The organism is Moorena sp. SIO3I6, from assembly GCF_010672095.1.
Map to the genome: position 1 here is coordinate 1 of NZ_JAAHHU010000054.1, position 41,283 is coordinate 41,283.

The 41,283-nt window shown below is 43.5% G+C and carries 43 protein-coding genes and 2 pseudogenes; 24 read left to right on the forward strand and 21 right to left on the reverse strand.

The window, feature by feature from the left end; translation table 11 throughout:
• Positions 1-314: 314 nt before the first annotated feature.
• Positions 315-485 (forward strand): hypothetical protein, encoded by a 171-nt coding sequence (locus F6K49_RS17105; protein ID WP_293017603.1) that lies wholly within the window; start codon positions 315-317, stop codon positions 483-485.
• 35 nt (positions 486-520) lie between these two features.
• Here the strand turns inward: F6K49_RS17105 and F6K49_RS17110 are convergent, their stop codons facing one another.
• Positions 521-865 carry an ATP-binding protein gene (locus F6K49_RS17110; protein WP_293017601.1) on the reverse strand — a complete coding sequence of 115 codons (345 nt, stop codon included), beginning with the start codon at positions 863-865 and terminating at the stop codon, positions 521-523.
• A 104-nt stretch (positions 866-969) separates the two neighbouring features.
• Positions 970-1,200: a cytochrome-c peroxidase gene (locus F6K49_RS53415; protein ID WP_366514197.1), complete on the reverse strand. Its 231-nt coding sequence runs from the start codon at positions 1,198-1,200 to the stop codon at positions 970-972.
• Positions 1,201-1,941: 741 nt separating this feature from the next.
• Here F6K49_RS53415 and F6K49_RS17115 point away from each other — a divergent pair.
• The 6 genes from F6K49_RS17115 (at position 1,942) to F6K49_RS17140 (ending at position 11,381) form a co-directional block, all read left to right on the forward strand.
• Positions 1,942-6,015 (forward strand): ATP-binding protein, encoded by a 4,074-nt coding sequence (locus F6K49_RS17115; RefSeq protein WP_293098525.1) that lies wholly within the window; start codon positions 1,942-1,944, stop codon positions 6,013-6,015.
• An 18-nt stretch (positions 6,016-6,033) separates the two neighbouring features.
• Positions 6,034-6,846, forward strand: coding sequence for a GAF domain-containing protein (locus tag F6K49_RS17120; protein ID WP_293098528.1), 813 nt, complete (start codon positions 6,034-6,036; stop codon positions 6,844-6,846).
• A gap of 26 nt (positions 6,847-6,872) precedes the next feature.
• Complete coding sequence (locus F6K49_RS17125; protein ID WP_293080448.1) at positions 6,873-8,306, forward strand: adenylate/guanylate cyclase domain-containing protein; 1,434 nt, start codon at positions 6,873-6,875, stop codon at positions 8,304-8,306.
• A 551-nt stretch (positions 8,307-8,857) separates the two neighbouring features.
• Positions 8,858-9,508 carry a Crp/Fnr family transcriptional regulator gene (locus F6K49_RS17130; RefSeq protein ID WP_293080451.1) on the forward strand — a complete coding sequence of 217 codons (651 nt, stop codon included), beginning with the start codon at positions 8,858-8,860 and terminating at the stop codon, positions 9,506-9,508.
• A gap of 564 nt (positions 9,509-10,072) precedes the next feature.
• Positions 10,073-10,636, forward strand: a complete 564-nt coding sequence (locus F6K49_RS17135; protein ID WP_293017592.1) for a calcium-binding protein — start codon at positions 10,073-10,075, stop codon at positions 10,634-10,636.
• Positions 10,637-10,970: 334 nt separating this feature from the next.
• On the forward strand, positions 10,971-11,381 hold the full coding sequence (locus F6K49_RS17140; RefSeq protein ID WP_293041633.1) for a response regulator: 411 nt from the start codon (positions 10,971-10,973) through the stop codon (positions 11,379-11,381).
• Between the two features lie 75 nt (positions 11,382-11,456).
• Here the strand turns inward: F6K49_RS17140 and F6K49_RS17145 are convergent, their stop codons facing one another.
• The 10 genes and pseudogenes from F6K49_RS17145 to F6K49_RS17195 form a co-directional block, all read right to left on the reverse strand.
• Positions 11,457-12,362 (reverse strand): NAD(P)-dependent oxidoreductase, encoded by a 906-nt coding sequence (locus tag F6K49_RS17145; RefSeq protein ID WP_293064202.1) that lies wholly within the window; start codon positions 12,360-12,362, stop codon positions 11,457-11,459.
• Positions 12,363-12,519: 157 nt separating this feature from the next.
• Positions 12,520-12,972, reverse strand: a complete 453-nt coding sequence (locus F6K49_RS17150; protein WP_293064205.1) for a hypothetical protein — start codon at positions 12,970-12,972, stop codon at positions 12,520-12,522.
• Positions 12,973-13,023: 51 nt separating this feature from the next.
• Entirely contained in the window at positions 13,024-13,335 is a 312-nt protein-coding gene (locus tag F6K49_RS17155; protein WP_293098535.1) for a hypothetical protein, read from the reverse strand.
• 81 nt (positions 13,336-13,416) lie between these two features.
• Positions 13,417-14,151, reverse strand: a complete 735-nt coding sequence (locus F6K49_RS17160) for an SDR family oxidoreductase (protein WP_198954210.1) — start codon at positions 14,149-14,151, stop codon at positions 13,417-13,419.
• Between the two features lie 11 nt (positions 14,152-14,162).
• Positions 14,163-15,095 (reverse strand): phosphoglycerate dehydrogenase, encoded by a 933-nt coding sequence (locus F6K49_RS17165; protein WP_293064210.1) that lies wholly within the window; start codon positions 15,093-15,095, stop codon positions 14,163-14,165.
• A 189-nt stretch (positions 15,096-15,284) separates the two neighbouring features.
• A complete protein-coding gene (locus tag F6K49_RS17170) occupies positions 15,285-15,698 on the reverse strand; it encodes a hypothetical protein (protein WP_364300882.1) in 414 nt (137 codons plus the stop codon).
• A 203-nt stretch (positions 15,699-15,901) separates the two neighbouring features.
• Positions 15,902-16,542, reverse strand: a pseudogene (locus F6K49_RS53420) (cyclase family protein).
• Complete coding sequence (locus F6K49_RS17185) at positions 16,481-17,455, reverse strand: glycosyltransferase family A protein (RefSeq protein WP_293098540.1); 975 nt, start codon at positions 17,453-17,455, stop codon at positions 16,481-16,483. Before F6K49_RS17185 ends, F6K49_RS53420 begins: the two are co-directional and overlap by 62 nt.
• Positions 17,456-17,460: 5 nt before the next feature.
• Complete coding sequence (locus F6K49_RS17190) at positions 17,461-17,688, reverse strand: hypothetical protein (RefSeq protein WP_293098543.1); 228 nt, start codon at positions 17,686-17,688, stop codon at positions 17,461-17,463.
• An 85-nt stretch (positions 17,689-17,773) separates the two neighbouring features.
• A pseudogene (locus tag F6K49_RS17195) lies at positions 17,774-18,232 on the reverse strand (carbamoyltransferase C-terminal domain-containing protein); the annotation flags it as partial.
• A gap of 83 nt (positions 18,233-18,315) precedes the next feature.
• Here F6K49_RS17195 and F6K49_RS17200 point away from each other — a divergent pair.
• From F6K49_RS17200 to F6K49_RS17230, 7 genes are all read left to right on the forward strand, one after another.
• Positions 18,316-18,654, forward strand: a complete 339-nt coding sequence (locus F6K49_RS17200; protein ID WP_075903757.1) for a hypothetical protein — start codon at positions 18,316-18,318, stop codon at positions 18,652-18,654.
• Positions 18,655-18,855: 201 nt separating this feature from the next.
• Positions 18,856-19,125 carry a hypothetical protein gene (locus F6K49_RS17205; RefSeq protein ID WP_293024556.1) on the forward strand — a complete coding sequence of 90 codons (270 nt, stop codon included), beginning with the start codon at positions 18,856-18,858 and terminating at the stop codon, positions 19,123-19,125.
• Positions 19,126-19,147: 22 nt separating this feature from the next.
• Positions 19,148-19,513, forward strand: coding sequence for a hypothetical protein (locus F6K49_RS17210; protein WP_143727835.1), 366 nt, complete (start codon positions 19,148-19,150; stop codon positions 19,511-19,513).
• Positions 19,514-19,818: 305 nt separating this feature from the next.
• Positions 19,819-20,139, forward strand: a complete 321-nt coding sequence (locus F6K49_RS17215; protein ID WP_293064224.1) for a 2Fe-2S iron-sulfur cluster-binding protein — start codon at positions 19,819-19,821, stop codon at positions 20,137-20,139.
• 295 nt (positions 20,140-20,434) lie between these two features.
• The gene (locus F6K49_RS17220; protein WP_075903751.1) at positions 20,435-20,614 is read left to right on the forward strand and encodes a hypothetical protein; all 180 of its coding nucleotides are present in this window, start codon (positions 20,435-20,437) and stop codon (positions 20,612-20,614) included.
• 3 nt (positions 20,615-20,617) lie between these two features.
• On the forward strand, positions 20,618-21,742 hold the full coding sequence (locus tag F6K49_RS17225; RefSeq protein WP_293098546.1) for a DUF3326 domain-containing protein: 1,125 nt from the start codon (positions 20,618-20,620) through the stop codon (positions 21,740-21,742).
• Entirely contained in the window at positions 21,720-22,313 is a 594-nt protein-coding gene (locus tag F6K49_RS17230) for a CPBP family intramembrane glutamic endopeptidase (RefSeq protein WP_070395365.1), read from the forward strand. Before F6K49_RS17225 ends, F6K49_RS17230 begins: the two co-directional genes overlap by 23 nt.
• 205 nt (positions 22,314-22,518) lie before the next feature.
• On the opposite strand, the gene purN is transcribed toward F6K49_RS17230, so the two are convergent.
• Positions 22,519-23,178: a phosphoribosylglycinamide formyltransferase gene (purN, locus tag F6K49_RS17235; RefSeq protein ID WP_293098551.1), complete on the reverse strand. Its 660-nt coding sequence runs from the start codon at positions 23,176-23,178 to the stop codon at positions 22,519-22,521.
• A 357-nt stretch (positions 23,179-23,535) separates the two neighbouring features.
• Here purN and gpmI point away from each other — a divergent pair, with 357 nt between their 5' ends.
• From gpmI to F6K49_RS17265, 6 genes are all read left to right on the forward strand, one after another.
• Positions 23,536-25,134 carry a 2,3-bisphosphoglycerate-independent phosphoglycerate mutase gene (gene gpmI / locus F6K49_RS17240; protein WP_293098564.1) on the forward strand — a complete coding sequence of 533 codons (1,599 nt, stop codon included), beginning with the start codon at positions 23,536-23,538 and terminating at the stop codon, positions 25,132-25,134.
• Positions 25,135-25,211: 77 nt separating this feature from the next.
• Positions 25,212-25,442 (forward strand): preprotein translocase subunit SecG, encoded by a 231-nt coding sequence (secG, locus tag F6K49_RS17245; protein WP_008191847.1) that lies wholly within the window; start codon positions 25,212-25,214, stop codon positions 25,440-25,442.
• 17 nt (positions 25,443-25,459) lie between these two features.
• Positions 25,460-26,329, forward strand: a complete 870-nt coding sequence (locus F6K49_RS17250; RefSeq protein ID WP_293024591.1) for a peptidase — start codon at positions 25,460-25,462, stop codon at positions 26,327-26,329.
• 107 nt (positions 26,330-26,436) lie between these two features.
• A complete protein-coding gene (locus F6K49_RS17255) occupies positions 26,437-26,571 on the forward strand; it encodes a hypothetical protein (RefSeq protein WP_293024593.1) in 135 nt (44 codons plus the stop codon).
• 688 nt (positions 26,572-27,259) lie between these two features.
• A complete protein-coding gene (locus F6K49_RS17260; RefSeq protein ID WP_293024595.1) occupies positions 27,260-28,783 on the forward strand; it encodes a carboxypeptidase M32 in 1,524 nt (507 codons plus the stop codon).
• Positions 28,784-28,944: 161 nt separating this feature from the next.
• The gene (locus F6K49_RS17265; RefSeq protein ID WP_293080456.1) at positions 28,945-29,088 is read left to right on the forward strand and encodes a hypothetical protein; all 144 of its coding nucleotides are present in this window, start codon (positions 28,945-28,947) and stop codon (positions 29,086-29,088) included.
• Here the strand turns inward: F6K49_RS17265 and F6K49_RS17270 are convergent.
• Entirely contained in the window at positions 29,066-29,380 is a 315-nt protein-coding gene (locus F6K49_RS17270) for a hypothetical protein (RefSeq protein WP_293098554.1), read from the reverse strand. The two genes, F6K49_RS17265 and F6K49_RS17270, sit on opposite strands and share 23 nt — an antisense overlap.
• A 72-nt stretch (positions 29,381-29,452) precedes the next feature.
• Here F6K49_RS17270 and F6K49_RS17275 point away from each other — a divergent pair, with 72 nt between their 5' ends.
• The 3 genes from F6K49_RS17275 (at position 29,453) to mnmH (ending at position 32,799) form a co-directional block, all read left to right on the forward strand.
• Positions 29,453-30,799, forward strand: a complete 1,347-nt coding sequence (locus F6K49_RS17275) for a transposase (RefSeq protein WP_293064262.1) — start codon at positions 29,453-29,455, stop codon at positions 30,797-30,799.
• A gap of 35 nt (positions 30,800-30,834) precedes the next feature.
• A complete protein-coding gene (locus F6K49_RS17280; RefSeq protein ID WP_364300886.1) occupies positions 30,835-31,572 on the forward strand; it encodes a hypothetical protein in 738 nt (245 codons plus the stop codon).
• 156 nt (positions 31,573-31,728) lie between these two features.
• On the forward strand, positions 31,729-32,799 hold the full coding sequence (mnmH, locus tag F6K49_RS17285; RefSeq protein ID WP_293024597.1) for a tRNA 2-selenouridine(34) synthase MnmH: 1,071 nt from the start codon (positions 31,729-31,731) through the stop codon (positions 32,797-32,799).
• Positions 32,800-32,960: 161 nt separating this feature from the next.
• Here mnmH and F6K49_RS53425 read toward each other — a convergent pair whose 3' ends face one another.
• The 3 genes from F6K49_RS53425 to F6K49_RS17295 form a co-directional block, all read right to left on the reverse strand.
• Positions 32,961-33,659 (reverse strand): adenylate/guanylate cyclase domain-containing protein, encoded by a 699-nt coding sequence (locus F6K49_RS53425; RefSeq protein ID WP_366514196.1) that lies wholly within the window; start codon positions 33,657-33,659, stop codon positions 32,961-32,963.
• 69 nt (positions 33,660-33,728) lie between these two features.
• Positions 33,729-34,184 carry a response regulator gene (locus F6K49_RS53430; RefSeq protein WP_366514198.1) on the reverse strand — a complete coding sequence of 152 codons (456 nt, stop codon included), beginning with the start codon at positions 34,182-34,184 and terminating at the stop codon, positions 33,729-33,731.
• Between the two features lie 91 nt (positions 34,185-34,275).
• Positions 34,276-34,710 (reverse strand): hypothetical protein, encoded by a 435-nt coding sequence (locus tag F6K49_RS17295; protein ID WP_293024599.1) that lies wholly within the window; start codon positions 34,708-34,710, stop codon positions 34,276-34,278.
• A gap of 266 nt (positions 34,711-34,976) precedes the next feature.
• On the opposite strand from F6K49_RS17295, the gene F6K49_RS17300 reads away from it, so the two are divergent.
• A complete protein-coding gene (locus F6K49_RS17300) occupies positions 34,977-35,636 on the forward strand; it encodes a PEP-CTERM sorting domain-containing protein (RefSeq protein WP_293024601.1) in 660 nt (219 codons plus the stop codon).
• 197 nt (positions 35,637-35,833) lie between these two features.
• Here F6K49_RS17300 and F6K49_RS17305 read toward each other — a convergent pair whose 3' ends face one another.
• The 4 genes from F6K49_RS17305 to iscB all read right to left on the reverse strand — a co-directional run bounded on the left by F6K49_RS17305 (position 35,834) and on the right by iscB (position 41,001).
• The gene (locus F6K49_RS17305; protein ID WP_293024603.1) at positions 35,834-36,643 is read right to left on the reverse strand and encodes a peptidoglycan-binding protein; all 810 of its coding nucleotides are present in this window, start codon (positions 36,641-36,643) and stop codon (positions 35,834-35,836) included.
• A gap of 140 nt (positions 36,644-36,783) precedes the next feature.
• Positions 36,784-38,058 carry a pitrilysin family protein gene (locus F6K49_RS17310; RefSeq protein ID WP_293040457.1) on the reverse strand — a complete coding sequence of 425 codons (1,275 nt, stop codon included), beginning with the start codon at positions 38,056-38,058 and terminating at the stop codon, positions 36,784-36,786.
• A 258-nt stretch (positions 38,059-38,316) separates the two neighbouring features.
• A complete protein-coding gene (locus F6K49_RS17315) occupies positions 38,317-39,603 on the reverse strand; it encodes a pitrilysin family protein (RefSeq protein WP_293064270.1) in 1,287 nt (428 codons plus the stop codon).
• Between the two features lie 114 nt (positions 39,604-39,717).
• A complete protein-coding gene (gene iscB, locus F6K49_RS17320; RefSeq protein WP_293098559.1) occupies positions 39,718-41,001 on the reverse strand; it encodes an RNA-guided endonuclease IscB in 1,284 nt (427 codons plus the stop codon).
• Positions 41,002-41,283 lie beyond the last annotated feature (282 nt).

Sequence of the window (41,283 nt, forward strand, 5' to 3'; positions counted from 1 at the left end):
CCATGTATGAATACTATGGGATAAAACTGAACTCAATTCTCCCGGATGTCTGCCACAAATTTTTATTCGCTTTTGGTAATGGGTAATGGTCGTCCAATTAACGATTAGCCATGACGCGATAATCAGCTCTCTAATATCTTTTATAGAAAGGAGATTAGAGAGCTTTAAAATTTCAAGGCGATACCGTTTCCTACAAGCTATTACACCGATCAGGAAAAAGTTTTTCCTATAGTATCATATTCGATTAAATACCGATAATTTCCGGGGGTTCCTTAATAATGGAATGATTTTAAGAGTGAGGTGGAATAGGCATCTTGGTGGAACTGGCATCTTGCCAGTTTCATGCTTATTTTCGGGCGGGCAGGATGCCCACTCTACTCCTATTCATTCAAAGACTGACGCAACGCCATAATTTCTGGGGGTTGCTTATACCAAGTTGTGTTCTTGCCATGTTAATCCCCTTGTTACTCGCCTTGGAAGAATAAGATGATTGCAAAGCTTAGTGTTCAGTGCTTAGTGTTCAGTGTTGTGCAGGAAGGGTAAAGTAAAACGTACTTCCCACTCCAGGCTCAGACTCTACCCCAATCTGTCCCCCGTGATTTTCCACAATCTTCTTGCAGGTGGCTAGACCAATACCAGTGCCAGGATAGTCTTTATTGCTGTGCAGACGCTGAAATATCTCAAAGATATGCGATCGCTGATCGGGTTCCATGCCAATGCCATTGTCATGCACCCCAAACAGCCAGTAGTTACCACCATGCTCCAAACTATTCCGCCCATTCTCCTGAAACCCAGTTGCATTGATACTAGAAACTCTTCCTACCTCTGGCAATATCCCATGCTCACTGTCCCTGGATTCGAGCATCCCCCTGTCTTCCCCACCACAAACATCACTGTTGTCTACGGGCTTTACTGAAACCTTGACTTGGGGGGATTTCCCTGGTGCTTGAAATTTAATGGCATTGCTGATCAGATTTTGAAGACTGTGGGTGCATTAATCAAGCCAATCCTATTCTTGATCCCAATTGAACGCACTATTTGGTCTGTACCACCGGTATTTAGATTGTGGCAGCTAGCACAGGAGATAGTGTTATCCTGTGACAGTTGGGGGTCATGAAAAAGCGTCTTGCCCAGTTTTACCTTTTCTTTGTTTAGTTCTAATTTGAGTGGTATTGGCTGAATTGGTTTATCAAATAAAATACTATATTAAGAGTATTTGTGCATATATTTTTTCGATTAATGTGGTAGGTTATGATGGTGATTTTTGGAAATTATAACTATTCAAAAAAGCAATAAATTTAAAAAAAAATAACTAGTCAATTAATTTTAAAGTGTTGTTATATTACAGTTTAAAATTGTCCATGGATTACAATCGATTATGCCAATTTAAAAAACTATTGCTACACATTAATTTGCTTGTTCGCCGGATAGGGTCCCTTGTAGGGTAGGTTGTTCGCGTAGCGTGGCCGAAAGGCCAAGGTTCAGAAGATAACCCGAGCACCGGCTAACCGACTAACCGAATAACCTACACCTGTTCAGCATCTGTAGCTCGAATAAATTAAATTGGTATTAGTTAGTATGTATGCCCTATTTTAAGTTCATCAAATAACAGAACCACAACTCAACCGTAAGAACACTTATAATTCGTAAGTTTGAATTCATAATTACGGAAAAATTACCGATTATACCCAATGGGTTTGACTAATTATCATATCTCTTCTCGGGGAATTGGTACTTGGTAATTGGTACTTGGTAGTTTACGATTATCAATTACCGATTGCCCATTTCCAAAACAGGAACTATTTAGTAAGTGATTAACCGGACTTGATCTAACGACTAACCACTAACGACTAACCACTAAAAAAAAAATTACCCGGACTGACTATAATTTTCCTGGTAGAGATTAGGCGAGATCATATCAAAGCTATATCCGATTTTATTATGGAAACATCTGAATACACTCAGCTCAATCCATTTCTCCAGGCTCGTGAGTACTTTGAAGAAATTCTTAATTGGCTCTGTTCTGAGGAAGCGCACCGTCTCACCTATTACCAGATAGAAGAAAACCTCTGGATCAATGGTATGGAACTGTTGCGGCAACTGCTACAAGGTTATCTGGATTGGCGGGGAGACAATCAGCCAGAAGCACTGTACCCAAGAAGGCAGGGTAGGTACTCTACCCAGGTCAATCCCCAGCCTGGAAGTGATTGGGGTATTGTCCACAATAGGGATAATTTGTACTCCGATGCAAGAGGGGGAACAGAGGGCATCAGGGGAGAAAGGGGAGGTAAACAATGGTCATCTTATCCCACCAGTAGGCAACCCAGCCTAAGGACTATCTTCGGAACAGTGAGACTTAATCGTTTTAATGCTAGTTCCCAGAGAAACTCACCTCCGGATAATTCCCCACTCAAGGTTTACCCACACGGGTACTGTCAGGTGAGCGGTATTCCTTTAGCATCAGAGGTGGACACCAGTTGCTCCGACCCCACTATCCTAGCCCAACCCCAGGCCAAAGCTGCTGAAGTTTCTCAGGAACAACAGGAAGGATTTTGCATAAGAGATATGGGAACTTGGTTTAGACGCCAGTGGTGGCTTAAGCACAATAGTTATCAATCCCTATGGCAACCAAGGCGTTCTGTTCCCCGGTTGTTAATTAGTGGCACCATTGCGCTAGTGGGAACAGCAGCTTTCACCAGTTATTGGGTGGTTCGGAGTCTGATTCTTGAGAGTCTGAAGGATAATGCTGAATTGAAGGTCAAGATGGCGGGACATCAAATTGATGAATGGTTGGCGGTTCTGATGGCGAAGGTGGAAACAATTGCGAATACTCCCCAAGTTCGGTCTTTGGACTGGGAGGTTGCCCGACCCTATCTGCAACTCGAGCAAGAACGATTGCCCGATTTTCATATGTTTGTCATGGCTAAGGGAAATGGCTCTTACTACACCACTCGTGCAGGTTTTATTGAGGGGAAGAATCTTAGCGATCGCACTCACTTTCAACGAGCCATGCAAGGAGAAACCTTTGTGGATAATCCGGTAGTCTCTCGTTCTACTGCTATTCGCCAAGTCAATATTGCAGCTCCTATCTGGTCAGTTCCCCCCAAAAATGACACGGAAATTATTCCAGAAAAACTGGCTTTGCCCAACCTAACCAACGAGAATGTGGAACTCGGGGATACTTACCAGCCAAAACCAGGAAAGTTGCCTGGTCTATTGTCTTTCCCCATAGGAGAATTTGCTGGACCGGTTTCCTTAGACCGAGTGTCAGAGGTAATTACCAATACTACTTTGGGAGAAGGGAGTTATGCCTTTGCTTTGGACTCGAAAGGAGTACCCATTGCCCATCAAGATCCAAAGGTAATTCAATTTGGTAGGAGTTTTTTAGACTCCCCTAACCCCAATCTAAAGCAAATTGCTCAAGAGATGATGGAGGCTAGGAAAATAGCCAACCCGCAAGAGTCGGTAAGGCTACTGGAACTGGATGGTCAGTGGGTGTATGTTGCCTATGCTCCTCTGCAAAAGGCTGATTGGTCTGTGGCTTTGGTGATTCCCCGGGCTAATGTGGAGCGACAACTCAATTCTCTCAATCTGTTGGCATCGGTGTTGGGAGTGATGCTGATCATCGCCATGGTTATTGCTTTACTACAGATTCAAACTTTCGAGCAGGCCAACGCTAGAGCTCAGCAGGAGGCGCTGCTGAATCGGCTGACTACTCGTATTCGTGAATCTCTGGATTTGGAAACAACTGTGCAAACTACTGTCAATGAAATTGCTACCCTCTTGCGTCTCGAGCGAGTGACTTTTGGCTGGTATCACCAAGACCAACAATGCTTGGAAATTCTGTGTGAACATCGAAAAGCTGATTTACCGTCCCAAGTGGGATTAATATCTATCGAATCTTGTCATGATTTATGCGATCGCCTAAGCCAAGGACAGATGGTTCACTTCCATGATAGTGGTGATCAACTCATTTACTCCCAGACAGGGAACTATCTGGCGTTACCAGTCATGATTCGGGGGTTGCATCCTCCTGGCTATTTAATTTGTATGCGCCGCAAGCCTTGGAGCTGTAGTGATTTGGAATTGGAGCTACTACAAGCGGTGAGCAATCAGTTAGCGATCGCCATCAACCAGGCAGATTTATACACCACTACTCAAGAACAGTACAGAATTGTCAGTGAACAAGCTCAGTGTCTCAAAACCACCACGACTCAATTACAGCATACTCTGGCTTACGTGGATGCGATGATTAGAAGCTTAGCAGATGGATTACTGGTAACAGATACCAAGGGCAAAATTACTCGCATCAATCCAGCTTTGGTGAGCTTGTTTGATTTGGGGGAAATCGAGTTAATCGGTCAAGGGTGTCAGGGAGTGTTGGGGAATGCGATCGCAAACCTAGTCACTCTTACCAAGACTAACCCTCAACAAGTCTTTACCGCTGAAGTAGAACTGACCAATCAACGGATTGGCAAAGCCGTAGCCACTGCTATTCTAAAAGATACTAAGGCGACAGATAACCCTGATAGTCAGGACGGCTTTATGGGTTCGGTCATTCTGATCCGAGATATTACCTTTGAAAAAGAAGTAGACCGGATGAAAACAGACTTTATTTCCACAGTTTCCCATGAATTGAGGACTCCTCTAACCTCAGTAATGGGTTTTGCCAAACTGATTCAGAAAAAACTGGAAAAAACCCTATTTCCCTTAATTCCTACCAATGACCACAAGATTCAGCGCACCCTGAAGCAAGTGTCAGAAAATGTTAACATCATTATCTCCGAAGGGGAGCGTCTCAAAGCTTTGATCAATGATGTCCTGGATCTGGCTAAGCTAGAAGCTGGTCGAGTAGAGTGGAAAATGCAACCCCTCTCAGTTGTAGATGTCCTAGAACGATCAATCATTGCTACGACTGCTCTGTTTGAACAGAATGATGTGGAATTAATTAAGAGTATAGACGAGGGCTTACCTCAGATAATTGGTGACCGAGACCGACTAATTCAGGTGGTGATTAATCTAATCTCTAATGCAGCTAAGTTTACAGATAAAGGGTTTGTCTACTGTAAAGTAATGCGAACTAGTTCAGAGATTACCGTTAGTATCATTGATAGCGGTATAGGCATTTCTGAAGCGGAGCAGGCCCTGATCTTTGAAAAATTCAAACAGGCGGGTAATACTCTAACTGACAAACCTCAAGGTACCGGGTTAGGACTCCCTATTTGTAAGGAAATTGTGGAACATCATGGAGGACAAATTTGGGTCGAAAGCGAACTGGGCAAAGGGAGTAACTTCTCCTTTAGGTTACCCATCCCGGTTGAGTCTGAACCTGGAGTAAAAACCATAGCTGCTGAAACCCTGCTCACTCAACTAAAGTCATCTATGACCACCTCAACAATTACCATAAATTCCAGGAATAAAACCATTTTGATTGTGGATGATGAAGCTCCGATTCGAGAACTACTCAAGCAGCATCTTAGAGCAGAAGGTTACAGAATTCAGGAAGCAAAAGATGGTTGGGACGCAATTGAACAGATCAAACAAGAACGTCCTGACCTAATTATCTTGGATGTAGTGATGCCCAGAATGAATGGGTTTGAGACAGCAGCGGTGGTTAAAAATGACTTGCACAGTATGGATATTCCGATTATCATTTTGTCCATCACTGAAGAGCAAAATGCTCTAGGAGTTGAGCGATGTTTGAGCAAACCGATTAATCTCGAAGAACTGCTCAAAGAGGTTGTTCGACTGACCTCTCAAGAAAAGCCGACTAAGCAAGTTTTGATAGTGGAGGAAAATCTCCCTCAAGCTGAAATGATTACTCAGGCATTACGGAAAAGAGGAATCGGTATAATTTCTGCCAGCAATGGGCAAGATTGTATTTCTAAGGCAATTTCCTTAAAACCTGACATGATTCTGGTTAACTCAGGGATTGTGAAAGAACAATCGTTGGTTAAAAATGTGCGTTTTGAACATAAATTAGCCACGACATTTTTTATTTTATTAGATTATTAATACTAAACTAATACATGCATGGCCGCTATTAAACTTAAAAAAATAATTGCCAAAAAAGACATCTCGTCACTGCTCAATAACCTGATAACTTCCCTGGGAGGAGATATTAGTATTCAAGACATTGATGAGCAACTGTTATTCGGAGATGAGCCTGATGATTCATCTGGAAAATACAAGATAGACCTGAAAGGAACTACTTTAGGGTGGGTTAGAGGAGGAGAGAATGCTCGTCCTATTGCCGCTCTAATCAATTATTTAGCCAATCAAGAACTAGAACGCCGATCAATTGCTATAGAAACCTTAGATAACTATCGAGAAATAAACTTACTCTACAATCTATCGGGGAAATTAACTGCCAACTTAATGCCTCAAGACGTTGCTCAAATTGTGATTAATCAAACTAGGGAATTAATTCCAGTAAATCGGGGATTTCTCTTTTTGCTAGACCAAGACCAATCCCAACTGGAAGTACTCGCTAGCTTTGAGCCAAAAATGGGGTATAGACCCCAGAAGCAATCGATAGCAGGTATTGTTCGCAGTGTGATTATGACTGGTGTAGGAGAAATCGTTAACGATGTCTCATCGGATCCCAGGTTTGTGCCATCTGATTATCCGATCAGTTCCCTAATGTGTGTCCCACTCAAGACCAAAGATCAGGTAATTGGTGTGATTCAGCTCAGTAGTGAACAACCTGTAGACTATACAGCCAGGGATTTGAAATTGATCAGTGCTTTAGCATCTCAAGCCACATCAGCCATATCTAATGCTATCCTCTATGAAAATATGCTTCGAGAGGAACGGGTGAGGAGTAATTTGAATCGATACTTTTAAGCCAACTTATAATATTACCACAAAGTATGGCATCTGTCAGTCTCAAAAAAATTATTTCTAAGCCAAAAGCGCTAGGGGTCATAAGTCAACTGATTGACGCCATAGACACCGCTGTCCAGATTGAGGATGTCCACGGAAAGTTGCTGTTGGATAATCCTAGGAAAATTCCGGTATTGGGACGTTGTAACTTAGCTAATAAATATCCCGTTGAAGCAAGAGGTCAGGTGATTGGCTGGGTCAAGGGTGATCAGAAAGCGATCGCAATTAAAGAACTCCTGAATTATTTGGCTAATCAAGAATTAGAAAAAAAAGATCTAGGCAGTGCTATCTTAGATCAATACCGAGAAATTAATTTACTCTATAGAGTTTCGGAACGGATTCCATCCTGTTTAGAGCTGTCCGCTATTGCTCAGCTTTTCCTGGATGAAGCGAGAAGACTGATTCCAGGAGATTGTGGTTCAGTCTTGTTAATTAATTACGAAACTGAGCAACTAGATATAATCTCAGCCTTTGGCAAACAGTATAATCCAACAGAATTTTTTCAGCTGAGCAATAGTAAGACCAAGAATGGGTTAGGAATTGGTAAGGCTGAGATTGTAAATCAGGTTCAAGATGATACCAGGTTTATTGCTACTGTGAAGTCCATCAACTCTCTGGTTTGTGCTCCTCTAAAAACCCAAAAGGGTCTGCTGGGGGTGATTAACTTTTGTAGTGAGAAACCGGTTAATTATACAGCTCAAGACTTGAAATTTTTAACGATTCTTGGAGCTCAAGCAGCAGGAGCTATTGAAAATGCCTTGCTCCATAGAAATAAACTACAGGAGGAGCGGATTAAAAGCCGACTGGAACGCTATATTCCTTCCCAACTTGTCCAAGCTATTATTGATGCCAAGGGCAATATCTCCCTGACTCCAGCCAAGAAGCCTATTACTATATTGTTCTCTGATATTCGGAATTTCACAACTCGGTGTGAAGAATTAGAAGCCCATAAAATTGTTGAATACCTGAACGAATATTTTACCTCCATGGTGGATGTCATCTTCAGCCATGAGGGAACAGTCAATAAATTTGTGGGGGATATGATTGTGGCTATGTTTGGTGCGCCCTCTAAGCTAAAGGATAATCAGGGACAAGCGATCGCAGCTGCTATTGCTATGCAACATCAACTTAAGACTATGCCTACCCCCTGGATCCGGGAGAATTTTCTAACCGGTATTGGGATTAGTTCAGGAGAAGTCGTGGTGGGAAACATCGGTTCTCCCCAGCATATGGACTATACAGCCATTGGTGATGAAGTCAATATCGCTGCCAGATTACAAGCTATGGCCAACGGGGGTCAGATCCTCGTCAGTGGTAGTGTCTATGAAGCGACCAAGCACCAGTATACCTATCGGGAATTGGGTCAGGTTTCAATCAAAGGAAAACGGCAAACAGTAGATGTATTTGAGCTGATTAACTGATACGATGTTCAGCATTGAGTTTGGGATATCTAAATTACTCAAAGGGAACAGGAAACAGGGAACAGGGAACAGGGAATGACCAATTTAAAAGCAGATCAGTTTACCTAATATCTCCGATAGTTAATCATTTCGTATTTAGATAAATTGTTACTTGTTACTTGTTATAGCGCTACGCGCAAGTCAGAAGTCAGAAGTCAGAAGTCAGAAGTAAGCTATGACTAAGTTTCGGAGTTTAGGAATGTCCTAATCTTAATGCGTAGTGCTATATCAGTACTTAGGTAGTAAATATACTTCTAGGGGGTGTTATTAAGGGGCTGCATCTCACTGTTGCAATTAGGCAAAAATTATAATAATATTCCCACACTTCCCACACTTCCCACACTTCCCGCGCCCCCGCCCCACACTTCCCACACTTCCCACACTTCCCCTTCTGTTTTACAACTATGAGATGCACCCTCCGATATTCCTGCTCCTAGTTACTGCCTGGGACATTTTCTGTGTTCAAGTTCTGATTTTTTGCGATCTTTTCCAACAGACATCGGCAAAAATGATTGCTTAAACTATTCACATCTCCTGCCGTACTAGAAGCCTTATTGATGAATCTATTGAAACCTGAGAGCCTTCCCCCTGCTCTAAGTCAGGGTGTCATCTTCCAGAATCTGGTTGCTGAACAGAAGCTATTCTACCAGGGAAATTCCGCATCGTCTTTTTTTGTAGTGGAAACAGGGCGATTCAAACTTGTTCACTACACTGAATCAGGGAAAATGGTTACACTTCAGGTGGTTAGAGCCGGTGAAAGCTTAGCTGAAAGTGCTCTTTTCTCAACGGTCTATCCTTACACAGCAATTGCTAAGGTAGCTTCACGAGTAATTGTTTATCCCAAGCAACTTCTTTTGTCAAGCCTTTGCCTTTATCCTGAGTTGGCAGAGAATTTCATGACCATTTTGGTTAGACACATTCACTCCCTCAGAGTCCGTTTAGAGTGGCGAGAAATTCGGACTGCTCACGACCGGGTACTTCAATATCTACACTACTTAGCTCAGTTCCGTAATCAAACGGTTCTCAGCTTAGACCAACCCTTCAAAGAAATTGCTGCTGAGCTAGGTTTGACTCCCGAAACTGTATCACGAGCTTTGATGCAACTGGAGAAAGCAGGAGCAATTACTCGTAAGAGGCGTTTGATTACCTTAATTGAAAATTAAAAATTGAAAATTAAAAATTGAAAATGGTTAATTGTCAAGAGTCAATTAACCATTAAGCATTAACTATTGCCGTGAATATGAAGTGATTCACCGGACAAGCTATGACCTGTGTAAAACTTGATTTGAATCAAGTAAGTCTAATTTGTTTATAATTTTTATCCTTGAATAAGAATTTATAATCGCTCCGTATAACACTTGATTTTAATCAAGCAAGTCTAACTTTTTTATAATTTTTTATAATTTTTATTCAATTATAAAAAATTATAGTTGATATCAATTCCGGTTAAACACTCATCCAATCAGGTAGTATTTGAGACTGTTTACTCATAGTTAATTGTTGATGGTAACTTCCATTAATTCCCATTAATTCCCATGAACTACCATTAACAATTAACGATTTACCTGAATACAACGTGATTAACCGAGATCTTGCACCATTGTCATTAATCGTAGGGTGGGCAGTGCCTACCAACGCGCTTTGCAAGCTTCATTATCTGTCTGGTGCACTGCCCACCCTACATCAACTGTTAGAGAAAATTCAAGCTAAAACAAGGAGAGAATTAAATGGCAGCAACATTAAGTCCAGGTAGCACAGCTCCGCTATTTATAAGCGACTTTGAGGGTGCAATGTTTTTTGATAGCCCTCAAGAAGGTGGAGGTGTATTCGCCGTAGGACAAGAAGATCAAACTAACATTTTTATTTTTGGCGACGGTAATGATGTAGCAGCTGGCGGCGATGAAGTAGATATACTCATGGCTGGAGCAGGAGACGATAACATCATGGGTGCTGGAGGAACTGACTTTGTCTTCGGCGGTCTGGGAGATGATATTGTTCGAGGCGGCTTAGGAGATGATGTTGTTGTTGGCAATGAAGGATCCGATGTTCTGATCAGTGGCGGCGGCAGCGATATCTACGAGTTTTTCGCAGATCAGTTCTTAGAAGGAGACTTGGATATTATCCTCGACTTCGAGGTAGGAAGTGATGCGATCGTAGTTGTAGGCAGCACTGATGTAAGTTACGATGCCTTCACTGGCTTTTTATCGGTTGATGGATCGGAAGTTGCAGTGTTAAATAGGGGGTTAGATATAGACGTCTTTACCAGAACCAATTCCGCTGTAGTCTTCTAAAGTAGTGTTATAAAAAAGTTTTCCTCAGATGCAAGGGTTGTGTTTTAAACACTGAAAAGACTGTTGGCTTGATCAGGTTTTTATACAGGGTATTATTAGCTTCCGGCAACTAGAACAACTCCAGTATGTCCCCATTACCATTTGGTGTGGGGACTTTTTTGTCCTACTTTAGCTACAGCTACTCTCACATCCTGTCCGCTTGAATACTTATTTTTCATTAATTAATAAATGCGTAAATGCTCTAACTTAGCAGCAAAGCATCCGGAATAGCTAACTTGATCAAGTAAATTAATTGGTGTAGAAACAGGTAATGCTTTACCCAGCAGACTGCTCTATGACTAAAAAAATCTTGATCGTTGATGATGAACCTTATATGAGACTACTGATCGAGCAAACCCTGGAAGACCTGGAAGATGAAGGGGTAGAATTACTCACCGCTGAGGATGGTGAAGATGCTCTAGAGCAAGTTAAGTCAGAGCAACCTAATCTGGTATTTCTGGATTTAATGATGCCGAAAATGAGTGGGTTTGATGTCTGTAATCAGATCAAAAATGTTCTGTATATGAACGATGTTTATGTGATCATGCTAACGGCTAAGGGACAAGAGTTTGATAAACAAAAGGGTAAAGAAGTCGGCACAGATATGTACCTCACTAAACCCTTTGACCCTGATCAAGTCTTGGAAAAATCTCAAGAAATACTTGGTATCACCGCTACTAGCTTAAAGCAGGACAGATTTTCCTAGCCATCACCAATTTCCCAATAACTAATCTACTGTCCCGGCTTAAGTGGATAGCAGTATAACTAAATCCATCATCCTTCAGCTTCTGAGTTCACCGTAAGCACGGATCATTGCTTGAGTTCCCTGTTCACCTCCTGTACCAGTGTCAAGTTGTTGAACAACTTTGAAAAGACGGTCAGCTAATTCAACTCCAGCTAAATCCAGACTAGAAGACTGGAGGCTTTCGAGTACAAGCCTGAGGTCTTTGACCATGTGCTTAATCATGAAACCAGGCTCAAAGTCAGACTCAGCGACTTGTTGCCCTAAGTTGGATAACGCCCATGACCCAGCAGCACCTGTGCTACAAACCTCAATAACTAAATTAGGGTCAATTCCTTGATGTTCTGCCAACTTCATTGCCTCGCATAGCGCTACCATATGGACAGAACAAAGCACCTGGTTGCACAGTTTAACTGCTTGACCGCTGCCCACCGGACCACACAGGCGAATGGTTTTGCCAAGAATTTCCAGTAGGGGTTTACACTGCTCGAAGTCCGTCTGCTCACCTCCAAGCATAATTGTTAGGGTACCATTTTTGGCTCCGATATCCCCACCGGAAACTGGTGCATCGAGAAAACGTAGGTTGTGCTTCTTTAGTTCCCCACTGATTTCCTGGGCTGCATTTGGTCCAATGGTGGTGAAATCCACAATTAGGGTACCGGGTTTGGCATACTCAGCCACTCCCTCAGCTCCCAGCATAACCGCTTCCACATCTGGGACATCCCCCAAGCAAGAAAAAATTATGTCAGCTGACTCGACGGCTTCCCGGATCGATGAGACTACCTTGGCTCCAGCATCAGCAGCAATCTTGACTCCTGGACGATCGGGGGTGCGATTCCAAGCCATAGTGGGGTAATTACTGGTGGAGTAATCACTACGGGCAAGATTGGCTGCCATATATCCACCCATAACGCCGAGACCAAGAAAGGTAAGATTGGTGTTCATGCTGATTCCATTAAGTCCGCTTATAATATTCTTACCTGAAAGAAGACGGGAGTTTGAAAGCCCGTGTACTTTAGCGGGGGATGAAAAACGACTCGGCGAAACGGTAGTGGTACACAATTCGTGATTTTAGCTCCCGTTACCTTGACCAGACCAACGCCTACATCACTACATCTTTACCACTACCTTTTTTTTTACACATATCTAAAGCTTGTTCAAAGGTAATTTTTGGAAAAATTTGTAGTTTACCATCAACTGTAGCATCATAAATCTCTCTACCAGATCTATTAAAGTTAAATCGAGCCATATGATAGGCTAATTCAGAGCCTTCTAGGTCTGGCAGATGCCATTCTTTATTCCCAAAATCCCCAGGGGTAAAATGGTTTGGGTCATCTCCTTTTAGGAACTGTTTTTCGTTAGGATTACCTACAGCAGTAAAGTTATGATCGACTCCTATCAAGAAAATTCTCTTAAAGCCCATATAGAATGCTAGCTGCATTGCTACATAAGTTACAGTGTATCCTTCGCAAATTAACTTCGATGCATCTGTCTGAAAAACGAAAGGACTACCTGCTGTAAAAATTTTAGAAATATGATCCCTTTTATCTACCACATTATCAGCGGATATAGCTGATAAAAAAGATGGACAGTTTTACTTTTAAAACTATCTCGCGCTTTGCTCGAAAACCAAATGGTTTACTGCAACATGATAGCTAATATTTAAATTTACTTTATCAAATATTAAGTATATTTTGTTTAAACCAAACGTATAATAATTATTCAGTAATGATAAATCAATTTTATTAAGGTAAGGACCATTGCCAATAATAAAACAGTCCTCTTTTTTATGAAGATTTTTAAATTTTAAAAGGCGCTTATAATCATTAAAAGACCATTGAATGTACACTGGATATGAGTAATTATTAAGATACTCAACAATTGAATCTATTGCTACTCCTAATTGTTTTTGAAGCATAATCAATTCAGCCGTAAAAGGGTTAATTAGCTGGTTAACTAGTTTGGGCTTTAGATATGCGGATAAATCTTTATTGTTAACCTATATAGGATCGTGTAAACGTCCTCCAATGCCACCATCAACGCTTAAAGTTGCACCAGTTATGAAACTTGCTTCAGGCAAAGATAGAAACAATGCCACTTTTGCTACTTCTGCTGGTTCTGCAATCCGCCCTAAAGGATGCATTTGAGACAAGTTCTCAAACTCTTCCTTCTTCCCTTCAAACCCAGCCATTAACATTGGTGTCGCTACTGCTGCTGGACAAATCGCGTTTACCCGGACTCTTTCCCTAAGATCCACTGCCATACTTTTGGTTAAACCCACCAAAGCTGCCTTACTGGTTGCATAACACACAAACCCAGGCTTGGTAAGGCTTGCGTGAATACTGGCAATATTTACTACTGAGCCGACCGCTTGTTCCAACTCTGGCAGCAATGCCTGAGTTAACACAAAAGGAGCTACCAAATTAACATCTAGTGTCTGATGCCAATCTTCTACTGTGAGTTGGTTTGTGGGCTTGAGGATTTGCACTGCTGCATTGTTAATTAAGGTAGTCAAACCTCTGCTTTGCAAGTGCGATCGCACTTGCTCAACAATTTCTGAACAATAAGCTGCATCACTGCACATTTTCTGCAAATTGCCGACAATCATAACATCGCAGGATGCAGCCGCTGAAACTACATCAAGACCAATCACAAAGTGATTAGCTTCTTTAAAAACCTGGCACAAAGCTTGCCCAATGCCACCCGCAGCTCCAGTAATTAAAGCAGTTTTCACGTATTCAATTCCTAAGCACATCCAAGAAAATCAAATAGCAAATGCATTGCCTGATAACTAGCACGACGCACAGCATCCACCGTATTAGAAGCATTATGGGAGCCAAAAATACACTGTTCAAAAGGCCGTAGCGCAGAGGCTTCCGGTAATGGTTCCATTTCAAAAACATCTAAGGCTGCCGAATGCACCTGTCCAGAGGACAATGCCTCCACCAATGCTGCTTCATCAATCAATGGACCTCGGGCAACATTGATCACCCGCACCCCTCGCTTTGCGAAAGCAAATGTTTCTGAATTCAGCATATGACGATTTTCACTAGTTAACGCACAGGTCAGCACAATCAAGTCGGCTTCTTCCAAGCGTGCGGGCCAAGTAGCAGGTTGTACTGCTTCTAATCCCTCCACTGCTTGGAAATAAGGATCGTAAGCAATTACCCGCATGTCAGCTGCTAACAGCCGCTTCGCCGTATTGCGCCCAATATCCCCAAACCCAACTAAAGCAACCGTCTTATCCCCTAGAGAAATGCCTGCTGGTTTTAGCCATGTTCCTGCTCTAACGGCTCGGTCAATCATGAAAGTCTGTCGTGCTAGGGCAATTACATAGCCCATGGCAATATCGGCTACTTCCGCACCAAACATACGAGGGGTATTTGCTACTAAGATACCATTATCATTCGCTGCTGTAAAGTCCACATTATCAACCCCAACACCCCACTTGACTGCTGCTTTTAGCTTCCCAGATTTCCCGTTCTCAAACACTTCGCGAGTGGCAGGATCATCGCCAATAATCCAACCGTCATACTGAGGAATGAGGGACTTTAGTTCTTCCACGGATAGGGTTTGCACTACTGGAGGACAATCAACTTCAATGGCTTTTGCTGCAAAAAGTGGTTTGAATTCATCCATCAAACCTAACATGGGTGGACAGGTAATTAATACTTTCATTGCTCATGCCGCTTGTACAACAGAAGAAGGGTAGAGATACTGGGCAACTGCTTCAGCCATTTGCCAGTCCACTTGATCGTCAATATCAATCGACTCTAAGGGAGGAGTTTCAAACATCATAGGTTGCTTGCCAATCCTAGCTTGGGTGGCAGCGAAGCTTAAAGGTGTAAAAATGTAGAGATTAGAATTTTATTCGTACCAGGGTTCCAAGTCCTGAGTTCTAATTAGGTTATTGGGATTGTGGTTAATGGCAGAACCATCTTGACGGTAGAAGCGAGTTTGGAAGCGATTAACTGTAAATAGCGAATCAGCAGTTCCCCTAGCCCTAGCCTCCAGAAACTGCTGAAGTGCCTTGCGAATTGTTGTCCCACTGAGGAGGGGATTTGTAGTGTGGGTCATCAAGTAAATATCGGCAGGTTCATTTGCTATGTCATCTGCCAGAATCCGGTTCATGCTGACGAAATCACCACACAATTCTGGTTTGCGATCGCGAATCTGAACTCGATCTGAATCGACCAATCCGTGTTCTGCCAGAATAGAGCGAGCATCTGTATTTATAATCACTTTTGAGACTTCGTTTAGCTCAATAAGTGCATTTAAAATTCACTTGAATAAAGGGTTACCATTCAATGGCTTAAAATTTTTACCCTTGACTCGCTCGCTGTTAGCTTTCATTGGCAAGAGAGCAATAATTTTAGGTTCAGTATTAAAATAATTCATTAAAAACTAATATCTAAAAATTTTGTAGTAAAATGTAAATACTTAATCAGATAAGTTACGTAAAACTACCCTAGCTGGAGCTCCTTCTACTCCCTTGAGCTTAATTGGAAACATAACAACTCATACTTTCCAGTTGAAATATCCGTTAAATTCAAGCCTTCAATAATAACAACCTCGGATTTTAGCAGAATTTGATGAGTTTCCGGACCATCATCAAAACGTTGGACTGACAAATAATCCACCCCAATTAACCTAATTCCCCGTTCAACTACCCATTCAGCCGCATCTGCTGTGAGCGCCACAAAGTCCGGCTGAAATTCCCGCACTTGCGATCGCCACAGCCGATAGTTTCGCGTGTGCAAAAGCAAACGCTGTATGTTGGCAGGTAGAGTTAACTGCTTTAATACCTCTGCGGTGATTACATCGACATCATCGGGCACAACTACAACGTAAACCTCTCCGATTAGAACATCCAGAGGTAGCTGTTCCACACTTTCCCTGGGATGAAATGCATTGGAGCATCAACGTGAGTCCCCGTATGTACACTAAAATGCAGTGTTGTATCGGTAGCAATATCACCATGTTCTAAATCGAGGTGACGGTGAAATTCAATTGCTGGGCTACCAGGCCAGGTGGGAAGGTATGGGGATACGGGTACTGAAATGTCAATATACTTGCTCGGAGGATTTTGCAGAGGAGCCATAGTCAATGAGTCGTCGATTGTCATAAGAAAAGGTGTTCTGGTAAGGTGATAGGCTGCGTGGATAATAAAAGGTTTGTCGCAGGCGGTTGCTGACTAGTCCCCTTTGGGCAAAGCCTTGGTAGGTACCCCAGAATTGCATTAAGCGGAATATAGGAATTGAAAGCAAATTTGGCTTGAAAACACCGTCATGGAATGCATGATAGTAGTCACTGACAACATTTGTGGTGAACAGGCGCAAAAAATCCCAAAAATGGAAGTGTTCTTGGGGATAAATCTGTTTAAGAGCAATGGCTTCTCGTTGATAGCGGTTGTAAATGCGTTTGGGGGTTTCCTCATGAACATGAATAATTTCAGCTGCGGGAACGTAAGCAATGCGGTAGCCTAAGGGCATAATCCGTTTTGCCCAGTCCAAATCCTCTAAGCCTGTGAGGGTTTCGTCGTAGGGAACGTCTTCCCACAATGATCGCCGGATCGCAGCATTAGCATTGTTACAGAAAGGATAGTCTTGATTCCTGACATGAACCGACTGATCGGGAAACCAAGTAGCAAATATCTGGTGTTCTGAATACTTGCTTGTTTCGTTACCGCGTTGTTTTCCGTAGGTTAAAGCAATCTTAGGATCTTTAAAGGGAGCTAACAGCTTTTCAATCCAATCTTGGTAGATGGGATAAACGTGAGCACTGGCAATAACGATGAATTGCCCGGTGGCAGCCTGACATCCAAGGTTGAGCGCTCGCCCAAAGGAAAACTCCTCCGGTTTGATGGATAAGAGTTTGACTCGATAGCGGGATGCAATGGATGGAGTGGCATCAGTAGAACCTGAGTCAACAACAATGATTTCTACATCTTGGATTGTCTGCTGCATGATGCCACTGAGCAGACGACCGATGTGTTCTTCTTCGTTATAGCAACGAATGATAATGGATGTTTCAGGCAATTTGCTTAACTATAATGGGGTTTATAGTACAGCGTTGAGTATGTAGCAATTCTCAGCGACGTTTGAGGTGCTTTCGTCCTGGGTTTTAGGGAGCAGGGAGCAGGGAGCAGGGAAGAGGTAAGACGGAAGAGGCAAGAGGCAAGAGGCAAGAGGCAAGAGTGAAAAAATGCTGTGTACCTAATAGTTATGAAAAACGCTGTATAGTGTTTTTTAAATCCAACAAACATTAGCATAATGGTTATTTTTGTATTGGCATTTTTAAGATAAACTTACTTTTTGTTTAGGTAAAACCGGTTGAGGTTTATTGGATTTTTAAACTCAAAAATTCCCCATCACCAGTAGAACAATCTCACTGTAAGCAAATGTGCGCAAGGCATCTTCTGGTGTATTCACAATTGGTTCACCCCGTAAATTGTAGGAAGTGTTTAAGAGGACGGTAATTCCAGTTGCCTCACCAAAATTTTCGATTACTTGATAATAGAACGGGTTAGATTCTTGGCGAATAGCTTGTAGGCGACCTGTGCCATTATGACAGACAGCTTGAATTTGCTCTTGCTTATCTTCAAGAATTGGTGCCACCATCTGCATATAGCGAGGCAGATATTGGTTTTGTAAATTAGAACCGGAAAAATACTGATTTACCTGTTCGGCTAAGATAACTGGTGCAAAAGGACGAAATGGTTCTATAAATTTAATTTTGGTATTGACAATTTCCTTCATTTATAGTTGGCGTGGATCGGCTACAATCGAGCGGTTTCCTAATGCTCTTGGACCCCATTCACCACGCCTTTCAGGGGTAGGTTTTTAATAAACTGGAAAAAAACGCGATGCTCTTAAACAGCGGCTAAGGGAACACAGCCATGAAGAAGAATCAAGATTACCAAAAATGGTTGAGGACAGTGACTAAAAAAATGCCCCATCTGAGCAAACCTCAAGCAGAGGTTTTAGGGATGTGGAGTTTTGGCATTGTGATGACCGGCTCTTGTGGACTGACCACAGTGGCAGTTTTTCTAGCGGCCTTGCTCGGCAAAAAAGAAAACACTGTACGTCAACAGTTGCGGGAGTGGTACAGAAATCAGCAAGACAAAAAAGGGGATAAACGAGCTGAACTTGATGTCACCAGCTGTGCAAGCCCCACTCCTGCAATGGGTGTTAAATGGATGGCCTCCCCAGAAAAAATCGATGGTTTTAGCTCTTGATGCTTCGTTCCTTTTGTTGCCGATTTACCCTCTTAGTTGTGAGGGTTGTCTATCGCGGCTGCGGTATTCCTGTGGCTTGGAAAGTGATCGAAGCCAAGGCTAAAGGCAGTTGGCAACCCTATTGGCTGGATTTACTCTCCCACCTTACAAACACAATTCCCCAGGACTGGTTAGTTTTGGTGATGGCTGACCGAGGACTGTATGCCAAGTGGCTCGTGCGTTGCAATTCAACAACAGGGTTGGCATCCGTTTTTACGAATTAACCAACTTCGACAGTTTCATCCGGTGGGTCAACCCAGCTTTGTTCCTTTAACCACAGTGGTGACCCAGAACGGTCAAAGCTGGTCAGGTCGAGTAACTTGCTTTTCTAGCAATCCCCTCAGTTGTACCTTGCTGGCTCGATGGGACTCTGGGTACTCAGATCCTTGGTTGATTGTCACCGATCTCGACCCAGATCAAGCTGAGGGTTGATGGTATCGAATGGGTTCACCGATTGAGTGTCTCTTCAAGGATACGTTGGCGGGGAGGTTGGCAATGGCACCAGACGAAAATGACTGACCCCCAAAGGGCTGAGCGTCATTGGTTGGCAATTGCCATCGCCACCTTTTGGGTCGTCAGTGTTGGAGGGGAATCTGATCCTGATCTATCCTTCAACGACTCACAACAGTTACCGGCAACCCCTGTCGAGAGTCAAAACTCTGACACCGGTACACCGAAACCCCGTGTTTTGAGCTGTTTTCGTCGGGGCAAGTTAGCTGATTCTTGCTGCTCTACTCAATCATCTTCCGTTACCTATCGGTCAATTTTTTCCCGATTTTTCTCCAAGTATTCCTTTTCTATCCTCAGCCCTTTATCTTAAAAACCTACCCTTGAAAGAAGGTAGGGTCGCCTTAATCAATAAGTTTCAACCAAAGGTGCCCTTGACCCGTAATTAAATTCGCCACGGGTCGCACCTCTTTTATGCATAGCCTGCCAACCCTAAAGGCGACCCTATCCTTACGGTAACTTCAAGACGCTCACCCTACCGGGTAGAGCGCGGGGCTTCTCGCGGTTCGGCTAACGAAGGCACCAGCTTAATTTATATCCCACAAAGCGCTAAAATAAGCCAGTGACCCTCCCCGTCCTATTCATAGGATTGGGAGTATCAAGCTCGAAATTGATACAATGCCCAAGACTTACACCGTCGAATTTAATCACAAAGGCAACACATACACTATAGAGGTGCCAGAGGATCAAAAAATTCTTGAAGCTGGCCATGGGGCGGGGATAGATTTACCCAGTTCCTGCACCGCTGGAGTCTGTACCACTTGCGCTGCCAAACGAGTAGCAGAAGGCAGTGTAGACCAAACCGATGGGATGGGTTTAGGGCCAGAACTCCAAGCAGAAGGCTATGTGCTGCTGTGTGTAGCTTATCCCCGCTCTAACCTGAAATTTGACACCGAAAAAGAAGATGAAGTGTACGACCGGCAGTTTGGTCAGCCGTGATCAGGTCAGTGCTGCTATATAATCTTAAGTATTTAGCTGTCAGCTATCAGCTATGAGCTATCAGCTATCAGAGGCTTTAACTGCTCCGGGTTTGATGAGTAAAACAAGCAGGGATTTTCAAGCAGCCGTATCAGCAGCCCCAGCTTGTTTACTACCGACCGTTGATTAGCTGACGACTGACGGCTGATAGCTGAATGCTTAAATATAATCAAATACCATTAGCCGAATAGCGAGAAGTAATGGTTAGATAGATTAGGATAGCCAGATTATCCTAATTAGAATTAGGGAGAAAACTATGACAACCCATTTCATTACTGCAGAAATTGACCTCCAAGAGTCCCCTAAGGAACTGCACCAAGCTATTGAAGCAGAACTACAAGAACGGGGAGAACCCCTGCGCTGGGCAGTTACCCATGTAGACCCTGAGCAGGAGAAAGCTACGGTAGAGGCGATTGTGACTAAAGAGCGCAAATAGTAAGTGAATCAGCGTGCCTATACCGTTGTTTTAATCATTCCTACTGGTGTAGGAGCGTCGATTGGTGGGTATGCCGGGGATGCCTTGCCAGTAGCTAGAGCGATCGCACAAGTTTGCGATCGCTTAATCACCCATCCCAATGTCCTCAATGGTGCCCAGTTGTACTGGAACTTACCCAACGCCTTCTATGTAGAAGGCTATGGACTTGACAAATTTGCGGCTGGATGCTGGGGATTACGCCCTGTACATCAGAACCGAGTGGGATTACTCCTGGATCAGGGGATTGAACCGGAACTACGTTTGAGACACCTACAAGCAGCAGATGCCACCAGAGCTACCCTAGGACTGAATCTAACCGACTACGTAGTCACAGATGCTCCCTTAAATGTAGAACTGCGCACAGCAGCATCTGGAGCGAGTTGGGGAACAATTGGAAATCCCGATAGTTTATTGCGAGCAGCCCAAGTCCTGATCGAGCAAGCCGGAGCAAATGCGATCGCAGTAGTCGTGCGTTTTCCCGATGACATTGATAGTCAAGCATTGCAAGATTACCGTCATGGTCGAGGCGTAGACCCCCTCGCTGGTGCTGAAGCCATTATCAGTCACTTGATTGTTCGTACCTTTCAAATTCCCTGTGCTCATGCACCAGCATTGATGCCTTTGCCCATCGATCCTAATTTGTCACCTCGTTCAGCAGCAGAGGAATTGGGCTATACCTTCTTACCCTGTGTTTTAGTAGGATTGAGTCGCGCTCCCCAATTTGTCGTCAACCAAAAAAATTCCCCCTCCTCCCTTGCTAATCCAGATTCTCAAACTATTTCCTCAAAACCAGGGAAAATCTGGGCTGATGATGTAGATGCGATTGTGATACCAGCAACCGCCTGTGGTGGTAGTGCAATGTTAAGCTTTAGCCAGTTGCAAACCCAAATCATTGCTGTTGAAGAAAACCAAACTACTATGGAAGTGCCTCCAGAACCTTTGGGAATTAAAGCAATACGAGTAAACTCATATTTAGAGGCTCTAGGCTTGCTGGTTAGCCATCGTGCTGGGATCAGTCCTAAAGCTCTGAGTCCATCCCTATCATCCCTGCGTCGCTTAAATTTTTGTGACAAAACAAATTCCCGATAATCCCGAACTTGAACCCCTAACCCGCATCCAAGTACTAGTGGCAATGGGTATAACTGCCGTAGTCTTACTAATCTTTGCCAAGCTATGGCTGCAACTAGGCAAGCTGACTCTCCTCCCCATCAAATTTACCCCCAATGCCCTACTTATAGGACTAGCCATGGGGTTGGGAATTACTGGAGCCAGTGGCTTAGTGTATCGTCTTTGGCCAGCTTATCGCCAGAGTGCAGAAGTATACCTAAAGTTAATTCTCAAGCCCCTAATCATACCAGATTTAATGTGGCTAGGACTGTTGCCCGGTATGAGTGAAGAATTACTGTTTCGGGGTGTCATGTTGCCAGCAGTAGGGTTGAATGCTATCGGTATCATAGCCTCCAGTATGCTATTTGGGATTTTGCATCTAAGCGGTATCCAACAATGGCCCTATGTAGTTTGGGCAACCCTTGTTGGTTTGCTTCTCGGGTATAGTGCAGTAGCAACAGACAACTTACTCGTACCAATTGTAGCTCATATCGTGACTAACTTTGTCTCTAGCTTGGTATGGAAATTAGGTAATCTAGAAAATACAACATAGACTAGAAAAGACTATTAAATTTAATTAAAAATTAAATAAAAATTAAAAATTAAATAAAAATTAACAACTAAATAACAATTAAATAATAATCCTCAATAAATTGTGATAATTTTTCTGCCCTGTTCCCTACTCCCTACTCCCTACTCCCTACTCCCTACTCCCTACTCCCTACTCCCTACTCCCTGCTCCCTTTGCTAAATAACAATTAACAATTGATTAATGCGATCGCTTCGACTAGAATCCGATGTTCTTGGACTTGAATCCGGGCATGGAGGGTTTCTGGGGTATCATCGGGTAGCACAGGAACAGCTGCCTGGAAAAGGATTGGACCACTGTCAACATCTAGACTGACCACGTGAACCGTACACCCTGTAATTTTTACCCCAGCCTCAAGGGCTTGTTCCACAGCGCGCACACCTTTGAAAGTAGGTAATAAGCTGGGATGGATATTGAGAATCCGATTAGGGAAAGCGTCTAGGAGTACCTGTGTCACCACTCGCATCCAACCAGCCATCACGACCCACTCCACCTCATACTGTCGTAAAGTTTCGACAATTTGTTGATCGAAATCTTCCCGTTTTTTGGTGTGCCGGTGATTATGTAGAACCGCTGGAATGCCGTATTTTTCAGCTCTAGCTAACGCTTTAATGCCTGGATTATTGTAAATGAGCACGCTGATTTGGGCATTGAGTTGGCCGTTTGCGATCGCACTAGCTATCGCTTCAAAGTTACTGCCACTTCCGGAAGCCATCACTCCCAGTTTCAGAGGGGAAGTAGTCGGTAAGGAGTCTACGCTCTGTTGGGGGGAAATGCTAGGGGAAATCAAGCTCGGGCTGGAATCTGGAGAAGTTAGATTGGCAGTCATATCGGGAAATGCGATCGCACCTTCATAAGCATTACTTTATACATCACAATTTTATAGGCATGTTGATAGAAATTAATATTTGTAACCTTTCTACACCTTTGTTAGTTGTAAGTGTAGGCTAACAGTCGCCCTGATCCAAACACGTGCCTGCACGCCCAATTAATTGTATACAAAGGTTAGTTACCGAGTATAAATTCCTATTAGCTTGGGGTAGTCAAAACCTTTGCTAGCAGGAGATTTAAGCATTATCCTCACTCCACCAGCCGAAACCTAATAAAAATTGAAATTTATCATGAATATGCGGATTTTGAATGATATGATCGCGGTGAAATTAAGAGTAGGATAAAAGGCGATATGATGAGGCAAGCACCTGTTTCTCCTGTGGTGCTAGTTATCTTAGACGGTTGGGGTTACCGCGAAGTAACTGATGCCAATGGGATAGCCCTAGCAAACACCCCTGTAATGGACAGCCTCTGGGCTGCCTATCCGAGTACATTAATTCGCACCTCTGGAAAGGACGTGGGACTCCCAGAGGGTCAAATGGGCAATTCGGAAGTGGGGCACTTGAATATAGGTGCTGGGCGTGTGGTGCCTCAAGAACTTGTGCGCATCTCTGATGCGGTGGAAAATGGCACTTTAAACGATAACCAAGCTCTTGTGCAAGTATGCCGAGACGTTAAATGTCGGGGTGGGAAGATGCACATCGTGGGTTTGTGTTCTGAGGGTGGGGTACACTCCCATCTCAATCACCTCCTGGGATTGCTAGCGCTAGCCAAAGCCCAAAATCTATCTGAGGTCTATATCCACGCGATTACCGATGGTCGTGATACTAAACCGACCGACGGCATTGAAGCAATTCAAAAAATTCAGGATTATATTGATCAAGTTGGCATTGGATGCATAGCCACCATTAGTGGTCGCTACTACGCCATGGATCGAGACCGACGCTGGGAAAGGATTTCAAAAGCCTATGAAGTTATGACTCAGGATGGTCCTGGAAATGCTATCTCAGCAGTACAATTCCTCAAGGAGTCTTATGAGTCAGAAATTACTGACGAGTTTATCTTGCCCACACGGCTTACTCCTGGAGCTGTGACAGCAGGAGATGGAGTAATTTTCTTTAACTTCCGCCCAGATAGAGCCAGACAGCTGACCCAAGCCTTCGTGGATCCTAACTTTGATGGCTTTGAGCGGGAACAGATCAAACCCCTAACCTTTGCCACCTTTACCCAGTATGACCCCAGTTTTCCGGTATTGGTCGCCTTTGAACCTCAGAACTTGACTAATATTCTGGGGGAAGTTATATCCCAGCATGGGTTGCGCCAATTCCGAACTGCGGAAACAGAAAAATACGCCCACGTCACTTACTTTTTTAATGGTGGTCTAGAAGTTCCCTTCGAGGGTGAAGACCGGAAATTGGTGCAAAGTCCGATGGTACCAACCTATGATAAAGCACCAGCCATGTCAGCTAAGGAAGTGACCGATGAAGTGATCGCAGCCATCGAAAAACGCATTTACTCCCTGGTAGTGATTAACTATGCCAACACTGATATGGTGGGCCATACTGGCAATGTGGAAGCCTGCATAGAAGCAGTGGAAACCGTAGACCGCTGCCTAGGACGCTTAATTGATAGGATTATTAAAGTTGGTGGCACTACCCTCATTACTGCTGACCACGGCAACGCCGAGACTATGCGTGATGAGACAGGTAATCCTTGGACAGCTCACACGACCAACCCAGTACCCTTTATCCTAGTAGAAGGGGAAAAATTAAAAATCCCTGGACATGGTACAGAAGTTGCATTGCGCTGTGATGGATGTCTGGCAGATATTGCCCCGACCATCTTGGAAATCTTGCAACTTCCCCAGCCAAAAGAAATGACTGGGCGTTCTATGATCCAACCCGCTAAGTTGGAAGTCCGTAATAATCGGACACCCGTGCGAGTTTCTCTATAACACAGGAAGTTGAGAACCCCTTTGTTTTAACCGAGGGAGAGTTCAAAACTTCTCAATGCCGTAATATTGTCAAAAGAATGGTTAATCAAATCCTGCAAATTATTTGGGTTTTATCTGGCTTGGGTCTGATTATTTTGGTTTTGCTCCATAGTCCCAAGGGAGATGGCCTTGGCGGTATCGGTGGTCAAGCTCAGCTGTTTACCAGCACCAAGAGTGCTGAAAAAGCCCTGAACCGGGTGACCTGGATCTTGGCGATTACCTTTATGAGCTTGACAGTGATTTTAAGTGCAGGTTGGTTAAACCAGTAAATAATTAGAGTTAAACCTTGGGGAGTAGGTGGGATAAAAACGATCAGCAGCTATGGATAGCCCTGTTTCTAGGGGGTGTCACTTGTCTGTTAGTTATGTTGATTCAGTCCAGCACCGCAGCCGGTTTATACCTAAAGTTTAACCAATTAACAGAAGCCTCCTCTGCTATCGTGGCTTCGATGCCAGTCACCTCACCTGCCCTACCAGCTCCTAAGCCTCACCCTCTACCAAATCCCCTTGCCCAGTGGCAAGACCCTACCGGCAGCGGTGATTATTTTTATGAAATCAAGGGGACTCCCTTAGGTTATCTGATCTGGTCTCAGTTTCCCGTGAAGGTTTATGTGGAACACCCCCAACCACCTGCTGTGGTTGATGCTAAGCACCAGCGCTTCCAACAATGGGTTGATGCGGTGTTAAAGGCGGTGGCAGAATGGGGGGTGTATTTGCCCCTAGAACTAGTTGACCAGCAGGAATTAGCAGATATATCGATTTTGCGATCGCGCCCTCCTCTAAAAGTTTCCTTGAACCGTGAGACCGGAACCTTTGATTGGTCTCGCGCTCGCTCAGCCGTTACTCGCTATGAATTTTACCTGGGGCAATCCATCAGGGCACCAGAGCAAATAGTAGATAATCTATTATTACATAAGTTTACCATACTTCTCTCCCCTGAGCAATCCATTGACTACACCCTTGCCACTGCCCGTCACGAACTCGGTCATGCACTAGGTATTTGGGGTCATTCTCCTTTAAAAACTGATGCGCTATACTTTTCCCAAGTTCGCAATCCCCCGAGAATTTCTGCTAGAGACATCAATACCCTCAAACGGATATACCAACAGCCAACTCGCTTGGGATGGCCTTTGCTCAAGGTAAAAAGTAAAAGCTAAAAGGCTTGCATTCATAGGACAAGCCCCAGCTAATATCAAGTCAGGTTGAATACCCATAATTAGAGGGAGGGTGGGACCCACCCCTAACCCCTCCCAGGAGGGGAAGTGTGGGGAGGGTGGGAAGTGTGGGGAGATGGGGAGATGGGAAGATGGGGAGATGGGAACCCACCCCTAACCCCTCCCAGGAGGGGAAGATGGGGAGATGGGGGAGATTTTTATTAAGGGTAATTATCCCGACATGATATAAAACGAAAAATCAAGGTTTTTACTAATAGGTTTTTACTAATAGGTTTTTACGAATAAGTTTTACTTAATAATTTTAAACGAATAGGAAAAAGCGAACTTCGGATCACAGAACTTCAGATTTACAGAGGTTGTACACGGAAAGGGTGCATAAGTCCTGATCCAAATGAGATTGCAAACAAATCCTTGTGACATCCTACTTTCGGCGAGTATTGGGGAAGCTCGAAGCTAGTGGCTGTGAGCTTCAGTCGGTAGGAATACTTACCACTGTGCCAATAGCTCGAGCAATTGTCTGGTTTTAAGGGATTACACTATACTAGTAATTCTTTAAGAAATGGCACAATAGTAGTTCGAATACTATGCTATAACACTCAGTTATGGGTATGACGTTTTCATAGCCATCGGCATCTGAGTTAGTTACTTAGCTTTACCAGAGTGCTCGTACCAAGTTGCAGCTTAAATCGTAACGAGAGGAAATAAGGACTTGGGAATTTTCACCATTGTCCGATAAGTAAATTGCACTTGAAAAACGCAACTTGGTCTTAGCTTTCAGCCCACTTGTCTGATTCATTAGTATCGGACATTTTTGTGGGTAAGATTTTTATTTTCGGTCGTCAGGTGTACATTTACTATTCGGCAAAATACCGTAACCCTAAACTAATAGCCTGAATGTGTCAATCTAGCATCATGCAGACTACCGAAAAAACTCAACCGAAACTTCTCAACCTCAAAAAACGCCTTAGTGAAATTAACGACTTAGAAGCAGCCGCATCTTTGTTGTACTGGGATCAGGCAACCTATATGCCTCCCGGTGGTGCAGCTGCTAGGGGACGTCAGCTGGCTACTCTACAAAAAATTGCCCATAGTAAATTTACTGACCCAACCATGGGCGAACTGCTGGAAGGGTTACGCCCCTATGAAGAAACTCTACCTTACTTTTCTGACGAAGCTAGCTTAATCCGCTGCACTAGAAAAAATTACCACAGAGCCGTGCAGGTGCCAGCGGAATTTATGGGAGAATTCTCTGAACATCGGACAGAAACGTACAGTGTTTGGGTAAAGGCAAGAGCTACCAACGACTTTGCAGCGGTGCGCCCTTACTTAGAAAAAACCCTTGACCTCAGCCGTCAAATGGCTTATTTTTTCCCTGGTTACGAACATATCGCTGACCCGTTAATTGACTTTGCTGACTATGGGATGAAAGTCTCTATTTTGCGGACGCTTTTTTCTCAGTTGCGAGAGGAATTAGTGCCAATTGTGGAGGCTATTACTGCCCAAAGTCCCACGGATGACAACTGTTTACACCAACGATATCCTGAAGAGCAACAGTTAGATTTGACTCTCAAGGTCATGAAGCAAATGGGATATGACTTTGAGCGCGGAAGGCAAGACCAAACCCATCACCCATTTATGATCAACTTCTCTACCGGTGATGTGCGCATTACGACCCGTGTTGATGAAGATGACCTGAGTCAAGCTCTATTTAGCAGCATCCACGAAATGGGTCATGGTCTTTATGAGCAAGGAATTAGACGAGATTTGGAAGGCACTCCTCTTGCCTGTGGGACATCTTCGGGTGTCCACGAGAGCCAGTCCCGACTTTGGGAAAATATAGTTGGGCGTAGTCGGGGCTTCTGGAAATTTTTCTATCCCCAAGTACAATCCTACTTCCCCTCCCAACTGGGTAATGTTTCCCTCAATGCCTTTTATCAGGCCATCAACAAGGTGCAGCGGTCTGTAATCCGCATGGATGCTGATGAGGTGACTTACAATCTCCACGTCATGATCCGCTTTGACTTAGAACTGATGATGCTTGAGGGTCGGCTGCAGGTGAGGGATTTACCGGAAGCCTGGAATGAACGCTATCGTGAAGATTTAGGGGTTGTTCCCGAGAATGACAGTGACGGGGTGTTGCAAGATGTTCACTGGTACACTGGTCAGATTGGGGGAATGTTCCAATGCTACACCTTGGGTAACTTGATGAGCGCCCAGTTTTTTGAAGCTGCAGTAACGGAACAGCCTGAAATTATACCAAAAATTGAGCAAGGAAACTTTAGTACGCTCCATAATTGGTTGAAGGACAACATTTACCAACACGGTTGCAAATACACAGCAGCTGAATTGATTAAGAGCGTCACTGGTACTGCTTTACGCATCGATCCATTCATCCGCTACATCCGGCACAAGTATGGGCAGCTTTACATGCTTTAATATTTGTTTGTGCCAAAAAAGTGGTTTTGCGAGAACGTTGTCCATATATCTAAAAGAATATCTATTCCTGATCTGTAGTGCGCGGGAATCACTATTCTTTAGAGGAATTTTTTATAGGGTTGTTGGTTTAAATATAGTTGACTTGTATTTGGGTAGTTTTAATGCTCAACCTAATTCAGGATGTTCTCGAAAGTGACGAAAAGAGCGATCTACGTCACTTTACCAGCCAGTTAAAAACCGCAGAACCCAGGTATTTACTGCGCAACGAAATTCTGGCTGCTTTTAACAAAATAGGGGGAGTTTGAGGGGGCGAAATTCTCCCACCTGGCCGTAGGCCACGCTACGCGAACGTTCAGGTGGGGGATGGATAGCCCCTTGGCCAAAGGCCACGCTACGCGAACAAATACTAGAAACCTGTTTCCTGACCCAACTCTCTATATATTCTCCAACGCTTACCCCGGAGTCTTTAGCTGCGAGCTGTAACCATTTCCAAGTAGTGTCTGTAAGCCAGATTCCGTGTTGTCTTTTTAGCTCGTCATAATGAGCAGGTGCTCCTCTCATTCTTTTCTGAGGTTTTTTCCTTCTTGTACTTGACATTTCTATTTATCATCAACTATACTAATAGTATAACAAACAAAAAACACAAGATTCAAGGGGGTGATTCCACTTATGGCGACTCTCAGGCAGACATTCCGTCTATATCCCAATAAAACGGCTGCATCAAAGATGTTTTATGCAAGAAAACTTCACCAATTACTCTACAATGCCGGGATAGCTGATCGCCGCTATGAGTGGAAAGCAAACAAAAAATCTATTGGATACCTTGAGCAACAAAATTGTTTACCCGATTTCAAGAAGTGTTGGCCGGAATACAAGGAGTTGTATAGCACTTCTTTGCAGGCCACTCTGAAGAGAGTAGATTTTGCCTATAACCGCTTTTTTCAAGGGTTAGGTGGAATTCCAAAATATAAGCCAATCCGAAAATACTCTGGATGGACTTATCCCAGTAAAGCTGGGTGGAAAGTTAATGCTGATGGGAAGAATGGTACCTTAACTCTAAACGATCTTGACCTAACTATAAAAATGCGTGGTCAGGCAAAATATTGGGGGACTCCAACGACCTTAACTATCACTTACAAGCCTGGTGTCAATACTTGGTATGCTTCAATAACTGTCAAGACAGAAACTCCTAATCCTAAATATGGGTCAAAATCTGACTTAACTTACGAGAAGATTGTAGCCTATGACCTAGGAACTGAGACAGCTATTACAGCTTTTAATGGCAGTGAGTTTGAGGAAATAGCTAACCAGCGCTTCACAAAGACTCTAGAAACCAAGGTGAAGGCAGCCGGGAAGGAGAAACGGAGGAAACAGGCTCCTAATTTTAAAAAAGGCATAAAAGCGTCTAAGCGTTGGAAGAAAGCGAACAAAAAGGAATCTCAGCTAAAAAGAAAAGCTGGATTAGCGCGCAAAGATTGGCAACATAAGGTTACGTCAGATTTATCTAGTCGTTATGACATCGGCGTAACTGAAAAACTCAACACGAAAGGGATGACCCGAAAAGCAAAAAAAGGGTCAAAAAGAAAGAAGCAAAAAGCTGGATTGAACAAAGCCATTTTAGATGTAGGATTTGGCACTCTAAATAAAATGCTGACCTACAAAATCAAACTAAAAGGTGGAATTGTCCTTCAACTACCGACCAGAAAATTAAAGCCATCTCAGCGTTGTCCAGAGTGCGGAAAAGTTCACAAATATTGGGCTGAATTGTCAAACAGATACCATGTTTGTAACGCTTGCGGGTTTGAGTTTGACAGGGACAAGACAAGCACAATGGTAATGTTCAATGCAGCTAATGGAAAGCAGCCGGGGTACGGGACTGACCTCGAAAAACGTGGATTTTCTAGCTCTACTTCAAAGGCCAGTAAGCATACTGGATCTATGAAGCAACTAGGAAAGATGAAGCGTCAAAAATCACGCTCTAAAGACGGGTCTGCTGACACCCCGTCCTGGCCGTAGGCCACGCTACGCGAACGTCCAGGGCGGGGTAGTTCATTGAATACTGCACTAACCACAAAAAATCCGAATACTTTTATCATTCTTCTCATTTAGGGAAGCTGATTTATTACACCCAAGAAATTATTCTGGAAGATGAAAGTCTATGCTTGATTATCCGACCAAAAATTGCGGCTAAAAGAGCTTTCCGTCTGTTTGAAGACTTAAGGGCGCAAGAGGTTACACCAGAGGAACTGCTGAATATACGCGATCGCTTTGTCAATCGCTACAACCCCAAGGTCGGGGAGGTTCTCCAGCTGGATTTTCAGCCGTTTTATGACTACAGCCCAGTCATTCGCGATCCCAAGAATATTGGTAAGGGAGTCCGCTTCCTAAACCGCTATCTCTCCAGTAAACTCTTTCAAGACCCTGAGCAGTGGTTGGAGTCGTTGTACGGTTTCTTGAAAGTGCTTTATTTCCAAGGAAACCAGCTACTGATTAACGAGCGCATTCACAATCACCAGCAACTCTCAGAACAGGTGAAGTTGGCCTTGGAATTTGTAAGCGATCGCCCAGACAGCGAATCCTATGATAAATTCCGCTTTAAGCTGCAAGAGATGGGTTTTGAAGCAGGCTGGGGAAACACGGCTAGTCGGGTGCGGGAAACCTTGGCAATGCTGGATGAATTGATTGATGAACCGGATGATAGGGCATTGGAACAGTTCCTATCCCGCATCCCAACGATTTTCCGGATTGTCCTGGTATCGGTTCACGGCGTTGTTCCATCTGATTTATAAGCCTCGGGCTAAAAAGCTTTTGGAGGAGCATATGCGTCGATAATAGGATTAAGTGCGTCAGTGCTCAGTGTTCAGAGTAAAAACTCACCAGTGTCAACTACCGCACACTGAGCCATTGATGGCACTTATTTCAGGAAACAGAGAATTGAACATCGAATGCAGCGATCGCATAACTATACCCAGCAGCCAAAGGAAGAAGACTACAGCGAAATTATTGATGTGCGCTCCCCGAGTGAGTTTGCTGAGGATCATATGCCAGGTGCGATTAATCTACCTGTGCTCGATGATCAGCAACGGGCTAAGGTGGGGACTATATATAAACAAGTGTCTTCCTTTGAAGCTCGTAAAATTGGTGCCTCTCTAGTTGCTGGGAACATCTCTCGACATCTGGAAAGTCACTTTGCTGCTAAGGATAAAAATTACCATCCCTTGGTCTATTGTTGGCGGGGTGGACAGCGTTCCCAGAGTTTGGCAGCAGTGTTAGTTCAAATTGGCTGGCAAGTTACAGTTCTCGACGGGGGATACAAAACCTATCGAGCTTATGTAAGGGAAGAATTAGAACAGTTGCCACAACAGTTTACTTACCGGGTATTGTGTGGACTAACGGGTAGTGGGAAAACCCTGATCTTGCGGCAACTTGCTAAGCAAGGTGTCCAGATGCTGGATTTGGAAGAGTTAGCAAATCATCGAGGTTCGCTGCTGGGTCAAGAGTGGGAAGGTGAACCATTATCTCAACCGTCACAAAAATGGTTTGAATCCCTGCTATTGGAAAAATTGCAACGCTTTGATGTCGATAAGCCAGTATGGGTAGAAGCAGAAAGCAATAAGATTGGAAAAATTTATTTGCCTCATTCAGTATGGCAAAATATGAAGGATGCTAGGTGTGTGGAAGTTGAGTTACCCCTGGCACGTAGAATTGAATGGTTGTTGCAAGAGTATCCTCACTTGCTTACTAACCCTGAGTTTTTCAAAAGTAAGCTAGAGTGTCTAAGGTTTCGCTATGGCTGGAAAAAAATTAACCAGTGGTATGGGATGATTGATGGGGGTCAAGGTCATGCTTTGGTAGGAGATTTGCTTGAAAGTCATTATGATCCAGCTTACCGCCGCTCGATTAGTAAGTGTTATGGAAATGTAGTATCGACGTTACCGATTGTGGATTTATCAGAGCACAGTGTTCAGACTTTTGTCAATAGTTTAGTGTCTTGGACAGAATTATGCTCAGGATAGTTAATCAGCAAGTCAATATTTTATGTCCGAGGACTTATCAAATTCGGATGATTACTTACTGATAAAAAAGAATGATATCGTGTCCGGTTGTTTCGGTTAAGTTCATAGTTGAAGTTTTTTACTCATTACCCTCAATTATTGCACAATTGGGCAACGCTAAATTATGACTCATGCAACGCTTCTGCCCGTTCCCAGTCCTCTGGCACCCCATAGTTTTGAGACTTTTGGCAGCGTTTGACATAGAGCATGGCTGCTTTATCCTGGGGATTAGTTTGTAAAACTGACTGAAATATCTGTTCAGCTTGGGCGAAAGCTTGCCGATGGTAGAGAAATGCAGCTTGTTCAAAGTTACTCTTAGTTTTTATCTTTAACTGCTTCAGTTGCGGCTGATCTTGATCAAATAGCTCAAATACTGCCACCGGTTTATTTTTTACTTTAACTTTGACTCGATCCAGAAACCTATAACTGTACTTTTGAAACTCATTCAGGTTATAGAGGGTTTGTTGGCTAATCATAATCCCTGCACCATAAAGTTTGGTTAATCCTTCCAAGCGGGAAGCAAGATTCACTGCATCAGAAATCACCGTACTTTCCATCCGCTTTTGTTCACCGATGGTTCCTAGCATTAAGCTACCTGTATGTAAACCAATACCGATAGTAATCGGAACATAATCACTTTGGCACCGATGCTGGTTGTAGACCGCCACTGTTTGTTGCATCTCAAGTGCACCTTGAACCCCATCATCCGCTGACTCAGGAAAAAGTGCCATAACTCCATCTCCAATGTACTTATCAATAAACCCGTTGTGAGCCCGGATTGCTGGACTAACTCGACTCAGATAACTATTAATAAAATTCAAATTTTATTGAGGATATAACTGTTCTGATAGGCTGGTAAAAGAGCGAATATCAGCAAAAATAACAGTCATTTATTTTTGAACATAGTTCCCTAATTTAACATCAATAATACTGTCATATCCCAGGAAGCGCAAAAAGTCATGGGGGACAAACTTACCATAAGCAGAGGTAATTTTATAAAGCCGTAGATGACTTTTAATTCGGGCTAACAATTCATGCTTATAAAAAGGCTTAGTCAGATAATCATTTACCCCACAAGTAAACCCTTCCACCAAATCAGAAACTTGATTGTTGGCGGTTAACATGATCACCGGAAGTTCACTGGGCAAAAACTTCTGGCGAATTTTTTCACAGACTTCATAGCCCCTCATGCGGGGCATCATCACATCCAGTAAGATCAAGTCAGGCTGGAAACGACTTGAGAGAATTTCTAAAGCTTCTAAACCATTAGTGGCTGTAGCGATCGCATAATTTTCCATGGAAAGATAATTGCTAATAACCTGGCGGTTGACTGGTTCATCGTCCACAATCAAAATTTTGATATATCCACTGTCTGCTGCTAAGGCTCCAGTGAAGTTCGGGGTTTCATTGGTGAAGTCGGGGACTGGAGCGATGGATTCAATTGGTGGAAACTCTTAGTATCAGTGTACCATCATCTAATCGTTCTGCTCCTAAGTTGTCTTTATTCTCTAAGCCTAATCCAGTAAATGTGAGGGTATTAAAGATCTGAAGCTGCTGCCAAAAGTAACGCTCTAATTCAGGAATATCTTGCAAATTCAATTGACCTAGATTAATGGCAGTGGCATTAATCTGATTAACTAGATGAGGAATGGTTAGGTAAGCCTCCAAATTCTGCTCAACCCGAGCATTGACTTCTTCAAGCAGTTGAGTCGCAACATCATTAACCGCTGTCTTGCCGTTTCTATAGGACAGATATCCCACAAGTCCCACTGCTGCGAAGATTTGCAGGACAAATGGTATGACCAAGATCAGGGGAAGGGTAACTTTCCCAGAAACCTTGGAAACCCCTTGGGCTAAAGATTTGAATAACATTTGCTTGTGCCATCCTGCTTGACTGACAAATCGTTAGGAGTTACATTCACAGAATTCCCAGAAATCAAGAAAAAGTAGCGTCAGCACCCTTGACTGAAGTAAGGAGGCTTAAAGTCCTTTATTTCCTGATGCCTGAATGCTTAAAAAGGACTTAATAAATCTTTATCTGGAGTATTGCCTTTTTTGTGATAAAATTCTCTCACCGAAGTATAATAGAGTTATTTTTACATTAACTCTAATGTTAGTTTTGGTTTGGAACTATTAAAATGCTTACTTTAAAAGGGTTCTCAGTGGCTACAGTTGCCGTCGTTTTGAGCAGTTGCTTAATACCTGAAAAAGCCTTGGCTAGTCGTCTTGATTTCACAGCTGAAGCGATTGGCAGTTCAACTCCTTCTACAATACTAAATGCCAGTATTGGTCAAACCCTACAAAACGGCGATTTTACCATAGAAAGGACTGGGGATAACACCACCCTTGGTAATGGGATTGATGAAGATACCAGTTGGAGCTTTGATTTTTCTGACTTGGCGACATCAATCAATGACTTATCGCAAGCGGAACTAATTTTAGACCTGACACCACACAACGCCCTGATTACTACCGATTTATTTGGTATCATAGGATTGGATACTATTACTATTGATCTGATCCGCAATCTCCCAGTAGGAACTAAGCAATCGCTGTCTTTAAATTTACTGGAGTTTTACGACTCAGGAGAAATCGTGAACGTCTTTAATGCCAATAGTGGCAAAATTCCGGTATTTTATGGAGATGATGCCATTGTATCTCGTGCTGAGCTGTCATTGTCTACAGGTGAAAGAGTTCCCGAACCTGCTTCTACCCTAGGAATTTTCGCTTTGGGGGCTTTAGGAATTAGTTCAGTATTGAAGCACGAACTCAAACAGCAGAAACAAGCAAAGCAGTAATCTTCATCAAGATTGATAACTAGTCAACCGGACACAATATAACTAAAAATATAATAAAAATATAACTAGTGTGTTGTTGACGGTTGATTAGTGAACTGTTAACTGTTAACTTTTCACTTTCAATCGTCAACCATGGCCTTAAGGCCGTAGGCCACGCTGCGCGAACGGCCACGCGTGCGCGTTCAACAAAAATTTCATCAACGTAGCAAAGCATTCCAAGTAGCAGGACCAACAATGCCATCAGGTTCTAGTTTGAACTTGCGCTGAGCCGTTTGTACTGCGGCTTTCGTAACCTCTCCAAATACCCCATCTACTGTGGCTTTTAAAAAACCAAGAGATTTCAGTCGCCTCTGCAATTGCTGGACTGCTGGACCACGCATACCTTGTCGGAGAATTGGTAAGGTTATAGCGCTAGGCTTAGTTCTCTCAACAGTGACCGCATTGCCTGTTGTGGTAGTGCGATTACCAAAGCTAGTGCTGGTTGCTGGGGAGGAAGGGTTGGAACTAGTTGTGGTGGTTTGGGTAATAGCTTGTGTGATGGAAGGCGTCGGAAAGGATGAAGCTGAGATGCCATCAGAGGTGGTCGGGGGTCTTATACTTGCTGAGGGTAAGGGATTTGAAGTAGAGGTTGAGGATGTTGGATTGGGTGGGATGCTCGGAAACAGAAGATTCCATTCAGCAGCTCCCATGATGCCATGGGGAGTCAAACCCGCTTCTTGCTGCAACTTGGAGACAGCCATCGCAGTATTATCTCCATAAAACCCATTTACCTCTCCTGTGTAATACCCTAATAATTTAAGAACTGCTTGTAATTCAGATACTCTTTCCCCCTCACTACCAATATCGAGAGTTGGTCGGTTGATTTTGACTGGGGTAATTGCTTGAGCCAGTTTTGGGACAACGCCATTGGCTTCAAGGGCAACTGCTGGCAAGTTCCCTAAGCTAAGGGCTACTGATCCAAAGATAGTTATACCGATGATGCTGTTAGTGGTGTGTATAGAATCCATATCTTTACAGCCAATTAAATCTTGTCACGACTTAATTTAACTTTATCGATTCAAGCGGATTTATAGACAACAATATATTGAGATCTCCCCCGGTTAAAAGGTAAAACACGGGAGAGACCTCAAGTTTTTAGTTTGCTCTGTTAACCGAGGAAGTTGATTGCTTCAGCAGGTCCGACTAGAGAAATATAAGGTTCAATGAAATAACGATTAGCTGCTGCTTGAGCCATCTCTGGAGTAACCCTTGTCACATCCTGTTGAAACAGGGTATCAAACTCAACTCCTAGCCCGATCGTCTCATACCAGCCATAGACTTGAGCTAGCTGACCATTAGTTTGTTTACCTAGTGCATACTGACCAAGAAGCTTATTTTTGGCAACTTGCAATTCATCCTGACTCAGTTGTTGAGAACAAAGACGTTCCACTTCGGTAACCAGACCAACCAGGGCAGTTTCTGTATTTTCCGGTGCTGTCCCCATGTAGGCTATAAACGTAGAAGCCGACTGGCGTGTCGGAAACAATGCTGAGACATCATAGGCTAAACCCCGTTTTTCTCTGAGTTCTACAAACAAGCGGCTAGAAAGACCATTGCCCAGGTAGGTATTCAGGAGTTTCAGCGTAGCAAAGTCAGCCTCTTGTACGGCTGAGGTAAGATAACCCAGCATCACAATGGACTGCTGCGTCTCTTGGGCAGTGGTCACTTGGCAGGGTTTTGCAATCGGGGAGGGTAAGGAGGGTTTGCTCAGGGGTGTATCGGGAACTTGCCAATCCCCAAACACTTGCTCCACCTGCCCAATCGCATCTTCTGAGTTAATACGACCTGCAATACTAATTATGAGGTTATCAGGGCGGAAATAAGTCTGATGATAGTGTTCTAAGTCAGCTCGACCCAGTGTAGATACGGTAGCTTCTTCTCCCAACACTGAAAAGCCGTAGGGATGGTCTTGATACATTGCTTGTCGCAATTGCTTATAGGCAATGTTAAAGGGTTGCTCCTGTTGCGCACGAATAGTTTGAATGGTTAGGTACCTTTCTAGGTCTACTTCAGCATCTGGGAAACTAGGCGATCGCAAAATCTGCCCTGCTAGCTGTAACATTTCAAACCAGTCAGCTGCAACGGTTTTCAGGGAGAGTAGAAAATAATCGTTAGCCGCATCAGCACCAAGTTGAGCCCCCATAGACTCGACCCGTTCGGCAATGTCTATAGAGGATAAGTCTTGGGTTCCCTTGGTCATAACTGCTGAGACGAGGTGAGATAGCCCAGCTTGGTTTGGTGGATCGAACTGACTACCTGCCCGAATAAATAGACGGCTGGCAATGATATCAGCAGCAGCATTTTCAACTACAATCACCACGATGCCATTATCTAGCACTGTGCGATGGATATTCTGTTGTTGCTTTAGTGTGATATTAGGCATGATAGTCTTAAGTCTTAGGCTGGATAGTTTTAGGTTTTAGGCAAATTTCAAATTTCAAATTTTCAATGCACGAATTTCAACTTTGACTACATGCCTTTGTGAGGATTTACTACCTTTAATTAGTTACAATATAAGCTATCCTGTTGATGATTGTGATAGCTCAGGCGATAGATATAAATATACCGCATCGGCTAAGTGCATTAGGTCTAAATCTCTGAGCTTTTGAATCTCAAAATGAGTTACGATTTCAGCTATACTTTAAGCCATACTGTTGAGGATTGTGATAGCATAGCGATGGGGAGAAAGATACCGCTGGGCTAAGTGCATTACGTCATTAGCTGTTAGCTTTTGAATCTCAATCGGATAACTATAGGCTGCTTCTGCTGTAGCAATAATGTTGTAGTAACCATACAAACCAGCAAGTTGACCAGCAGATTCTGTGGAAAAAATATAGTCGTTATAGAGCTGACGTTGACAGCGTTTGATTTCTGTGGTTGACACTGGTGTCTGTTGCAATTGCCACAGGTGTTCCCTAATTATTGCTTCTACCTGTTCTAGGTACTCGGGTTCTAGGTAGGCGGTAATAGTAAACAAACTCGAATCACGCTGTAGAGAGAAGCTACTACCAATGTCTTGCACTAATTGTTTCTCTTCCCTTAATTCTCTTACCAAGCGAGAAGAGCGTCCATCAGCCAGGAGCACAGAGAGTAAATCCAAACCACAAGCATCCCCAAGCTGATCTATCCCTGGTCCGTGCCAAGCCATCAATAGACGTGAGTGCTCCAGGCGAGGCAAGTTTAGTTCCTGACGCCTAATTCCGATAAATGGTGGTTCAGCTATCACCTCTGGTTTAGGACAATCAGTGGGGGAAGGAAAATCTTGAAATGACTGGTTAACTATAGTTAATGCTGATTCTTGGTCAATATCACCTACAATCACCACAGTCATATTTTGCGGCTGGTAATGGCATTGGTGGAAACAGCGCATTTGTTGGGGAGAGTGAGCCATCAAATCCGCTTCAGTACCCAGAATCGGTCTGCCATAGGGGTGACGTTGGTAAACGCTCTCAGAAAGAGCCTGAAATCCAACCCAATCAGGATTATCGTAGCTGCCACGAATTTCTTCTAACACCACACACCGTTCCCGGACAAATTCTTCTTCAGGAATAGCAGGATGCAAGAGTAATTCTGCCAAGGGAGGCAGGGTGTGTTTTAAGTACTCAGAAGCACTGGTTACGAAAAAATGAGCAAAGTCATGGCTAGTAGCCGCATTCGTTACACCACCGTGGCTTTCAATCACATAGTCAAACACACCAGGAGCAATGGTCTCGGTGCCTTTAAAAATCATGTGTTCCAAGAAGTGAGCCATGCCATACCATTCATCTGGTTCTGCGATCGCACCAGCACCAACCCACACATCCGCCACTACTACTGGTGTAGCGCTTAGGTATTGATGAATGACATTCAAGCCATTGGTCAGTTTGAAAACACTAGCAGGAAACTTTACTTGAGGTAGGGGCTCAGATAACAATGCTTCTAATCTCAATGTGTAACTTTTTACATGATATTACTTAACGTTAATTTTGATTAACCCAGTGTTAAAGATCATGATTACTACTTCAAACTTCCCCTAACTAAGTGCCAGGAACGTCTAGGACGACTATTTACCGGTAAATTCCGGCATGTGCTGGCAAAAGCTGTAAGTGTATCCATCTTTTCGGTGTATTGCTGATATATCTTGAGGAAAGCAGCTCTTATAACCTTTCATTCCTAACGGGGTAAATCCAAAGCTTCCTTTGCTTCTAGGGGTGACTTTGCCTATCCCTAGTTTTTGATGCTTGGCTATGTCCCCAGTGAGCCAGCCTTTGATTGGTTTGAGTGGGTTGTGTCTAATGGGATAACCGTATTTGTTAAGTGCTGCTTTCTGTCTCCCTCCCTGCCCCTTGCAAGTGACTAACAGCGGCTGAGAGGTTTTCAAGACCAAGGTCTCAATATTCCCAACACAAGCGGCATCAATCCAGTGCTGCTTAGGTAGTCCTAATCTAGTCCGGTTGTATTTGGTTTGCGCTCCCGTTCCGGTGACCACAAACTTGATTGATCGAAGTACCTTTACTAACTTGTTACGAGTCGTATTCACCGCTGCTGCATCCGGTAATGGTTGCTTAGTTTTAGTTTTGATTTTCTGAAGTAGATTTGGTTTCTTTTTTAGGAATTCCTCTATGGGTTTGTTTCCTTTCCGTTGATTGCATTTTTCGCAGGCTAAGCAGAGATTACTGACCCGATTACTTCCACCCAATGACTTTGGGTGAATGTGTTCGATCTGCAAGGGAACAGACTGTTTACCGCAATAGGTACATTCTCTTCCCCATTTCTCAAGTAAGTACTCCTTTACTTCGTAGCCAGCTAGTTCACCTTGTTGGTACTCAACACCATTGATTTCAGGGTTCTGCATTTTCTGGGTATCAAACTTAACTCTTTCGACCCAAACCTGATTGATTGGACAGAACTTAATTAATCGTTTCACCCAGGTTTCAATAGTCAAAACCCTGTGCTCTAAGCTAGGGGCAAGCCAGCCTTCTTTTCGTCTACGGTTAAGGAATCTTGGTTTTCTGTAGCGGGTGTTGCGATTACGCCTTCGGTGTCTTACAGCTTTTCTAGACTCTAGTTTTTTCTTGATCAATCCTCCCCTGTGTTCTAATTCCATTCCCCAAATAACTTGGTTGTTTTGGACTAGGGCAAATCCGGTGACCTTGCTGCCAGGGTCAATCTTGATTTGACAAGGTGAGATAGTTGGATTATCAATCGCAGTCTTCAAGATGATTGTGAACGGGTACATTCTGAAAACCGCTGCCTTGCCTTTGTCTAATAACCGACGAGCTTTCTTTGGGGAAATGGGGTTTAATGGTTGGTTTTTTGTGTCAATAACAAAAACATAATTTTGCATGATTAATGCATCTCAATTCGGTAATGTGTTCCTAGACAATGTTGGGATGGCTTGTTGAGCTAACCACACATTTTGCCTTTATCTTAATGATTAGCGACAGAGCCAGAAGCTGGAGTTCACCCCTGGGTGTCATGACCAAACCAACGTAGGAAGTAAATCATTAAACTAAGCCGGTGAGTCGCCTCACCGACTCGTCTTCAAAACCGTACGTGATACTTTCGTATCATACGGCTCCTCATCATAGGAATCCTTGTCAGTGGCACCTCTAAAACGGATTTTCAT

Coding starts and splice junctions, on each gene's coding strand:
- F6K49_RS17110 (WP_293017601.1), bottom strand. CDS start 865: ATGCTCGAATCCAGGGACAGTGAGCATGGGATATTGCCAGAGGTAGGA.
- F6K49_RS17115 (WP_293098525.1), top strand. CDS start 1,942: ATGGAAACATCTGAATACACTCAGCTCAATCCATTTCTCCAGGCTCGT.
- F6K49_RS17120 (WP_293098528.1), top strand. CDS start 6,034: ATGGCCGCTATTAAACTTAAAAAAATAATTGCCAAAAAAGACATCTCG.
- F6K49_RS17125 (WP_293080448.1), top strand. CDS start 6,873: ATGGCATCTGTCAGTCTCAAAAAAATTATTTCTAAGCCAAAAGCGCTA.
- F6K49_RS17135 (WP_293017592.1), top strand. CDS start 10,073: ATGGCAGCAACATTAAGTCCAGGTAGCACAGCTCCGCTATTTATAAGC.
- F6K49_RS17140 (WP_293041633.1), top strand. CDS start 10,971: ATGACTAAAAAAATCTTGATCGTTGATGATGAACCTTATATGAGACTA.
- F6K49_RS17145 (WP_293064202.1), bottom strand. CDS start 12,362: ATGAACACCAATCTTACCTTTCTTGGTCTCGGCGTTATGGGTGGATAT.
- F6K49_RS17155 (WP_293098535.1), bottom strand. CDS start 13,335: ATGCTTCAAAAACAATTAGGAGTAGCAATAGATTCAATTGTTGAGTAT.
- F6K49_RS17165 (WP_293064210.1), bottom strand. CDS start 15,095: ATGAAAGTATTAATTACCTGTCCACCCATGTTAGGTTTGATGGATGAA.
- F6K49_RS17190 (WP_293098543.1), bottom strand. CDS start 17,688: ATGCTAATGTTTGTTGGATTTAAAAAACACTATACAGCGTTTTTCATA.
- F6K49_RS17200 (WP_075903757.1), top strand. CDS start 18,316: ATGAAGAAGAATCAAGATTACCAAAAATGGTTGAGGACAGTGACTAAA.
- F6K49_RS17205 (WP_293024556.1), top strand. CDS start 18,856: ATGCCAAGTGGCTCGTGCGTTGCAATTCAACAACAGGGTTGGCATCCG.
- F6K49_RS17215 (WP_293064224.1), top strand. CDS start 19,819: ATGCCCAAGACTTACACCGTCGAATTTAATCACAAAGGCAACACATAC.
- F6K49_RS17220 (WP_075903751.1), top strand. CDS start 20,435: ATGACAACCCATTTCATTACTGCAGAAATTGACCTCCAAGAGTCCCCT.
- purN (WP_293098551.1), bottom strand. CDS start 23,178: ATGACTGCCAATCTAACTTCTCCAGATTCCAGCCCGAGCTTGATTTCC.
- gpmI (WP_293098564.1), top strand. CDS start 23,536: ATGAGGCAAGCACCTGTTTCTCCTGTGGTGCTAGTTATCTTAGACGGT.
- secG (WP_008191847.1), top strand. CDS start 25,212: ATGGTTAATCAAATCCTGCAAATTATTTGGGTTTTATCTGGCTTGGGT.
- F6K49_RS17260 (WP_293024595.1), top strand. CDS start 27,260: ATGCAGACTACCGAAAAAACTCAACCGAAACTTCTCAACCTCAAAAAA.
- F6K49_RS17265 (WP_293080456.1), top strand. CDS start 28,945: ATGCTCAACCTAATTCAGGATGTTCTCGAAAGTGACGAAAAGAGCGAT.
- F6K49_RS17270 (WP_293098554.1), bottom strand. CDS start 29,380: ATGTCAAGTACAAGAAGGAAAAAACCTCAGAAAAGAATGAGAGGAGCA.
- F6K49_RS17275 (WP_293064262.1), top strand. CDS start 29,453: ATGGCGACTCTCAGGCAGACATTCCGTCTATATCCCAATAAAACGGCT.
- mnmH (WP_293024597.1), top strand. CDS start 31,729: ATGCAGCGATCGCATAACTATACCCAGCAGCCAAAGGAAGAAGACTAC.
- F6K49_RS17295 (WP_293024599.1), bottom strand. CDS start 34,710: ATGTTATTCAAATCTTTAGCCCAAGGGGTTTCCAAGGTTTCTGGGAAA.
- F6K49_RS17300 (WP_293024601.1), top strand. CDS start 34,977: ATGCTTACTTTAAAAGGGTTCTCAGTGGCTACAGTTGCCGTCGTTTTG.
- F6K49_RS17305 (WP_293024603.1), bottom strand. CDS start 36,643: ATGGATTCTATACACACCACTAACAGCATCATCGGTATAACTATCTTT.
- F6K49_RS17310 (WP_293040457.1), bottom strand. CDS start 38,058: ATGCCTAATATCACACTAAAGCAACAACAGAATATCCATCGCACAGTG.
- iscB (WP_293098559.1), bottom strand. CDS start 41,001: ATGCAAAATTATGTTTTTGTTATTGACACAAAAAACCAACCATTAAAC.